We start from the raw sequence: 41,788 nt of genomic DNA on the forward strand, positions 1-41,788 counted from the left end.
GTGGTCACGTCGCCGAGCGGGATGTCCTTGAAGAGGATCTCCATGTCGGCGGCGGCCGTCGGTGTGGAGCGCGTATCGCTCGCTGGTCCGTACGTTCGTCCGGCCGTCCGCGCCGGGCCCCGCGGGCCCCGGCGTGGGCTACCGGCTGCGGGTGGAGGCCGACGGGGTGGTCCTGGCGGACGTGGACCGGATGGTGGAAGACCTCACCGTGTCGGCCCGGGAGGGTGACGGGCTGGCGGACGTGCGGGTCCGGATGGGTGCCGGTGCCGGTGCCGGTGCCGGTGCGGGGGTCGGCGATGGCGCGGGTCCGGGAGACGGGGACGCGGATACGGGCTCCGGCCCGGGCGCGGGCTCCGTCGTGCGGGCCCGGGCGGCGATCGTGACCGTGTCCGGGGCGGACTTCCGCTACCGGTCCGACGTCGGCATCACCGGCCCGGTCCGCCGCCGTACGTGGACCTTGCGCCCGGCGGCGTGGGCCCTGACACTGCCGCTGCAACGCTGACGTGGACGGCCGGGTCCGCTGCGCGGCGCAGGAGGCGGAAGTGGCTTCGTACCGGCCCTGGCGGGGACGGCCCTACGGGGCGGGCGGGAACAGCCCGGCCCCCGGGCGGCTCGGCCCGATCGGCCCGATCGGCATGCTCGGGGCGGTCGCCGGACCGGTTCTCGGGATCTACCGGAACTTCGTGTGGTGAGCGGGGAGCCGGGGGCGGGGGCTGCACCGGAGTCCGGGCCGGACCGGGGGCCCGTGCCTGTGCCGACGGGGTTTCCGGGGGCGGGCCCGGTGCCGGAACCGGTGTCGGAGCCGGTGCCGGAGCCGGAGCCGGAGCTGGTGCTCGTGGCGGAGCACGAGCTGGTGCCGGCTCCTGTCTCGGAGCCTGTGGCGGAGGTGGTGCCGGAGCCCGTGCTCGGGCCGGAGTCCGTCGGGGCTGTGGTCGGGGCTGTCTGGGGGCCGCCCGGCGCGGCGGCGGTGCGGGACGCGCTCGGTGACTGGCGGCAGGACGCCGTGCTGATCTGCCTGCTGCCGGTGCTGTGCTGGCCCGCTGTGATCGGGGCGGTGGTCACCCGGCCGACGCCGTTGCGGGTGGTGCTCCTGGGGTTGCTGTGTCTGCCGGTGCTCGTCGCGCTCCGGGAGCTGTACGTGGCCCGGCGCGTGCGTGCCCTCCTGGGGGCCCCGGGGCTGCGCTGGACCGCGTACGAGGCGGAGGTGGTGCGCGGGCGCGGCCTGCCGCCGCTGCTCGTTCTGGGGGGCGGACTCCACGTGCTGACCCTGGGCCCGCTGGGCGGGCGGGTGCTGGCGCCGCGCGCGGGGCCGCGCAGCGACCCGGCGCTCGCGCAGTCGGCGCTCCCGCCGTCGCCCGCGGAGTCGGACGCCCCCGACCCGTCGGCGGAGCGGTTCGTGTGGCTGGCCGGGGAGCCGGGGCCGGGGGCCGTGGTGTGGGCGCCGCGCGCCCGCGAGCTGGGCCGGGCGCGCGGGCCGTGGCGGCGGGGCGCGCTCAGTCGGAGGCGGCCGCCTCGATGAGGTCGCAGACCGGGCCGGGGAGGGAGGCGAGGGAGGCGTGGCTCGCGTCGAGCTCGATGGTCTTGCGGGGGTCGATGCGGGCCGCCATGCGGCGCTCGTTGTCGGGGTGGATCATCCGGTCGGCGGTGGAGACCTGGTACCAGGACGGCTTCGTGCGCCAGGCCGGCGCGGTGACGGCGTCGCCGAAGGTGGAGGCGAGCGGGGCCTTCTGGGTGACGGCCATGACCAGGGCTTCCTCGGGGGTGAGGTCCTGGGCGAAGCTCTCGTGGAATTTGTCCTGCTTGACCCACGGGTAGCCGTCGGAGTCGGGCGCGATGTTCTCGAACGCCGCCGGCGGCTTCTCCTGGGTGATCGCGCCGGGGCTCTCGCCCGCGTCGGGCGCGAACGCGGCGACGTAGACCAGACCGGTGACATGGGGCAGGTCCCCGGCTTCGGTGATGACGGCTCCCCCGTACGAGTGGCCGACCAGGAGCACGGGCCCGTGGATCTGCCGGACCATCTTGCGGGTCCGCTCGGCGTCGTCGGCGAGGGAGGTCAGCGGGTTCTCGACGGCGTGCAGGTCGGTGTACCCGCGGCGGTGGAGCTCGCCGATGACCTTGGCCCAGTGGGCGGCGCCGCCCCAGAAGCCGTGGACGAGGACGATGGCGGGGGTGGGGGTGTCGGCCATGAGGTGCCGGTCCTGTGTCGGTAGGACGTGCCGGCGGCTGCGCCGGCCGGATGCCCCGGGCGGCTGCGCCGGCCGGATCCCCCTGGGGCCCACGCTAGGCCGGTGATCCACCGGCTGCCCGGCCGACCGGCGGCCGCCGCTGATGCCCGGACACGGCGCTACGGCAGGTTCAGGGTCGCCCGGTGGACGCGCCAGCGGTCCATCAGGCCCAGGAGTTCCGTCTGCATGAACTCGAAGAACGCCGCCGTCTCGGCGATCGGCGTGTTCGCCGGGTTGCTCGCGGGAGTCATGAGCCTGATCGTCGTGATCCGGCACACCCGCGAGGAGGAGGAGGAGACGGGCCGTCAGGAGCTTCTGTCGGCGGCGATGGTGGGGCGCAGGGCCCCGCTCACGGCAGCCCTGCTGGCGGCGCTCGCCGCCAACGCCCTGGCCGCCCTCCTCGTCACGGCCGGGCTCGCCGGCCGGGGCGCGGACGGAGCGCTCGCCCTCGGGCTCGGAATCGGCGCCACCGGGATGCTGTTCGCGTCGGCGGCCGCCGTCACGGCGCAGCTCACCGAGAGCGCTCGGCTCGCCAAGGGCCTCGCCGGGGCGCTGCTCGGCGCGGCATTCGTCCTGCGCGCCGCGGGCGACGCGGGCTCCGCGGACGGTTCGTCGGCGCTGACCTGGGTCTCCCCGCTGGGCTGGCTGGAGCACGTACGGGCCTTCGCGGCCGAACGCTGGTGGGTGCTCGCCCTGTTCGCGGCGGCCTTCGCCCTCCTGACGGCCGCGGCCTACGTCCTCGCCGGCCGCCGCGACTTCGGCATGAGCTTCCTGGCGGTCCGCCCGGGCCCGGCCGAGGGGCGGCTCGCCGGCGCCGGGGCGCTGGCGTGGCGGCTGCAGCGGGGCGGGCTGCTCGCCTGGAGCCTCGGATTCCTGGTGGCCGGCGCGGTGTTCGGGGGGATGGCGGACGGGGCGACCGAGTTGGTCGGCGACAACGCCAAGACCCGGGAGATCATCGAGCGGATGGGCGGCGCGGGCGGTGGGGCCGGCCTGACCGACGCCTTCCTGGCGACGATGGCCGGGATGCTCGGGCTGGTGGCCGCCCTCTTCATCGTGTCGTCGGTCCTGCGCCTGGGCGCCGAGGAGTCGGGGCAGCGCGCGGAACCCGTGCTGGCGAACGCGGTCGGCCGCCTGCGCTGGGCCGCCGGCCATCTGGCCGTCGCCTTCGGCGGCTCGGCGCTGATCCTGCTGCTGGGCGGGCTCGGCCTCGGCCTCGGCCACGGCGAGGGCCTCGCGCAGACCGTCGGGGGCTGTCTCGCGCAACTCCCCGCGGTGTGGGTGATCGGGGCCGTCACGGCCCTCCTGTACGGCGTGGCCCCCGGCTACGCGTCGGCCGGCTGGGCGGTGGCCGGGGCCGCGCTGGCCCTCGGCTGGATCGGCCCCGCGCTGAACCTCCCCCGGGCGGTCCTCGACCTGTCCCCCTTCGCGCACCTGCCCCGGATCCCCGGCTCCGAGGCCCTGACCTGGGATCCTCTGCTGATGCTGACCGCATTGGCGGCGGCTCTCCTGGGCGCTGCCCTGACCGCCCTGCGCCGCCGGGACCTGGCGGCCTGAGCCCCGATATTCCTTGATCCACCCTCGTCCGAAAAGTTGTCCACAGCTGTGGACAACTTTTCGGAGCGGCTAGGCGGGGGTCACCAGCCGCGTCTCGTACGCGAAGACCGCCGCCTGTGTGCGGTCCCGCAGTCCCAGCTTCACCAGGATCCGGCTCACGTGCGTCTTGATGGTGGACTCGGCGATGATCAGGCGATCCGCTATCTCCGCGTTGGACAACCCCTGTGCGATCAGCACCAGCACCTCGGTCTCCCGCTCCGTCAGCTCCGTGACCCCGGTGGACGCCACCTGGGTGCGGGTCTCCGACAGCTTCGAGAACTCCGTGATCAGCCGCTTGGTCACGGAAGGCGCCAGCAGCGCCTCCCCGGCGGCCACCACCCTTACGCCATCGGCCAGTTGGCTGGCGGAGGCGTCCTTGAGGAGGAACCCGGACGCGCCGGCCCGCAGCGCCTGGTACACGTACTCGTCGAGGTCGAAGGTCGTCAGGACCAGCACCTTCGCGTTCGTGTCGGCGGCCACGATCTCCCGTGTCGCCTCCAGGCCGTTCATCTCCGGCATCCGGATGTCCATCAGCACCACATCCGGCTTCAGCGCCGCCACTTGGGCGATGGCCTCCCGCCCGTTCACCGCCTCCCCGGCCACTTCGATGCCGTCCATCGCGTTCAGCAGGACGGAGAAGCCCTCGCGGACCATCATCTGGTCGTCGACGATGAGCACTCTGATCGTCATGCCGGATCCTTCGCCGGTTCCGGGCGGCTGGCGGCCACGGGTATGAACACCGCCACCTCGAACCCTCCGGAGGCCAGCTCCCCGGCGGTCATCTCCCCTTCCAGCATGGCCACCCGCTCGCGCATCCCGGTGACTCCCTGGCCGGCCCCCGGCGAGGGCCGCACGTCTCCGGTGCCGGCCTCGTTGACGATGCGCAGGCCCAGCCCGCCCAGCACGTACGAGATCTCGACCCCGGCGCAGGCGCCCGGCGCATGCCGCAGCGTGTTGCTCAGGGCCTCCTGGATGATCCGGTAGGCCGAAAGCTCCACGCCCGGCGGCAGTTCGCGCACCGCGCCCGTCACGGTCTTGTCCACGCGCAGCCCGGCCTCCCGCACATTGGCCAGCAGCCCGTCCAGCGAGGCCAGCGTCGGCTGCGGGGCGTCCGGCGCCTCGTAGTCCGCGGAGCGGACGACACCCAGCACCCGGCGCAGCTCGGTCAGGGCCGCCACCGCGTTCTCCCGGATGGTGACGAACGCGGCCTCCAGCTCCGGGGGCGGATTCTTCACCCGGTAGGGCGCGGCCTCGGCCTGGATGGCCACCACCGACATGTGGTGGGCGACGACGTCGTGGAGCTCCCGCGCGATCGTCGTCCGCTCCTCCAGCAGGGTGCGCCGGTCCCGTTCGACGGCGGTGACCTCCTGCTGCGCGGTGACCTCCTGTTCCGCCTGCTTGCGGATCGTGCGGATACTCACCGCCAGCAGGGCGATCGCCGAGGCGAAGGCCATGGGGCCGACGTTGATGGTCTGGCCGTGGCCGAGCACGACCGACGTACCGACCCCGATCGCCAGCGTGACCACCCACATCCAGCCGGCCGTCCGGGGACTGGTCCGCATCCCCACCAGCGTCACCGTCGCGAGGTACGAGAAGAACGTAGCCGGGGACCAGGGCCAGTTGGGGTCGGAGCCGTTGACGACCGAGAAGACCAGGGTGATCGCCACGGCGACCCAGAACGCCCCCAGCGGCCGCACCAGGGTCATCACGATCGGCGTGGCCGCGAGCAGCCCCATCACCAGGGAAGCGGCCTGGGGCAGCCCGGTGGTGATCGAGGTGAAGACCACCACGAAGAACGCGATGAGGCAGACGGCCGCGTGCGGCAGGTGTGCGGCCTCCGTCCGTATCCGCTTCGGGAGCCGCCGGATCAGCGGCCCGTCCGTGCGCATCGGGGGGAGCGGGCGGTAGGCGAAGGCGTCGGTGATCAGAGCCTGGCGCAGGCTCTGCATGAAGCCCGAAGCCAGTCGGATCTCTGGTGCCCGGGGGGTCGCCCCGGGGGTCGTCTCGGTCATGCTCCCCACGGTAGGCGGGCCCCGGCCTGGTCCGCGTCGCCGCTGAAGGGGATCTCCCGGGGTCCCCCTCAAGTACTACCGGGGCCGTTTCAGTAGCCCGTCGGACGGATCAGGCCCGTCTCGTACGCGAACACCGCCGCCTGCGTGCGGTCCCGCAGGCCCAGCTTCACCAGGATCCGGCCGACATGCGTCTTGACCGTCTGCTCGGCCAGGATCAGGTGCCCGGCGATCTCCGCGTTCGACATGCCCTGGGCGACCAGCGACAGGACCTCCGTCTCCCGCTCCGTCAGCTCGTCGATCCGCGCCCTCGAAGGCGCTCTCGGAGCCCCCAGCCGGGAGAACTCGGTGATCAGCCGCTTCGTGATGTTCGGCGCGAGGAGCGCCTCGCCGGCCGCGATCACGCGGACCGCCTCCGCCAGCTGATCGGCGGAGGCGTCCTTGAGGAGGAACCCCGATGCGCCGGCGCGCAGCGCTTCGTACACGTACTCGTCGAGGTCGAAGGTGGTCAGCACCAGCACCTTCACCGCGGAGCCCGGGGCGGCGGTGATGAGGGAGGTGGCCTCGATACCGCCCATCCCGGGCATCCGGATGTCCATCAGGACCACGTCCGGAGTCAGCTCGGCGACCTTGGCCACGGCCTCGGCACCGTCGACGGCCTGGCCCACGACCTCGATGTCGGGCTGGGCATCGAGGAGCACGGTGAAGCCCTGGCGGACCATCATCTGGTCGTCGGCGATCATCACCTTGATCGGAGCGGCAGTCATGAGCCCTTCTTCGTCGTCTCGGGGGCGGGGGAAGGCCCGTCGGCCGGGGACACGGGATCCATCGGCAGCACGGCGCTCACCTCGTACCCTCCGTCGGGGCGGGGGCCGGCGGCCAGCTCGCCCCCCAGCATGCCCGCTCGCTCCCGCATCCCCAGCAGCCCGTGCCCCGCTCCCACGGTCGGCGGGGCCGGCCGGGTGGGAGCGGTGTTGGCGACGCACAGGTGCACATCACGGGGTCCGTAGGCGATGCCGACCTCCACGCGGGAGCCGGGCGCGTGGCGCAGGCAGTTGCTCAGCGCCTCTTGCACGATCCGGTACGCAGTGAGCTCCACACCCGGGGACAACGGGCGGCGGATGCCCGCGATCTCGGTGGTGATCTCCAGCCCGGCGGCCCGGACGTTGTCCACGAGGCCGCCCAACTCGGCCAGAGTGGGCTGCGGATGGTGTGGATCGGCGGCCTCGTCGGGGTGCTCCGAACGCAGCACCCCCAGGACGCGGCGCAACTCCGTCAGTGCCTCCACGGCATTCGCGCGGATCCCGGCCAGGTTCTCCTTGAGCTCCTCCGACGGGTTCTCCACGAGATAGGGGGCCACCTGCGCCTGGATGGAGATCACCGACATGTGGTGCGCGACGACGTCGTGCAGTTCGCGGGCGATCCGGCTGCGCTCCTCCAGCAGGGTGCGCCGGGCGCGCTCCTCCTCGGTGAGGGTCTCCTGCCGGACGAGCTGCGTGCGGGTTAGCCGGGTCGCGCGCAGGGCGTGGCCGAGGAGTCCGGTGAAGGCGAACAGGAGGATGGCACCGGGGGTTCCGGTGCCGCTGTGCTCGGGCCTGAAGAGGGCTTCGGCCAGCCCGGTGCAGGCGACGACGACGGTGACCGCGCCGACGGTCACCCGGGGCGGCACGCGCAGGGCCACCAGCAGCAGCACCGGGGCGAAGGCGAACAGCCCGGCGGGCATCCACGGCCAGCTCTGGCCCTGCCCGACGTGGCCGTGGATCTGCCCGGCGATCAGTCCCGCCGCGATCAGGCCGAGCCAGTACCCGGCCATCGGCCACCGCATCGCGACGACGATGGACCCGCCGACCATGGTCGCCAGCAACGGGCGGACGGAGCCGTGGACCCCGTAGTGGTTGCTGAGCTGCTCCGTGGTGACGGCGAAGAAGGCCACCGCCAGGTAGAGGAGCACCACGTGCGGGAGCCAGGCCAGCCAGCGCGGTTTCGACATCCTCGGGAGGGGGTCTGCCTTCAGGTCCAGGAGCCCCCGGGCCACGCTCCCCACCACGGCCGAAGCCCTGGCGGGGGAGTCTCCCCGCTCCCCGCTGCCCGCGCTCGTGCCCGGAGCTTCGGGCGGTGCCGGCTTCGGGGTCGGGGGCTCGCTCTGTTCGTCCACATCGTCCAGCCTAGGCATGGAGGGTCTCCTTGGCGGGAGCCGCCGGGCCGCTGACCGGGCCGGTGACTGTGCTTTCACCGACCGGAGTTGAGTCGGTGCGGGAAGCGGGGGAGGCGTTCCCCCGGGTCGGGGCGGCGGACGAGGCGACGATCCGGGAAGGGGCCGCCGGAGTTCCGGAGGATCCGCGCCGGGTCCGGCCACGGCGGCGGCCGCCGGCCTGCTCGTAGGTGTGGAAGGCGGCCCAGCAGACCGCCAGCGCGGCCCCGAACACGGGCAGCCAGAGCAGCCGGACGGCTATCCACTCCGCGGAGGCGGGCACGGTGTGCAGGCCGGGCAGATCGGTGGAGACCAGCAGTCCCAGCGCGGTGACGGCCATCATCGCGGTCTGGTGCCACAGGAAGATCGTCATGGCGGACAGGTTCACCAGCGCCACCTTCGCCCAGGCCCGCGGCCGGTTCATCGCCCGGGTCAGCGGCCCCCGCAGCAGCAGCGCCAGCCCGCACTGGGCCAGCCCGAACGCCACGGCGGCCAGCGTCGGCGGGTTCAGATTCGAGAGCGCGGCTCCGGGGACCCCGACCATCGAAGCGGGGTACCCGCCCCAGACGATCAGTGCGGCCGTGGCGGCGATCCCGCCGCCCAGCAGGAGGGCGGCCGGGGTGCGCCGGGTGAAGGAGCCCCGGGACCAGGCGGCGCCCAGGGTGTAGGGCACCAGCCAGCCGGCGGCCACATTGACCCAGCCGATCCCTTCGGGCCCGCCGAAGCCGAAACGCCACACATCGACCGAGGCCACCACGGCCAGCGGCCACAGCGGGCTCAGCCGGGCGACGAGCGGAGTTGCGGCGGTGAGCGCGGCGAAGACGAGGAGGAACCAGAGGGGGGACAGGACGAGCTTGAGCAGCGTCCGGACGGTGTCCGTCCCGACACCGCCGAGCAGCATGCCACCGGCGGCGACGCTCCAGAGGACCAGGACGGCGGCGACCGGCCGGAACAGCCTGCCGAGGCGCTGACGGATCCACTGCCCGTACGGGACTCCGCGGCCGCGCGCCGACGCGTACCCCTGGGCGGCGACGTGGCCGCCGACGAGGAAGAAGACGGCCAGCGTCTGGAACACCCAGGAGACCGGCGCCAGTCCGACCATGTGGGCCAGCGGGCTGGTGGTGCTGAGGCCGCCGTCGGCACTGGTCAGCGCGGTGACCAGCCAGTGGCCCAGCACGACGCCGAGGATGGCGAGGGCCCGGAGCGCGTCCACGGCCCGGTCCCGGTGGGCGGGGGTCGCGGAGTCGATGCGGTCCGCGAGGGCGGACCACCGGGTCTGCGGTTCACGCACGCGCATGGGAGACCTCCGGAGCAGCGAGGGCGGACGGGGCGGGCCGGGCCGCCGGGGAGGAGCCGAGCACGATCCCGGCCAGGCCCTCGAGCGACTCGGTCCCCGGCTTGAGGTAGTCGCTGTGGCCGCCGGACCCGGCCGGGAAGGGCAGGGCCCCGAAGGACGGGTCCACGGGATCGGTGCCGAAGCCGAACCCGCCGAGACGGACGTGCGGGACACCGGAGATCCAGTCACCGCCACCCCGGCCGGCCCAGATCCGGGCCCGGGTCGGCAGGTCCGCGGCGGATCCGGCACCCGTGCCCGGACTGCCGAACAGCGCGATGTCGGTGACCGCGGGGCCCGTCTCCGTACGGGCGCAGACGACGGACCCGTAGGAGTGGCAGAGGAGCGAGAGGCGGGCCTGCGGGGCGGCCAGCCGGGCCAACCGGGGAAGGAAGGAGCCGAGTTCGGCGGCGGCCTCGTCGGCGCGGCCGGTGGTCAGGACGGCCGGGCTGATGGTGCCCGGCGTGTCGTACCCGAGCCAGGCGACCACGGCGGAGCGGGCGTGCTCGGCGCGGAGCCGCTGCTGAAGGGCGACGGCTCCGGCGCGGAACCTCTGGTAGGTGTCCAGCGTCGTGTCCGACCCGGGGATCAGGACCGCGACCCGGTCGGCGGTCTCCAGATCGCCGAACACCTCTATCGCCCGGCCCTTGCCGCGCCCGTCGAAGCCGAGGAACCGGGCACCGCCGCCCCCTTCCATCGCGCGGAGCTTCGCGGCGCGGCCGTTGCGGCCGGCGTTCTCGGCCGTACGGGCCGCCGCGGCGAGGTTGGCGAGGTGGGCGGCGTACCGGTCGGGGAGGGCGGCGCTCTCGCCGGGTACCGCCGGGGCGGGCGCGGGCACCTCCGGGGAAGCGGCGGCGGAAACGGGGAACACCACGGCCGCGGCGACGAGCCCGGCCAGCAGCGTGCGGCGCAGACGGCCACGGCTGCGGCCGTCGGGACGGGCGGTGGGTCGCGGTCGGCGGCTCATGAGTCCGTTCCTTCGCTCGTGCCAGAGGGGCGGTGGGGCGTTCTTCTCTGGTCACGAAGTTAGGAATCGGGAGCCCTCGTCGGCGTCCCACCGGAGAGCTCACTTCCCAGGTAGCTCTCAGGTATGACAGGGGCTATTCAGGGTCAGGCAAGGCAAGGCAAGGCGAGTCGGGCCGGGCCGGGCCGGCGCTCAGTCCGCCGTCAGGGGTTCGGCGAGCGGCTCCACGAGCGGTTCGACGAACCCGGCGCGCCAGCGCGGGGCCGGGTCCTGCCCGGGGCTCGTCCAGTACTCCCGCGCGCCGGTGATCTGCCCGTTCCGCACGGTCCACAGGGAGACGGCGCGGTAGACGACGTGGTCCTGGGGTATCTCCACCTCGGTCACGACGAGATCGCCGTCCGCGAGGATCCGCAGCACGTCGACGGATCTCTCGTCCGCGTAGTCGTCATCGCTGATGACGGCGATGAAGTTGTCGCGACCGACGATGCGTTCGCTGCTCACGGGCCACTCGATCACCGCGTCCTCGGCGATCAGCAGGGCCGCTCCGTTCCAGTCGCGCGCCTCGATCCGCTCCCACAGTCGTGCCACTACCTTCAACGGCTCCATGTGCCGCAGTGTGCGGGGGGTCCGCGGAACGCAACAAGCTTTGCTTGCAGGCTTATTGACTTCGACACAATCAGCGTCGCCGGTAGGTGAGCGGGAGGGCGGTGCTTCCGTCGAGCTCCCGCACCGGGCTCCCGTCGGGGAGCAGCCGCAGGGTGCTCCGGCCGCCCGGCGAACAGGACGGCGGCGCACCGGAGATCACCGTGGAGGGGTCGAGCCCGACGCTGCCGGTGGTGGCGGAGCGCAGCGGCGCGGTCCAGGCACAGCCCAGGCCGGGGGCCTGGAGGGTAGTGCGGCCGGGCGGGATGCCGGTTGCGGGGGTGGAGTTGCCGCGGGCAGGCCGCGGTCGCGGGGCAACCGGGTTCCAGGACACACCCGGTGCGGGGATTCCACCAGGCGTACGGTCGGCACGTGGAGCGCTCCCGTGCCGGCACGGGACCGCTCCACGGGGCCCCGGCCGGGGCGGTGTAACGAGCGAGCCAGGGAGCGGCCAGTGAAGTTGCGCAACGTCGAAGGTGCCGACGTCGATGCCTACGTCAGGATGCGGTGCGATCCCGTCATGATGGCCGACCTCGGGGGACCGTTGCCACGCGAAGGCATGGAGGACAAGGTCCGGCGGGACGTCCAGAGGGCGGTCGCCGATCTCGACTGGATCAAGATGATCATCCCCGACCCGGCCGCGCCTGACGTGGTGGCGGGAACGGTGACCCTGTGGTCCCACGACGCCGAGGACGGGCCGGTGTCGGAGATCGGATGGATGGTCCTGCCGGAACACCAGGGACGCGGACTGGGCAAACGGGCCGTCCGCACCCTGCTCGAACAGGCACGGGACGAGGACCGCTGGGGTCTCGTGCACGCCTTCCCCGCAGCGGGCAACGGCGCTTCGAACGGCATCTGCCGCTCTCTCGGCTTCCGGTTCGTCGCCGCACGCGACGTGACGTTCGCGGACCGGGTCCTGCCGACCCACCACTGGGTCATCGATCCTCGCACCGCCCTCACGTGAAGAGACGGCCTATCCCGCCGGGGAGTCGGGCGGGGGCGGCAGGGTGTCCAGTGCGGCCGACAGGCGTTCCAGGACGCGGACCGTTTCGGCGAGGCCTTCTTCGCCGAGGGCCTCGGCGAGGTGCGTGGCCAGGGACGCGTGGCCCGGGCCGATCCTCGCGACGGCGGCGCGGCCGGCATCCGTGGGACGCAGCAGCTTCGCCCGGCGGTGGGCCGGGTTCGGGACGTACTCGGCGAGGCCCTTGGCGGCCAGGAGATCGGCGATGCGCTGCACGCTCTGCCGGGTGATGCCCATGGCCCGGGCGATGCCGGCGACGGGCAGCGGCTCGCGGAGCACGGCTCCGAGTACCTGCCACCAGGCCGCGGTCAGTCCTGCCGGGCGGGCCAGCTCCTCCGATACGGAGAGGAACTGGCCGTTGAGCCGGAACACCCCGAGGGCGGTGCGGCTCAGGAGGTCCTGCCGCGCGCGGAGGGGGTTCTCCCGCGCCCCTCTGCCACCTGCCGCCGGAGCCGCGCCGGTGGCCGCCGCGAGTCCCCCGGGTCCCCCGGGTTCCCCGAGTCCGCCGTGGGGCGGCTCCGGCGGCTCCGTGTCCCCGGAACCGGGCCGGGGCGGGACCTGGTCAGGCATTGCCGGGGTCCGCGGCCATCAGGACCGGGTACGCGCTCGCGTCCGAGTCGTGGAACAGGCGGTACCAGGCGTCGAGCACGTGCGGCTCGTACACCCCGAGGCGGGCGAAGACCTCGCGGGCGAACGCCACAGGTTCCGTGGGGCCCGCCGTGATCAGGTCGCCGTCGGTGACCGCGTCGGCCTCGACGTACCGCTCGGCGCCCCCGTAGCCCGGTTGGCCGCCGAGGTAGAAGGGAGCCGCGCTGGTGTGCGTACGCCCGTCCAGGACTCCGGCGCGGGCCAGGCCGGCCGTGGCTCCGCAGATCGCGGCGACCGGGACGCCCGCCGCCAGGAACTCCTCGGCCTTCGCCGCGAAGGGAGCCAGCTCGTCGCTCGTGTCCCACAGTCCGGCGCCGGTCAGGACGAGGAGGGCGGACTCCTCGGGGCGCAGGTCCGCCAGGGCCAGGTCGGGCTGGATGCGGAGGCCGCCCATGGTGGTGACGGGCCGTCCGGCGGCGGCGCCGACCGTCCGGACCTCGTAGCCGTGCTGGGTCAGGTGTGCGGTGGTGTGGCCCGTCTCCCAGTCGGCGTAGGTGTCGTACACCGCCACGTGGACCGTGCGGCGGGACTCCGTCCCGCTCGGCGCTCCGCCCTGCGCCTGCGGCTCCGCCTCGGGCTCCGCGTGCCTCTCCACCTGAGCCTCCGCCTGCGTCTTCGTCCGGGTCTCGCTCATCGTGCTCGCCCTCCAGTGTCGCCGTCGCCGTGCCTGTGATGGTCCGGATCGGACCGTCCGGATCGGGCCGGACCCGCCGTGCCTGCCCTGACTCGTCCTGGCTGCCCTGACTGGTCCGGGTCCGTCCGGTCGCTTTCCCTCTATGACAGTAGGCTGCCATCATGACAGCTTGCTGTCAATCCCTCCCCAGACAGATTGCCGAGACCCGCACCCCACCCGCACACAGAACGCCGATATCCCTCCCCACCTGCACACTTCTACGGTTGCGGGCATGACCCCTCACGTCACCTCGGGCGCCACCGTCAAGGCCGCCGACCGCGCTCACGTCTTCCACTCCTGGTCCGCCCAGGCCCTGATCGACCCGCTCGCCGTGGCCAAAGCCGAGGGGTCGCACTTCTGGGACTACGACGGCAAGCGGTACCTCGACTTCTCCTCCCAGCTGGTCAACACCAACATCGGCCACCAGCACCCCAAGGTCGTCGCCGCGATCCAGGAGCAGGCCGCCACGCTCTGCACCCTGGCCCCCGGGTTCGCCGTCGACGTCCGCTCCGAGGCCGCACGCCTCATCGCGCAGCGGACCCCCGGCGACCTCGACAAGATCTTCTTCACCAACGGCGGTGCCGAGGCCGTGGAGAACGCCGTCCGCATGGCCCGGCTGCACACCGGCCGGCAGAAGGTGATGTCCACCTACCGCTCGTACCACGGCGCCACCTCCGCCGCGATCAACCTGACCGGCGACCCGCGCCGCTGGCCCTCCGACACGGCCGCCGCCGGCGTCGTGCACTTCTGGGGACCGTTCCTCTACCGCTCGCCCTTCCACGCGACCACCGAGGCCGAGGAGTGCGCGCGCGCCCTCACCCACCTGGCCGACACCATCGCCTTCGAGGGCCCGGCGACGATCGCCGCGATCATCCTGGAGTCGGTCCCCGGCACGGCCGGGATCATGACCCCGCCCCCCGGCTACCTGGCCGGCGTGCGCGAACTCTGCGACCGCTACGGGATCGTCTTCATCCTGGACGAGGTCATGTCGGGCTTCGGCCGGACCGGCAAGTGGTTCGCCGCCGAGCACTTCGACGTCACCCCCGACCTGATCACCTTCGCCAAGGGCGTCAACAGCGGCTACGTCCCGCTCGGCGGCGTCGCGATCTCCGGCGCGATCGCCGAGACCTTCGCCACGCGCCCCTATCCGGGCGGGCTGACCTACTCCGGTCACCCCCTCGCCTGCGCCGCCGCCGTCGCGACCATGAACGCCATGGAGGAGGAGGGCATCGTCGAGCACTCCGCCCACCTCGGCGAGAACGTGATCGGCCCGGCCCTCGCCGACCTCGCGGAGCGCCACCCCTCGGTCGGGGAGGTGCGGGGTCTGGGCACCTTCTGGGCCCTGGAACTCGTACGGGACAAGGAGACGCGCGAGCCGCTCGTTCCCTACAACGCTGCGGGCGCCGACAACGCGCCGATGGCCGAGTTCGCCGCGGCCTGCAAGGCGTCCGGGCTGTGGCCGTTCGTCAACATGAACCGCACGCACGTCGTCCCTCCGTGCAACATCACGGAAGCGGACGCGAAGGAGGGCCTGGCCCTGCTGGACGACGCGCTGACCGTCGCCGACCGTCACGTTTCGGCCTGACCGCGGTCTCGGCGACGTCCTACCGGGCCTCGCCCCGCCTGACGGGCACCCCAGGACCGAGGCCGGGGGCGTTTCCCGGTCGGGGCCGTGAAGCGGCTCCGACCGGCCTCCGACCGGCCTCCGAACAGGCTCCGACCAGGCTCGGAGCAGCGAGGACGACCCTGCGCGGGCGCCCCGAGAGGGCCCGCGCAGGGGTGATTGATCAAGAAGGAAAGCGCGGACCGTCCGGATAACGGGCACTAAATCCACATAGCGGCCACAAACCGATCGGTTTCGGCCGCGTCGCCTGGCCTAAGGTGTCCCAAGCCCACAGATGGAGACGGACCCCTATGCCAGGCAGCGGAGCTGTCACCCGCAACACACTTCGCCAGCAGATCGCGGACGCGCTGCGTGACGAGGTGCTTGCCGGGCGCATGGCGGCCGGGAGCGAATTCACCGTCAAGCAGATCGCCGAACAGTACGGCGTCTCCGCGACACCCGTCCGCGAGGCCCTCGTCGATCTCTCCGCGCAGGGCCTGCTCGACTCCGTCCAGCACCGGGGCTTCCGCGTCCGAGTCTTCTCCGTGGATGATTTCCGGGGCATGATCGAGGCTCGTACGTTGATCGTGGAAGGCATCTTCCGCAGGCTCGTGGAACGCGGCACCGCCCCCGGCTCCGGGGAACGGCTGGTCTCGGTGCGCCGCCGGGCGGAGGAGGCGCGGCGGGCAGCGCTGAACGGCTCGCTCGAAGTGCTGATCGGCTACGACCTGCGCTTCTGGAGGGAGCTGAGCGGGCTGGTCGGCAACATCTACATCTCCGAGTTCCTGCACCGGATCAGGGTCCAGTGCTGGGTATTCGCCGTGCCCTACCTGAAGGCGGAGCCGGACCTGCGCTCCGACCTGTGGGCCGGCCACAACGAACTGATGGACGCGGTGACCCGCGCGGACGCCGAGGAGGTACGACGCCTCGTGCACGCGTACAACCAGCACGGTCTCGACTGGGCCGCGGGCCTGAAGGCGGCCGGCGCGTGAGCGGCGAGAGCGCCGTGAGCGCCGACGCCGACCAGCAGCCGCCGCAGCCGCAGCCGCAGCCGCAGCCGCAGCACCAGCACCAGCACCAGCAGGCCCCCGCCGGTACGCGCTGGCTCGGCGCCGTCGGGCTGTCCGTCGTCATCCCCGCTCCCGTCCCGGAGCAGAGCCTCACGGCCCTGCGCGAGCACCTCGACGCCCACCGCGGCACGGGTCCCGGCGCCTGGGAACTCCTCGTGGTCACCGACGGGGCTGCCGGCGACGGCCGTGAGCCGGCCCTGACGGCGGCCGCCGCCGCGGAACCCCGGATCCGGCTCATCCACCTCGGCGACGGCGACGGCGACGGCAGCGACAGCCGGGGCAGCGGCATCGGCAAGGGCGCAGCCCTCCGCGCCGGAGTGCTCGCCTCCGCCGGCGACCGGGTGCTGCTCACCGATGCCGCCCTCAGCACCCCGCTCGACGAGCTGGCCCGCCTCGAAGAAGTCCTGCAGGCCCCGGGCCGGGGCACGGACGATGAATCCCCCGCCGTGGCCCTCGGCCGCTCCCGGAACCGCCTGGTCCGCGCCCTCGGCATCCCCGGCATACCGGGATTCCGCGCCGACACCTGCGCCTTCGCCCTCTTCGACGGCGACCGCGCCCGTGCCGCCTTCGCCGCCTCGACCCTCGACGGGCCGGCCATCGACGCCGAGGTCCTGCGCTGGGTCCGCCGCCAGGGCTGGCACGTGGCCGAGGTCGAGCTCCCGGTGCGCCGCGCCGACACCCCCCGCGTGCAGGCCCCGCGCCCCGACCGCCGCCGCGCCCTGGGCGACCTGTTCCGCCTCAACGCCGGCGGCCTCGCCGTGGCCGCCGCCTTCCTCGCGCTCTCCCTCTACGTCTTCCAGGGCCTGTGGACGGACCTCGACGGCGCTTACCTCGCGGACGCGCTCCAGGACCAGAACCAGTGGGAGTGGTTCGTCGGCGTCACCACCGACAACATCACCCACCTCCGCAACCCGCTCTTCACCCTCTCCCAGGGCATGCCCGACGGCGTGAACCTGATGGCCAACGCCACGATGCTCGGCCTGAACGTCCCGCTGATCCCGGTCACGCTGCTCTTCGGCGAGACCGTCACCTTCGCGCTGGTCCTCACGCTCGGCATGGCCGCCAGCGCCTGGACCTGGTACTGGCTGATCCGCCGCCGGTTCGTGCGCAGCCGCTGGGCGGCCGCCGCGGGCGGGGCGCTCGCCGCGTTCGCGCCGCCGATGGTCTCGCACGCCAACGGCCATCCGAACTTCGTCGTCCTCTTCATGATCCCGCTGATCGTCGACCGGGCCCTGCGCCTGTGCGAGGGCCACCGCGAAGGCCGCGGTGTGACGCGTGACGGGGTACTGCTCGGGCTCTTCGCGACGTACCAGATCTTCATCGGCGAGGAGCCGCTGCTCATCGCGGCGCTCGGCATGCTGGTCTTCTGCCTGGCCTACCTCCTCGTCGACCCCCGCCGCGCCCTCGCGGCGGCGCGGCCGCTGGGCTCCGGTCTGGTCGTGGCGCTCGCCGTGTGCCTGCCGCTGGTGGCCGTCCCGCTGTACTGGCAGTTCTTCGGCCCGCAGAGCTACCACTCGGTCCTGCACGGGGACAACGCCGGGAACAGCCCGCGCGCCCTGATCGAGTACGCCTCCCGCTCCCTCTTCGGCGACCCCGAGACGGCCGGCAAGCTCTCCATGAACACCACGGAGCAGAACGCCTTCTACGGCTGGCCCCTCCTCGCCTTCGGCATCGCCGTCTGCGTGGGGCTGTGGCGGAGCAAGGCCGTACGGGCCCTCGCGATCACCGGCTCCGTCGCGCTCCTGCTGTCCCTCGGGCCGTGGGTGCCCGTACCCCGTACGGAGATCGTGCTGCCGGGCCCCTGGCGCCTGATGGTCAAGCTGCCGCTCTTCGAGTCGGTGATCGAGGGGCGCGTGGCGATGGTGTGCGCCCCCATCCTGGGCATCCTGCTCGCCCTCGCGCTCGACCGGATCCTCCGGCTGCGGACGCGCGAGCTGCGCACGCTGGGGCTGCTGGGGGCGGCGGCCGCGCTGATCCCGGTCCTGCCGCTGCCGCTGACCGTACGGGACCGCGCGCCGGTGCCCGCGTTCATCACCTCCGGGGACTGGAAGGGCTACGTCAAGGACGGGGAGGCACTCGTTCCGGTACCGCTGCCGGACCCGGGCCAGGCGGACGCGCTGCACTGGCAGGTCGAGGCGGACTTCGGCTTCCGGCTGGCCGGCGGCTACTTCAACGGCCCGTGGGGACCCGACCGGATCGGCATCTACGGAGCCACCCCGCGACACCTCTCGAACCTCCTGCGCGACGTCCGCTACGGCGCCCAGCCCCCCGAGGTCGACGCCGGCTGGCGGGTGCAGGCCCGCCAGGACCTGGAGTTCTGGAAAGCCGGCGCGGTCGTCCTGCCCTTCCAGGACCGGGACACGGAGCTGCGGGAACTGATCACCGGACTGCTGGGCCGGGAGCCGGAGAAGGTGCGCGACGTGTGGGTCTGGAGGGTGGGTCCGGGGGAGCCGTAGACACGGATCCGTCGCGGATCCGTCGCGGATCCGTCGCGGATCCGGCCATGATCGGCGTCTGCCGCACCTTCGGTTCTGCTCACCCCTTCGCTGAGCGTGTCCGGCGCACTACGCTGGCCCGATCGGCGACAACGACTGATCGGAGGCCGAGTGGCCTGTGACCTGTGGCTGGTCCCCCTTGTCGACGTGCTGTGCCACAGCCCCGACAACCCCTTCGCGGAAGAGATCGCCTCGTACGACAAGGCGCTGGGCGAGGCCGGACTGCCGTCCGTGCCGGTGTTCGCGTACATGCCGGGGCTCTCCGGGGACGTCGCCCCGGTGGCCGGTTTCGACTACGACGCCCTGCACTTCCTGCGCCGCGCGTACCTGCTCCAGATCTGCGGGCTGCCGGTGACACCGGTGGACGAGCTGGGCGGGGACTACGAGCAACTGCTCGAGATGTTCGAGCCGACGGCGCAGCAGTCGCACCTGGTCTGGCACTACGACCACGCGGGGGCCTACGTCCCCGTGGACTTCGCGTACCCGCTGGCCAACGAGGAGCTGCTGGCCGGGGGCGGGCCGCTGGGGTCCGCGCAGGGGCTGCTGCGCGAGCTGGCGCTGGTGGCTCCCGCGATCGGGATAGACCCCCGCAACCCGCCGCTCGCTCCGGCGCCCCCGGGGCGGCCGACGTCGCTGGAGGAGCCCGCCGGGCCGATCCCGTACGACGACAGCCCCTTCGCGCGGGAGCGGCACGTATGGCTGGGCCTGCACGCGGCGGCGACCCGGAGCCTCGGCCAGGGCTCGATGATCATCTTCAGCTGACGCGGTCCGTACGGGACGGGGGCGGCTCCGCGCGGCGGAGCCGCCCCCGTCGCGTCAGCGCGGCTGCTCCGGCGGTCTCTGCCGGGGCATGTTCGGGCGGGTGCCCGGGGGGAGCGGGAAGCGGGCCGGCGGAACGTACGCCTCCGAGCGGGATCCGCCCGCGCCCAGGGACTGCATGACCAGCGGGGCGGGGCCGGAGCTGAACTCGACCATCCACTCCGCGGTCTCCGACCGTACGAGTTCCGTCACGTCCTCGGAGAAGCGGCGCAGCACGGTCAGACACCGCTCCGCGGCCTCGCTGGCGGTGCCCTCGGTCGGGCCCAGGATCTCGCGCACGTTCTCCGTGGCCCAGTCGAACTGCAGGGTCTGCAGTCGCCGCTGCACGGCCTGCGCCGTCGCCACGTCCCGCATCCAGCCCGAGGTCAGGCCGAAGAACCGGTCGCAGGCCAGGCAGGCCGCGCCCAGGAGCAGCGCGAGATAGCCGTACGAGGCGGCCCCGGGCACCGAGCCGGTCAGCTCCAGCAGGGGCATCGCGGCGCCCGTGACCGCGCCGGCGGCGGCCCCGATCCGCAGGATCCGGGCGCCCCGGCGCTTCCAGGCCCGGTCGGACAGGTACCACTCGGCGGTGCGCAGCGCGTCGGCCTCGACCCGTCGGTAGAGCTCGTCGAGCCGCTCGGCGGGCTCGCCCCAGTCCCCCAGAGGGAACGGCCGGCCGGTAAGGTCGCCGTCCTCAGCGGGATCCCGGGGTGGCCCCTCGGGCTGCATCTCCGGCTGACTCACCCGGGCACTCCCTCTGCCTGCGCTGAACGTGTGGTGGTGCGCGTGTGCGCAATGGTGCGCATGCTCTTCCTACCTTCGAATGAGCCTCGATGGGCGACGATTCCCGGGATTTCCGCCCGCAAGGAGGGTGTCATCAGGTACGCGCACTCCCGGTCTCTCACTCGAAAGAGTTGGTCCTCACGGCGTAGGGCGCGGCGCCCGGGGAGCACGTAGGCTCGGATTGACCAAGCCGCCGGCGCTTGGCCCGACGCTACGGAGTGAGTGATCTGTGATTCCCGGTGGTGGTCAGCCCAACATGCAGCAGCTGCTCCAGCAGGCCCAGAAGATGCAGCAGGACCTCGCCGCGGCGCAGGAGGAGCTGGCGCAGGCCGAGGTCGAGGGGCAGGCCGGCGGCGGCCTGGTCAAGGCGACCGTCACCGGTTCCGGTGAACTGCGGGCGCTGGTGATCGACCCGAAGGCCGTGGACCCCGAGGACACCGAGACGCTGGCCGACCTGGTGGTCGCGGCGGTCCAGGCGGCCAACGAGAATGCGCAGGCGCTCCAGCAGCAGAAGCTGGGCCCGCTGGCGCAGGGGCTGGGCGGCGGCAGCGGCATCCCCGGCCTTCCCTTCTAGGACCCGTCCCCAGGACCCGTCCAGCTCGCCCGTCAGAACTCTTCAGAACCGAAAGAAGGCAGTCCGTTGTACGAAGGCGTGGTCCAGGACCTGATCGACGAACTGGGCAGGCTGCCCGGCGTCGGGCCCAAGAGCGCGCAGCGGATCGCCTTCCACATCCTGCAGGCCGAGCCCACCGATGTCCGCCGCCTCGCGCACGCGCTGCTGGAGGTCAAGGACAAGGTCCGGTTCTGTGCGGTGTGCGGGAACGTGGCGCAGGAGGAGCGGTGCAACATCTGCCGCGATCCGCGCCGTGATCTGACGGTCATCTGTGTGGTCGAGGAGTCGAAGGACGTCGTCGCGATCGAGCGGACCCGCGAGTTCCGGGGCCGGTACCACGTCCTCGGCGGCGCGATCAGCCCGATCGAGGGCGTCGGCCCGGACGATCTGCGCATCCGGGAGCTGCTGGCGCGGCTCGCGGACGGCTCGGTCACCGAGCTGATCATCGCGACCGACCCGAACCTGGAGGGCGAGGCGACCGCCACCTACCTCGCCCGCATGATGAAGCCCATGGGCCTGAAGGTCACCCGCCTGGCCAGCGGGCTCCCCGTCGGGGGAGATCTGGAGTACGCGGACGAGGTCACGCTCGGGCGGGCCTTTGAAGGAAGGCGACTTCTCGATGTCTGACGCAACGCTGCACGCCCTGGGACTGGATCCGGACGATTTCGCGGCTTCGATCGCGGATCAGATCGAGTCCTTCATCGTCGCGGTCACCGAGGTGGCCAAGGGCGAGGACCCGGACAGCGCGGTGCCCTTCCTCCTCCTGGAGGTGTCCCAGCTGCTGCTGGCGGGCGGCCGGCTCGGCGCCTTCCAGGACGTCCTGCCCGACGAGCGCTACGAGCCCGACCTGGGCCCGGAGCCTGACGTGGACGACCTGCGCGAGCGGTTCGCGGTGATGCTGGAGCCGGTCGACGTCTACTCGGAGGTCTTCGACCCCTACGAGCCGCGCAAGGCCCCGGTCCCGCACCGGATCTCCGACGACCTCGCCGACGTGGTGGCCGACCTGCGGCACGGCCTCATCCACCACCAGGCGGGCCGGATCACCGAGGCGCTGTGGTGGTGGCAGTTCTCGTACTTCACCAACTGGGGACCGACGGCATCGGCCACGCTGCGCGCCCTCCAGTCACTGATCGCGCACGTCCGCCTCGACCAGCCGCTGGCCGCCCTGGACGGGCTGGACACCGACGAGGACCTCGCGGAGGACGAGCTCGCGGAGCAGGCCGGGCAGGTCATGGCCGAGGAACTGGGCGGTCTCGGCCGGAGGTGAACGGCCCGGTGAGGGAACGTATGCAGTGATCTTTTCGTCTCATGATGTGGTACGAAGCGGTCGTATCCCGACCGCTCGTTAGACTGCACCAGCAAATGACGGACTGAGCGAGGAGCGCACGTGGGCCTTGTCGTGCAGAAGTACGGAGGCTCCTCCGTAGCCGATGCCGAAGGCATCAAGCGTGTTGCCAAGCGGATCGTGGATGCCAAGAAGAACGGCCACCAAGTGGTCGTCGTGGTTTCCGCGATGGGCGACACGACGGACGAGCTGATCGATCTCGCCGAGCAGGTGTCCCCGATGCCTGCCGGGCGCGAATTCGACATGCTGCTGACCGCCGGAGAGCGGATCTCCATGGCCCTGCTGGCCATGGCAATCAAAAACCTGGGCCACGAGGCCCAGTCGTTCACCGGTAGCCAGGCAGGCGTCATCACCGACTCGGTCCACAACAAAGCGCGCATCATCGATGTCACGCCGGGCCGTATCCGCACCGCGCTGGACGAGGGCAACATCGCCATCGTCGCCGGCTTCCAGGGCGTGTCGGCGGACAGCAAGGACATCACCACCCTCGGCCGGGGCGGCTCGGACACGACCGCCGTCGCGCTCGCCGCGGCGCTGGACGCCGAGGTCTGCGAGATCTACACCGACGTCGACGGCGTCTTCACCGCGGACCCCCGCGTCGTGAAGAAGGCCAAGAAGATCGACTGGATCAACTCCGAGGACATGCTGGAGCTCGCGGCCTCCGGCTCCAAGGTGCTGCTGCACCGCTGCGTCGAGTACGCGCGCCGCTACAACATCCCGATCCACGTCCGCTCGTCCTTCTCGGGACTTCCGGGCACCTGGGTCAGCAACGAGAATCCGCAAGGGGACGAGCCGGTGGAGCACGCCATCATCTCCGGAGTCGCTCACGACGTCTCCGAAGCCAAGATCACGGTCGTCGGCGTACCGGACAAGCCGGGTGAGGCCGCGGCCATCTTCCGCGCCATCGCGGACGCCGAGATCAACATCGACATGATCGTGCAGAACGTGTCCGCCGCCTCCACGGGTCTGACGGACATCTCCTTCACCCTCCCCAAGGCCGAGGGCCACAAGGCCATCGACGCCCTGGAGAAGGCGAAGGCCACCATCGGCTTCGAGTCCCTGCGCTACGACGACCAGATCGGCAAGATCTCCCTGGTCGGCGCGGGCATGAAGACCAACCCGGGCGTCACCGCCTCGTTCTTCCAGGCGCTGTCCGACGCGGGCGTCAACATCGAGCTCATCTCCACCTCGGAGATCCGCATCTCGGTCGTGACCCGCCAGGACGACGTCAACGAGGCCGTCCGCGCCGTGCACACGGCCTTCGGGCTCGACTCCGACAGCGACGAAGCCGTCGTCTACGGAGGCACGGGACGTTGAACGCGGCCGCGGCCCGGTCCGCCCCTGCTCCGGCACTCGCCGTGGTCGGGGCGACCGGCGCCGTCGGCTCCGTCCTGCTCCAGATGCTGTCCCAGCGGGCCGACGTCTGGGGCGACGTACGCCTGATCGCCTCCTCGCGCTCGGCCGGCCGCAGGCTGACCGTGCGCGGTACGGAATCCGAGGTGCTCGCCCTCACCGGAGACGCCTTCGACGGCCTCGGGGCGGGCGACATCGCGCTCTTCCTGACCCCGGCCGAGGTCTCCGCCCGGTGGGCCCCCGTCGTCACCGCGCGCGGGGCCGTCGTGGTGGACCAGTCCGCGGCCTTCCGCGAGGACCCCGACGTACCGCTCGTGGTGCCCGAGGTGAACGGGCACGCGGCCCGGATCCGCCCGCGCGGGATCGTCGCCGGACCCGACTGCGTGACCGGCGCGATGATCGCGGCGCTGGGCGCGCTGCACGCCGAGTACGCACTGGCCGAGCTGGCCGTCTCCTCGTACCAGGCGGCGAGCGCGGCCGGCCGGGCCGGCTCCGAGGCGCTGCGCCGCCAGTTGTCGCTCGTCGCCGGCAGCTCCCTGGGGGAGCATCCCGGGGACGTGCGCCGGGCCGTGGGCGAGGACACCGGGCCCTTCGCGGGGCCGCTCGCGCTCAACGTCGTGCCGTGGTCCGGTGAACTGCGCGAGGACGGCTGGTCCTCGCACGAGCTGGCCGTACGGGCGCAGACCCGCCGGATCCTGGACCTGGCGGAGCTGCCGGTGTCCGTGACCTGCGTACAGGTACCCGTACTGACCGGCCACTCGCTGACCGTACGGGCCCGGTTCGAGGGCGCAGTGGAGGCGGCGCACGCCCGGGAGATCCTGGAATCGGCGCCCGGGGTGGTCCTCGTGGACGACCCGGCCGCGGGGGAGTTCCCGACCCCTTCGGACGCCGCGGGAACGGATCCGGCCTGGGTGGGGCGGGTGCGGCGCTCGCTCGACGACCCGCGTGCGCTGGAGTTCTTCGTCTGCGCGGACAATCTGCGTCAGGGTGCCGCGTTGAATGCCACGCAAACTGCGGAGCTCATCGCAGCTGATTTTAGCCATTTCACTTTGTAGGATCATGAGCGATCCCTTGATCGAGGTGATGGCCCGAAGGCCGTCGTCGTAGACGACGCATGCCCGGGTGAGCGGCTACGCAAGAAGGCAATGAGAATCCCGCCGATGAATCTGCCGTGCGCGTACAACCCTGACGGGGTGACGCGTGTCCAACTGGCGTGGCAGAAGCATTGCTCGAACACCCCGTCATGGCGGCGCGCACCGGGACGCTCCCGATCCCCTCGCGTCTGCGATCCCGCACGCCCGGCGGGTTCCCGGTGATCGTTCCCGTGCCGCCCGCAGCGACGGCGTCCGGGACCCCCGCGCTGCCCGGGGTACCCACGGCGCCCGGCGCCCGCGCGTCCGTACCGACCAAGGACGGCCGGGTGCCCGGGCCGCGCGACAGCGCGGAGGACCTCGGGAGCAGGGAGCAGGCCGAGCCGGCCGAGGCGGTACAGCCGGCCGAGGTGGCCGAGCCGGCCGAGGTGGCCGAGCCGGCCGAGGTGGCCGAAGTGGTCGCGGGGACCACCGTGGACCACCTCACGGAGACCTACCAGGCCCACTACCGCTCGCTCCTGGGTCTCGCCGCGCTGCTCCTCGACGACACCGCCTCCTGCGAGGACGTCGTCCAGGAGGCCTTCATCCGCGTCCACTCGGCCCGCAACAGGGTCCGGGACCGGGAGAAGACGCTGGCCTACCTGCGCCAGACCGTCGTCAACCTTTCGCGTTCCGCCCTGCGCCGCCGCATCCTCGGCCTGAAGCTTCTGTCGAAGCCGATGCCCGACATGGCGAGCGCCGAGGAAGGTGCGTACGACCTGCTGGAACGGGACGATCTCATCAAGTCGATGCGCGGGCTCCAGCGACGCCAGCGAGAGGTGCTGGTGCTGCGCTACTTCGCTGACATGACGGAAGTCCAGGTCGCCGAGACCCTCGGCCTGTCGCTCGGTTCGGTCAAGGCGTACGGATCGCGGGGCATTGCCGCGCTGCGGGTGGCGATGGAGGCTGCGCGAGCATGAACGAGGACCGCACGACGAACGAGGACGAGGAACAGGTGCTCCCCGGACTGTCCGGCGGATCCGCCTCCGGAGGCCCGGAGGCCCTGCGCGAGCTCCTGCGCGCCAAGCCGAGCGCGTCGGGCGAGCCGAGCGCGCCGGTCACCTCGGGGGCCGCCGGTTGCGAGCCGGACGGCACCGGGCCGGCCGACGCAGTGGCCGACGGCAGCGGGCCCGCGACCACCGAGCCCGCGGTCGCCGAGCCAGCGACCACCGAGCCCGCGGTCGCCGAGCCAGCGGCCGCCGATCCCGCGGCCGCCGAGCTCGCCCCCGTCAGGCTCCTCGCCTCCGAGCCCGTGGGCGAGGAGGACGTGCTGCGCGATCTGCTGCGCGGGGTCGTCGGGGGGCTCGAACCCTCCAGTGACGCGCTGGAGCGACTGCGGTACGCGGTGCCCGCGCGCCGGGTCCGCAACCGGCGGATCCTGGTCGCCGCGGCGGCCGCCGTGGTGGTGCTGGGCGGCTCGGTCCCGGTGGGCCTGCACCTGGCCTCCGGGTCGGGCGGGAGCTCCGACCGTTCCGTCATGGCGGGCCACGGCCAGAAGGACGGGGACTCCAAGGACGGGTCCGGCCTGCACCAGAACGGCTCCTCCCGTCCGAAGCCCAAGCGGTCCTCCGACAAGGACAAGGACAAGGACAAGGACGGGGAGAACGGTGGCGCCAGCGCCTCGCCGGCCCCGGCGGACGGCCGCTTCCCGAGCATCGGCGGGCCGGACGCCATCCCGCCCCGCGCCCCCTCCGCCCTCCCCGGCACCCCCGGTACCGTCGGCGGCGGCCTGATCCCCCCGCCCGCCTCCTCGGACGTGCCCAACTGCACCCAGAGCCAGGTCGGCGTGGAAGGCAGCACCCGGGCCCCGTCGGCCGGCGGCAAGGTCTACGGCAGCTTCAAGGTCACCAACGTGTCGGGCCGCGGATGTACCGTCCGTGGCCCGGAGACCCTGACGGCGGGCCCGGCGAGCCAGGGCGGAGCCGCGGTGGCGGTCGTCAGCCACGTCACGGGCGATCCGGCGACCGGACTGCTGCCCGACCCGTCGGTGGAGGCCCTGCGGATGGTCCTCGCGCCGAACGCCTCGTACGAAGTCCGCTTCGCGTGGGTCCCGCCGGAGGGGGGCTGTCCCGTCGCGGACGGCTCCGGGGAGGCCAACACGCCGGAGGGCGGCTCCGGGGGCGCCCCGGACACCGGCACGGGCCAGACCCGGGCGGAGACCCCGCCGCTCGGTGCGGTGGTGTCCCACACGCCCAACACATCGGGTCCGGACGGCCCGACCACGCACACGACCATCGCCGAGGCGTGCGGCGGAACGGTCTACCGGACGGGCGTCATCCCGATCCGCTAGGCCGATCCGCTAGGCCGATCCCCTGGACCGATCCCCTGGACCGATCCCCTGGCCCGATCCGCCGGACCGGGGCGCTACGCCGGGCCGGCCCCGGCCGGGGCCGGCTCCGCCGGGTCCCGTCCGGCCGCCGGGGCCACGGCCCCGGTCCCGGGCTCGTCGACAAGGCCCGCCTCCGTATCGCGCAGGGTCTCCACCTCGCGCCGGTACAGCCGGAACCACATGAAGAGCACGAACGCCGCGAAGACGAACCACTCGCCGGTGTAGCCGAGGTTCTGGAAGGCCTTCAGGTCGAGCCCGGTGTTGACCGGAGCCCGCGCCGGTACCGGGGTCATCCCGTCGGCGGGCGTCTGCACGGTCAGCCAGGCGTCGTACAGGCCGTACGGCACGATGTTGACGAGCGAGGCGGCGCCGATGACGCCGAGCTGCCCGGCCGGCAGCCCGCCCTCGGAGTGGACGCCCTTGCTGGTGGAGTTCTCCGAGGCCTGGAGCGCGCCCGTCACCTCGACCCGGCCGGCCGGCGGGGCCGGGGCCCGGCCCGCGTCGGCCGTTCCGGGCAGCCAACCCCGGACCACGGGTACGGCCTTGCCGGTGTCGGTGCGGAGCAGGGTCAGGACGTAGAAGCCGGACTTCCCGTCGAGCCGCCGCTCGGGGACGAGGAGCTGGTCGGCGTACTCTCCGGAGACCGAGGCGAGCCGTCCGGAGGTCCGCTTGTCCACCGGGAGCAGCGATTCCAGCGGCGCGGCCGCCTGGTCGGCGGGGCGTGCGCTGGTCGCCTCCTTGTGGGTGTCGACGCGGTCCTCGAACCGGCCGAGCTGCCAGGTCCCCATGAACAGGCAGAAGGGGACGCCGAGCGCGACGAAGACGTTGATCCCCCACCAGCGCGGGGTCAGGAGAAACCGGTGCACGCCACCACCGTACGGGGGGTGCACCGGTTCGCGGGGGCCGGGGCCTGCCAGGTCCCTAGCGCGGCAGGTGCTTCAGCGCGAAGTCGATCTCCATCCGGACCTGCTTGATCCGCTCCTCCACGACGAGCGAGCCGTGCCCGGCGTCGTAGCGGTACACCTCGTGCTCCGCCCCGCGCGCCGCGAGCCGGTCCACGTAGTTCTCGATCTGCCGGATGGGGCAGCGCGGATCGTTGAGGCCCGCCGCGATGTGCACGGGAGCCTTCACCGCGTCCACGTACGTGAGCGGCGAGGAGGCCTCGAAGCGCTCCGGGACCTCCTCCGGGGTGCCGCCGAAGAGGGTGCGGTCCAGGGACTTCAGCGCCTCCATCTCGTCGTGGTACGCCGTCACGTAGTCGGCGACCGGCACGGCCGCCAGCCCCACCGCCCAGGCCCCCGGCCGGGTGCCGAGGCCCAGCAGCGTCAGGTAGCCGCCCCAGGAGCCGCCGGACAGCACCAGGCGCGCCGGGTCCGCGAGCCCGGAGGCCACCGCCCATTCCCGTACGGCGTCGACGTCCTCCAGTTCGATCAGGCCGACGCGGTGCTTGAGGGCGTCGGTCCACTCGCGTCCGTAGCCGGTCGAACCGCGGTAGTTGACCCGGACGACCGCGAATCCGTGGTCGAGCCAGGCCGCCGGGGTCGCGGCGAAGGCGTCGCTGTCGTGCCAGGTGGGCCCGCCGTGGATCTCGAAGACGGTCGGGAAGGGGCCCTCGCCGTGGCCGACGGGCCGCTGGGCGAGGGCGTGGATCCGCCCGCCGGGGCCCTCCACCCACACGTCCTCGACCGGTACGGAGCCCGGGGGCCGGAAACCGGGCGGGTCGAGCACGATCCCGCCCGAGGTGGACCGGATGACGGAGGGCTCGGCCGCGGAGGACCACTGGTACTCCACGGACCCGTCGGGCCGCGCCGTCGCACCCGACACGGTGCCCGGCGGGGTGTCCAGCCGTACGAGTTCCCGCGCGGCCAGGTCGTAGCGGAAGAGCTCGCTGCGCGCCTCGAAGCCGTGCTCGATCAGCAGCGCGGACCCGTCGGGGTACCACTCGGCGCCGACGTCGCCCGGCAGGTCGACGGCCAGCGCCTCCTCGGTGCCCGCGGCCACGTCCCACACCATCGGCTCCCACCGGCCGCGCCGCTGGTGGCCGACCAGCAGCCGGGTGTCCCCGGCGACGGGCGCGAAGCCGAGCACCATGAGCCCCAGCTCCTCGGTGCCGCCCTTGGAGTCGTCCAGTTCGGCGACGGTCTCGCCGTCCAGGGTGATCACGCGCAGGGCCGAGTGCATCGCGTCGCCGTGCTCGGTGTGCTCGACGGCGAGCAGGGTCCCGTCCCGGGACAGGTCGCCGACGCCGGCGGACTCGCGGTGCCGGTAGACGACGACGGGCTCCGACCCGTCGGGCCGCACCACGTGGATGGTGGTGCCGTCCTCGTCGGTGGAGCGCCCCACGACGGCCGTACCGTCCCGCCCGATGGCCAGCCCGGCGGGGTACGAGGCCTCCAGCCCGGGGGTGGCCGGCTCGTCGGGGCCGCCCGCGAAGGGCTGGCGGACCCAGGTGCCGAACTCGTCGCCGTCGGTGTCGGAGAACCACCAGAGCCATGCACCGTCGGGGGAGAGGGTGCCGTCGGTGGTCCCGTTGGGCCGGTCGGTGGCCTGCCGCTGGGTGCCGGTGGCGCGGTCCCAGGCGTACAGCTCGTAGGTCCCGGTGGCGTTGGAGACGAAGAGCGAGCGGTCGGGCGCGTCCTGCGCCCACTCGGGCAGTCCCACGCGCGGGGCCCGGAAGCGCTTCTCCCAGTCGGGCATGGCGGTGTCGTCGGTGTCGGGGGTGGCGTCAGTCATGCACCCCATGTAACCGGATCCGCCGCGGCCCGGCCCCCGAGATGCCGACGGGGCCGAAGGGGAGCAGGGTGGTGTGCGTACGCGGTCCCGCGTACGAGGCTGCGCGAAGGAGTGGCGGTCATGGCGAAGAAGGCGCGTACCGGCAAGCCGGCCCACCATGATTCAGAGCGTGCGATGGCGAAGAACACGGCGGCAGAGGCGCGCGCCAAGGCCGCCGTCCGCGACGTGCAGTCGATCGCCGCGAAGACCCGGGGCATGCAGCAGAAGGCCCAGGCCAAGCGGGGTTGAGCCGTAGGCTGACGCGATGCGGATGATCGTCCGGGGCGCCCGGCTGCTGCACAGCGAAGGTCTGCACGACGTCGAGGTCGGGGAGGACGGGCGGATCGCGCGCGTGCTCCCGTACGACGACCAGAAGGAGCCCCCGGCGACGGGGGTGCTGATCGAGGCCCACGGCGGCCTGCTCAGCTCGCCCTTCGTCGAGCCGCACATCCACCTGGACACGGCCCTGACGGCCGGGGATCCGCGCCCCAACGTCTCCGGGACCCTCTGGGAGGGCATCGCCTGCTGGAGCGAGCGCAAGAAGACCCTGACCCGCGAGGACGTGATCGCGCGGGCCACCGAGGTGCTGCGCTGGCAGGCGGCGCAGGGCGTCCTGCACGTGCGCACGCACTGCGATGTCACCGACCCGGAGCTGACCGCGCTCGACGCGCTGCTGGAGGTGCGCGACCGGGTCCGCGACGTGATGACCCTGCAGATCGTCGCCTTCCCGCAGGAGGGCATCGTCTCCTTCCCCCGCGGCGAGGCGCTGCTGCGCGAGGCGGTCCGGCGCGGGGCCGACGTGGTCGGCGCGATCCCGCACTTCGAGGACACCCGGGAGGACGGGGTGGCCTCGCTGGCCGTCGCCTTCCGGCTCGCCGAGGAGGAGGGGCTGCGGGTGGACGCGCACTGCGACGAGATCGACGACGAGCAGTCCCGGTTCGTGGAGGTGCTGGCCGCGCACGCCCTGCGCTCGGGGCTGCGCGGGCACGTGACGGCCTCGCACACCACGGCGATGGGCTCCTACGGCGGCGCGTACAGCTTCAAGCTCCAGCGCCTGCTGTCGCGTTCCGGGATCAACCTCGTCTCGAACCCCTTCGCCAACCTGAATCTTCAGGGCCGCTTCGACGCCTACCCCAAGCGGCGCGGCCTCACCCAGGTCAAGGAGATGCTGGCGGCGGGGGTCAACGTGGCCTTCGGCCACGACGACGTGATGGACCCCTGGAACGCGCTCGGCACCGGAAACCCGCTGCAGACCGCCCTCGTCGGGATCTACGCCGCCCAGCTCACGGGGGCCGACGAGATCCCGGTGGCCTTCGAGATGGTGACCGAGCGGGCGGCCCGCGTCCTCGGCCTCTCGCCCTCGGAGTACGGGGTCCGCCAGGGCAACCCGGCCTCCTTCGTGCTGCTGCCGGCCGAGTCCCCCACCGAGGCCGTCCGCCGCCAGGTCCGCCCCCGCTACGTCGTCTCGCGCGGCACCGTCCTAGCCGAGACCCCGGCGGCTCCGCCCCGCCTGCTGGCCTGGCCGGGGGACGAGGGCCCCTCGGAGGTGGACTTCCGGACCCGCCTACGCTGAGCGTCCATGACCTTTGTGACATGGACTCTTGACACTCCGTCCGGCCGGGCCGCGCTGGAGGTCGCCTCCGAGTACACGGACGCGGCGCTGCTGAACCATTCCGTCCGGTCGTACGCCTTCGGGGCCGAGTACGCGGACCGGCACGGGCTCTCGTACGACCGCGAACTCTTCTACGTCAGCGCGCTGGTGCACGATCTCGGGCTGACCGCGCCCTTCGACAGCCACACCCTGCCCTTCGAGGAGGCGGGCGGCCACGTCGCACGCGTGCTGACGGCGGGGCTGGGCTGGCCGGCGGAGCGGCGGGCGCGCGCCGAGGAGATCATCGTGCGGCACATGCGCGAGGACGTCGCGGCGGCCGAGGACGTGGAGAGCCACCTGCTCCAGATCGGTACGACCGCGGACGTCTCCGGGGTCGGCGTCGGCGACGCCGACCCCGTCTTCACGGCCGCCCTGCTCACCGAGTACCCGCGCCTCGGCTTCGGCGACGCCTTCTTCGCGCTGGTCGCCGACCAGGCCGCGCGCAAGCCCCAGTGCGCGGCGGCGGCCTACGTGGCGAGCGGGGCGAAGGAGCGCATCGCGGCGAACCCGCTCGACCGGCGGGGCTGACGGGAGGGCGGGGAGGCGCCGGGGCGGGGAGGTGCCGGGGCCGGGCCCCGCGGGGCCCGGCTCAGAAGAGCCCCAGGGCGTTGTCCAGGGACCAGACCTGCCAGCCCATCGCGAAGAAGGCGACCCCGGAGATCAGGGCCATCATCAGGTTCTGCCCCTGCTCGCCCCAGTCGTGGATCATCAGGATCAGGTAGACCAGGTTGAGCAGCAGCCCGGCGAGCAGGGCTATCGGGGTCAGGAACCCGACGATGAGGCCGAGTCCCAGGGCCAGTTCGGCGTAGGCGACGAGGTAGGCCATGAAACGCGGGTAGGGCTTCACGACGACGTCGAAGCCGCGCGTGACGAACCCCCAGCGGTGCTTCTCGGCCACGCCGGCGGCCCAGCGGATGCCGCCGCCGCCGAACCAGTCCTTCTTGTCCTTGTGCCGCCAGCTCTCCAGCCACCACAGCCCGAGCCCGATCCGCAGAACGGCGACCCATTCGGGCCCGCCGAGCCAGATGGTCTGCATCCCCGGTTCCTTCCCTCGTTCCCTCACGATGATCTGACGATGTGTCAGTTTCGAGGGAAGGGGAGGGGTGTGGCAAGGGGTTGACCGAGGAGAGGGGGCGGGAGGGGGCGGGGAGGGGGTGGGGAGGGCGGCCGGCAGGGCTCAGCGGCACACGACGGAGACCGCCTGGACCTGGTTGTTGCCGAAGCCCCCGTGGTTCCACGGCTGGTGGAGTGGCTGCGTGCGCCCCGAGGCGTCGGTGGCGCGGGCCAGCAGGGTGTGGCTGCCCGGGACGGCCGTCCAGTCGATGTGCCAGCCCTGCCAGGCGTGCGGGTGCCCGCCCTGCGGCAGCACCTCGGCGTCGGTCCAGCTTCCGCCCCCGTCGGTGCTCAACTCCACGCGCACGACGGGCCCGTGGCCCGACCAGGCGCGCCCGGCGAGCCGCACGGGACCGGGGGCGACGACCCGGGTGCGGGACATGAAGTCGGGGAATCCGGGCGGGATCAGCAAGGCGCGAGGGGCGATGCGGGTCACGGCCTCGCCCGCCTCCTCGGCGCTCTGCTTGTACCGGTAGGCCGTGGCCTGCTGGTAGCCGCCGAACGCCGTGTCGACGAGCTCGATGTCGCGCAGCCACTTCACATGGGCCATGCCGTACCAGCCCGGAACGACCAGCCGCAGCGGGTGCCCGTGCTGCGGCGGCAGGGGCCCGCCGTTCATCGTGTGGGCGAGCAGTACGTCCTCGTCCACGGGCAGCGGCAGACTGCGCCGGTAGTCCTGCTCGACGCCCCGTTCCACCCCGTGGTCGGCGCCCGTGAACACCGCCTCCACGGCGTCCGGCGCCACCCCGGCCTCCGCGAGCACCGCGCCCAGCGGCACCCCCGTCCAGTCGGCCGTCCCCACCGCCTCCACCAGCCAGGGCTGGCTGACCGGCCGCGGGGAGAGCCGGGCCCGCCCGTTGCCGGCGCACTCCATGGTGACCCGGCGGGTCACGGAGGGCAGGGACCGGAGGTCGCGCAGCCCGAGCTCCAAGGGGGTGCGGAGGTGGCCGCGCACGGTGAGGCGCCAGGTGTCGGGGTCGGGCTCGGTGCCCGTGTCCGTGCCCGTGTCCGGGATGTCGTAGTGCACGAGTACGTAGTGCAGCCCGGCCGGCGTGACCTCGTACCGCAGGGCCTCCAGCGGGAGCCCGTGGTTGCGCGCCGCGAGCGCCAGCTCGTCCTGGCCGATGCCCTCTCCGGGGGCGGCGATCCGGCCCGGGGGGCTGATCCCGGCCAGGGGGCGCTCCTCCATGGGCTCATGGTCCCGCGGTGGCGGCGGACCGGCTACTCCGCGTGCGGATCACTCCGGTGGGCTGTATGTATTGATCTGTCCCTTATGTGATCGGAGTGAAGCGTGGACGACTATCCACTGCTCAACCTGTTCTGGACCATGCTGTGGCTCTTCCTCTGGGTCCTGTGGTTCTTCCTGCTGTTCAAGGTGATCACTGACATCTTCAGGGATCAGGAGATGAACGGCTGGGGCAAGGCGGGCTGGCTGATCCTGGTGATCCTGCTGCCCTACCTGGGCGTTCTCGTCTACGTGATCGTCCGCGGCCGGAGCATGGGCCAGCGCGATATGAAGCAGGCGCAGGCCAACGAGAAGGCATTCCAGGAATACGTCCAGAAGGCGGCGGGCACCCCCCGCCACAGCCCGGCGGAAGAACTCGCGAAGCTGTCCTCCCTCAAGGAGAAGGGCGCCCTGACGCAGGAGGAGTACGACAAGGCCAAGGACAAGCTCCTGGCCTGAGGACTGCCCTCGCCCTCCCCTGCGAACGGGGGCCGGACCGCAGACGCGCGGTCCGGCCCCCGTTCGGGCGTTCCGGGTCGGGCCGTGGAGTTCGGGCCGTAAGGGTCGGGCCCGAAGGGCGGGTCGTGGAGGTCAGGCCGCGGCCGGGTCCGCGTCCTTCAGCAGGTCGATCAGGGACGAGCGGGCCCGGGCCACGCGGGAGCGGACCGTGCCTATCGGACAGCCGAGCATGAGCGCCGCCTCCGCGTACGGGAGGCCCATGAGCTGGGTGAGGACGAAGACCTCGCGGCGCTCGGCGGGGATCGCCGCCAGGAGCTCCGCGAGCGCGACGCCGTCCTCGAAGCCGGGTACGCCGCGGGGCTGGCTCTGCTCGGCCGCGGCCTGCCAGTCGTCTCTGTCGGCGATCTTGGGGCGGGCCGCCTTGTGGCGCAGGCTGTCCACCACGGTGCGCCGCGCGATCGAGAGCAGCCAGGTGCGGGCGGAGGAGCGGCCCTCGAAACGGTGGAGGCTGCCGAGGGCGCGCAGGAAGGTCTCCTGGGTCAGGTCCTCCGCGGACTGCGGGTCCGCGCTCAGGTAGGCGACGTAGCGGCGCACGTCGCGGTGCAGGGCGCGCACGAACTGGTCCACCGCGAGGGGGTCGCCGTCACGGGCGGCCAGCGCGAGCAGCGTGACGGCCTCGTCGGGACCGGTGGCGCGGCGGGCGGGGGTGGTGGGGACGGCCGTCATCGTGGTGGCGGCCGTCGGGCGGGTGAGCAGAGCAGTGGTCATCGCCTGGTGTCCTTCTGGGAATCCGGCCGGATTCGATGCCGCGTCGCGGGCGCAGTGGGTGCCGCGGGCAGTGAGGACGGCGCGGGCGGCGTGAGCAGCGCCGTGCTTGCGGTGACAGGGGCGGCCGAAGTGACCACGGTGGCCGAGTGACCGCAATAACGGCACTGCCTGGCGCGCCCGGAGAGCCCGGAAGCGGGCATCGCGAGGCCGGTGAACGGGTGGTACGGCCTGCCGGACGGCATGACCGATGCCCGAGGCGCGGTACGGGTACGGGTGCTGGGCCCGTGGCGCGTCGGGGAGCCGGCTGTCAGACGACAGCGATCCCGTGAGGTGGACCCCGTGAGGTGAGTGCGTCGGCGAGCAGCAGCCTGCGGGGCGTCCGGACCCGGCGGTTGCGGGAAAGGCGGACGCGGGGCCGTTGCGCGGGCGCGGGGAGGCGGAAGAACAGGCGCAGCGGTACGAGGAACCGGGCGGCGACGGCGCGCAGGACACGGAAGGCGCCGCGTTCCCCGTACGCGAGCCAGAGGCCGCAGACCAGGGCTGCCAGGAGGTGGCCCGCGAGCATGCCCGCCGGCGTCATGGAACCCATGGCGTGCGCGGTCGGCATCGGGAGGGCCGCCGCCACCGGCGCGGAGCCGTCGGCCATCCCGTGCACGGCGTGCATCCCGTGCGTCGCGGCCGCGCCGTGCACGTCCTGCATGACGTGCCGGGTGGCGCTGCCGGTGCCCGGCGGCGGGGTCGCCCGCGGGCCGAGCGCGGAGGGGGCGCAGAGCAGGTACTGGGTCCAGCGGCGGCCCAGGGAGGCCAAGGAGATGCCCGCCTCCTGCTGCCGTGCCGCCGCGGCCTGGGCGAGCGAGAACCCGCCGTGCAGGGCTGCCTGCACACCGACGGTCGCGGAGACGACGGCCGTGAGGCCGCGCTCGCGACCGGCGAGTAACCAGCCGGTCGCCGTGGTTCCGGCGAAGGCCGCGGCCATCCCCCACCAGGGGACGGAGGTTCCCGACATGAGGATGTGCGCGAGGGCCGAGAGCAGCACGCAGGTGGCCGCGAACATCGCGGCCCGTACGGCTCGGCAGCATCGACCCGGTGTCATGGCGTGGCCATCGTTGCACCGGCCGGGCGGGGAGGACAGGGGGCATCAGGTTTTCCACGTCCGGAAATCGAGCCATTTTGTGCTGTGGCGCACGCCACAACAGGCCCTGGGAACCCGGCTGTTCACTGGTCCGACTCCTGTTCCGGAATGGGCGGCCGGGATCAAGCCGGGGCCGATGGCCGGTGACCGAGGGCGAACAGCGGGACGGGGTGGGCGCGTGGTGGCGGACCGGAGCCGGCCGGTGAAGACGCCCGGGGCGGCCGCGGTACCGAGGGGTGGCCCGGCGGGCGGTCCGGCGGGTGGCCCGAGGGGTGACCTGACGGCTCTGCTCACCGCCGCCATGGCCTTCTCGATGCTCCAGCTCTTCCTCCTCGGCGCCCTCGGTCCGCGTCTGGTAGGGGAGTTGGGGGTCTCGCCCGTCGTGCTCGGCTGGACCACCACGGTCGGGTTCGGTACGGCGGCCGTGCTGTCGCCGCCCGGCGGCCGGCTGGTGGACCGGATCGGGCCGCGCCGTTCCCTCGTACTCCTGCTGTCGGTGTCCGCGGCGGCGCTCGCGCTGATCGGCGCCGCGCCGGGCCCCGGGTTCCTGCTCGCCGCGGTCGCGCTGGGCGGGCTGCCCCAGGCCCTGGCCAATCCGGCGACCAACAAGACGATCCTCGCCGTCGTTCCCGCCGTCCGTCGCGGGCCGGTGACCGGCATGAAGCAGTCGGGCGTCCAACTGGGCGCCTTCGCCGCCGGGCTGCCGCTCACGGCACTGGCCGGCGGGATCGGCTGGCGCGGAGCGGTGTGGACGGCCGCCGCCACCGCCGCGCTGGCGGCGCTGTGGGCGCTGCGCGCCCTGCCCGCCGACCCGCGGCCGGCCCCGGCAGGGCCCCGGCCCTCGCTCGTCCCGCGGGGAGCCATCGCCTGGCTGGCGGTGTTCTCCCTGTTCCTGGGCTGCGGGATCGCCTCGGTCAACACGTACGTGGCCCTCTACGGTGCGCAGCGGCTCGGCATGGGCCCCACCGCGGCGGGCGCGTTGGTCGCGGTGCTCGGCGTCGCGGGCATCGCCGGGCGGGTCGGCTGGTCGAAGGCGGCCCGGCCGGGGCGCGCCGAGTGGCTGCCGGGAGGCCTCGCGGCCGGCGCGGTGGGGGCGGCCGTCCTGCTGGTCGCGGCGCCGGGCGCGGGTCCGCTGGTGTGGGTGGCCGCGGTGGCCGTCGGGGTGTTCGCGGTAGCGGCCAACGCCGTCTCGATGGTCCTGGTGATGCAACGTTCCGCCCCCGGCCGGGCCGGCCAGGAATCCGCCCTGGTGGCCGCCGGCTTCTTCGCCGGCTTCGCCGTCGGCCCCCTCCTCTTCGGCCCCCTCGCGGACGCCGGCCGCTACCGGACGGGCTGGCTGCTGGTGGCGGCCGAGTTCGGTACGGCGTGCGCCGTGGCGGTGGCGTGGGTGGTGCGGGAGCGGATGAGGGAGCGGGCAGGGCGGTTGCGTTGACGGTTCCGGGGCGGGAGCGTCCCGGCGGTCCAGGCAGGGGTGTGCGGGTGGTGGGCGCATGGGCGGGGCGGGCGTTGGCGGAGGTCCTCGAGCAGGTGGCCCGCACGGCGGACGCTGTCGGCGAGGGGCGGTTCCCGCTGTACGCGGATCCCGGCACGGGGCAGTGGACGACGACCGGACGGGGTTCCTGGGCCGGTGGGTTCTGGGCGGGGCTGCTGTGGCTGAGGGCACGGAGCACGGGCGCCGAAGGGGACAGGGCCGCCGCCTCCGCCTGCACGGCGCGGCTGGCCGGCTGGGTGGACGCCGACACCTCCACGCGCGGGCTGATCCTCTGGTACGGGACCGTCCTGGCCGCCGGGGACGGCGGGGCGCAGGAGTTGCGCGGGCGGGCGGCCCGGGCCTGCCGGGCCGCGGTGGACGGGGAACTGGGGCTGCTGCCCTGGGGATCGGCGTTCGGGGGACCCCGGATGCTGGCCCGGGTGGACGGGCTGCCGGGCACGATCCCGCTGCTCGCCACCGTCGGGCCGGCGGCCGCGGCCTCGCACCTTCAGCGGCACCTGGCCCTGTGCCTCCCCGCCTCCGGGACGGAGGTCTGCCGGGCCCGTGACCTCGTACCGGCCTGGTCCTACGAGGGGGTGGCGGCGGGCTGGCTGGCGTGTGCGGAGCCGGCCCCGGGCTGGAGCCGGGGACCGGCCTGGCTGCTGCTCGCGCTGGCCGACGTACTGCACCGGCCCGCCGTGGCCGCGTGCCTGCCGGGGGACCCGCACGCGCTGGCGGAGCGTCTTGCCGCCGCGTGGACGGGGCCGGGCACCCCTCTCGTGCCGGCTGCGGACGCGGCCCGGCCGGACGGCCCCGCGGACACGTCCGCCGCGGCCGTCACGGCCGTCGCGCTCCTGAAGCTGTCCCTGCTCCCCGGTCCCCGGGCGGAGGTGTACGCGCGCCGCGCGGCGGAGATCCTGGAGCACCTGGTCGACCGTCACTCCCTTGGCGGGCGACTGCTGAACGGTTGCTACGACGCGCACAAGGGACTCGCCGTACGGCACCAACTCGTATGGGGCGACTTCTTCTTGGCGCTGGGGCTGGCCGGACTGGCCGGGCTGGCAGACCTGCGCGCCGTCTGACGGACGCGGTGATGCATTCGTGATGGTTCCGCGTGCAACCCGACCGCCGGGACGGGAGTCGACGACGCAGACCCTTCATGTCGTCTACGACCCTCGTAGGCCCCGTGACAACGTCGCCAGGCGCCCTCTGCCCGAGGTCCTGCTGATGCACTTCTCCGGCTGGCTCCTCTCGCTCGGGATGCTCGCCACGGGAGGGTTCATGGTGGCGGCCCCCTTCATGTGACGCCCGCGTCCCGCGTCCCCTTCGTGTCGTATCCCCGCAACACCCGCCGCGCCACCGCCGTGATGTGCAGTTCGTCCGGGCCGTCCAGGATCCGGGCCGTGCGACCCGAGCGGTAGAGGGCGGGCAGGGGGGTGTCGGGGCCGAGGCCGGCCGCGCCGTGGATCTGGACGGCCGCGTCGGTCACCTGCTGGAGCGTGCGCGCCGCGGCCACCTTGGCCAGGCCCACCTCCACGTGCGCGTCCCGGCCGGCGCTGATCCCGGCCACGGCCTCGTGGACGAGCGGCCGGGTGGTGCGCAGCGCCAGGAGCGACTCGAAGACGTGCCTCTGCACCAGCTGGTGTCCTCCGAGTGGACCGCGGGACCCGCTACGGGAGTTCACGCGCGCGCACATGAGGTCGAACGCGCGCTGCGCCTGGCCGAGCCAGCGCAGGCAGCGCAGGGTGCGGCCCAGTTGGAGCCGTTCCCCCGCGATGGCGAGGGCTCGGCCGCGTTCGCCGAGGAGGTGGTCGGCGTCCACGCGCACCCGGTCGAACTCGATCTCCCACTGCCCGGCGCCGCCCAGCACCGGCAGCTCCCGTACCACCCGGAAGCCCGGCGCCGAGGTGGGGACGACGAGCAGCGACAGGCCCGTACGGTCCCCCGGCTGCCCGTCGGTGCGGGCCAGGACGGTGACCAGATCGGCCTCGGCGGCGTGCGAGGTGAACCACTTGCGGCCGCTCACGGTCCAGCTCCCGTCCGCCTCTTCGACCGCGCGCGTGGAGGTGAGGTACGGGTCGGTGCCCGGGGTTTCCGGGTCGGTCATGGCGTAGCAGGCCCGTAGTTCGCCGGACGTCAGCCGCCGCGGGTACAGCGCGCGCACCCGGTCGCCGCCGTGCCGCCACAGCATCGTCGCGTCCAGCAGCGGCGCCGACCCCAGCGCGGCCGGTCCGTGGTCGCTCGCCCCCTCGGCCTCGGCGATCCGTGCGTAGCGCGCCAGATCCAGTCCCTGGCCGCCGAGTTCCACGGGGAGCGGCAGCGCCCACAGGCCCGCCTCCTTCGCCGCGGCCTGGAGTTCCCGCAGGGCCGCCGCCGCGGCCGGGCCGCCGGCGTCCAGCAGGGGCTCGCGGGACATCACCCGCTCCCGTACGAACTCCGTCACGCGAGCCCTCAACTCCCGCTCCTCGCAAGCCGGTTCGCCCGGGCCGCCCGCCGTGCTCCCTTCGGTGTCCGTCACTCGGTTCTCCACCACTTTCCTCCAGCCCGCCGGGAACCCGTGGGAACGGCAGTGCGACTGCCTTCCCGTGGAACTGGTCGGGCGGGCCCGCCCCTTGGTTCCCGCGTACGGGATCACCTGCGGCGCCGGCCGATCGCCGGGCCGGGAGAAGAGGAGAGGCATGGCGTCACCCGCCGTCACCCAGACCGCCCGGCCGCTCGGCGGGCTGCGTTTCACCGCCTCGGGACCGCCCGCGCTCGCCGGGCCGGTGGCCGAGCACCTGAAGGTGCTGGGAGCCGTCGCCGCGGCTGCCGGGTCGGCGGCGGATGCCGCAGGGGATCCCGAGGCCGCCCGCGTCACCCTGGAGGACCCGGACTCCGGGCCCGGCCTCCCCGCCCGTGCGACCGCCACCGTCGCCTGGGCTTCGCCGGAAGCGGCCCGGAGGGGCATCACCGACGAGGCGACGGCGCAGGCCGCCACCGGCATCATGGCGGTCCACGGCCGCCGCGACGGCCTGCCGCGGGGGCTCGCCGTCGACTACGCCACCGCGGCGACGGCCGTCCTCACCACGCAGGGGCTGCTCGCCGCCCTGCTGGCCCGGGCCAGGGGGTGCGAGGGCGCCGCCGCGCAGCCGCACACGTACGTGGACCGGGCCGGGCTGCTGGTCGTGTCCCAGTACCTCGCCGCGAGCGGCGCCGACGAGGGCGAAGCCGCCGAACTTGCGCCCGGGGGTCCGCCCTTCACCGCGGCCGACGGCACGCTCTTCGAGCTGGAGACCCTGGATCCGGGTCCCTGGGCCGGGTTCTGGCGGGCTCTGGAGGCACCCTCCGACGCGGTACGGGCCGGCTGGCGTCCCTTCCAGTTCCGGTACGCCACCGCGTGCGCCCCCTTCCCCGAGGCGCTGCACGCCACCGCCCGGGCCCACGGCTGGCAGCGGATCCGCGACGCCGCGGCCGCCTCGGGGGCCGAGGTCTGCCGGCTGCGGACCCTGGCCGAGCGGGCCGCCGAACACGACGGAGCCGCCCCCTGGACCCTGACCCCGTACGGCTCCGGGCCCTCCCCGTACGGCTCCGGGCCCTCCCCGTACCGCTCCGGAGCCGCCCCACGCCCGGTGGCGGCCTCCCGGGTGCCCGCCACCCCGGGGCCCCTCACCGGCATGACCGTCCTGGAGGCCGGCCGCCGCGTCCAGGCGCCGCTCGCCGCCCATCTGCTGGGGCTGCTCGGCGCCGAGGTGGTCCGGATCGAGCCGCCGGGCGGTGACCCGCTGCGCGGCATGCCGCCCGCCTGCTCGGGGGTCTCGGCCCGCTGGCTGGCCCTGAACCGGGGCAAGCGTGCCGTGGAGATCGACATCAAGTCGCCCGGCGACCGGCTGCGGCTGGCCGAGCTGGCGGCCGGAGCCGACGTGTTCCTGCACAACTGGGCCCCGGGGAAGGCCGCCGAGCTGGGCCTGGACTCCGCCGACCTCGCGCGGGCGAACCCCGCGCTCGTGTACGCGTACACCGGCGGCTGGGGCACGGGCCGGATCGCCGATCCGCCGATGGGAACGGACTTCATGGTCCAGGCCCGCACCGGCGTCGGTGAGGCCGCCCGCCCCGAGGGCGAGGTGCCCGCGCCCTCCCTGATGACCCTGCTCGACGTGCTGGGCGGGCTGCTCGGCGCCGAGGCCGTCCTCGCGGGGCTGCTGCTGCGCGAGCGCACCGGACGCGGGGTCCGCGTGGACTCCTCGCTGCTCGGCGCCGCCGACCTGCTCACCGCCCCGGCCCTGCGCCGTGCCCGGCGCGGGGAGGCGCCAGGTCGCCTTGGAGGCGGGGGCTTGGGTTTCTGCGTTCACGGTCACCCCACACACATTACGGCGTCACACCGCACCTCCCGGTCGCCGACC

General features: G+C 73.4%; 43 protein-coding genes and 1 pseudogene. 24 read left to right on the top strand and 20 right to left on the bottom strand.

Going from position 1 to position 41,788, the window contains the following annotated elements; genetic code table 11:
* The first annotated feature begins 61 nt into the window (after window positions 1-61).
* The 3 genes from ABZY57_RS17845 (at window position 62) to ABZY57_RS17855 (ending at window position 1,519) form a co-directional block, all read left to right on the top strand.
* Window positions 62-502 carry a hypothetical protein gene (locus ABZY57_RS17845; protein WP_356512906.1) on the top strand — a complete coding sequence of 147 codons (441 nt, stop codon included), beginning with the start codon at window positions 62-64 and terminating at the stop codon, window positions 500-502.
* A 40-nt stretch (window positions 503-542) separates the two neighbouring features.
* Window positions 543-692: a hypothetical protein gene (locus tag ABZY57_RS17850; RefSeq protein ID WP_356512908.1), complete on the top strand. Its 150-nt coding sequence runs from the start codon at window positions 543-545 to the stop codon at window positions 690-692.
* Window positions 693-781: 89 nt separating this feature from the next.
* On the top strand, window positions 782-1,519 hold the full coding sequence (locus ABZY57_RS17855; RefSeq protein WP_356512910.1) for a hypothetical protein: 738 nt from the start codon (window positions 782-784) through the stop codon (window positions 1,517-1,519).
* On the opposite strand, the gene ABZY57_RS17860 is transcribed toward ABZY57_RS17855, so the two are convergent.
* Both ABZY57_RS17860 and ABZY57_RS17865 read right to left on the bottom strand, forming a co-directional pair.
* Entirely contained in the window at window positions 1,494-2,186 is a 693-nt protein-coding gene (locus ABZY57_RS17860) for an alpha/beta hydrolase (protein WP_356512912.1), read from the bottom strand. The genes ABZY57_RS17855 and ABZY57_RS17860 overlap by 26 nt on opposite strands.
* A gap of 158 nt (window positions 2,187-2,344) precedes the next feature.
* Entirely contained in the window at window positions 2,345-2,476 is a 132-nt protein-coding gene (locus ABZY57_RS17865; protein WP_356512985.1) for a hypothetical protein, read from the bottom strand.
* Here ABZY57_RS17865 and ABZY57_RS17870 point away from each other — a divergent pair.
* A pseudogene (locus ABZY57_RS17870) lies at window positions 2,430-3,779 on the top strand (ABC transporter permease); the annotation flags it as partial. The gene ABZY57_RS17865 and the pseudogene ABZY57_RS17870 sit on opposite strands and share 47 nt — an antisense overlap.
* 69 nt (window positions 3,780-3,848) lie before the next feature.
* Here ABZY57_RS17870 and ABZY57_RS17875 read toward each other — a convergent pair.
* The 8 genes from ABZY57_RS17875 to ABZY57_RS17910 all read right to left on the bottom strand — a co-directional run bounded on the left by ABZY57_RS17875 (window position 3,849) and on the right by ABZY57_RS17910 (window position 11,291).
* Window positions 3,849-4,508 carry a response regulator transcription factor gene (locus tag ABZY57_RS17875; protein ID WP_356512914.1) on the bottom strand — a complete coding sequence of 220 codons (660 nt, stop codon included), beginning with the start codon at window positions 4,506-4,508 and terminating at the stop codon, window positions 3,849-3,851.
* Entirely contained in the window at window positions 4,505-5,830 is a 1,326-nt protein-coding gene (locus tag ABZY57_RS17880; RefSeq protein ID WP_356512916.1) for a histidine kinase, read from the bottom strand. The genes ABZY57_RS17875 and ABZY57_RS17880 overlap by 4 nt, the downstream gene beginning before the upstream one ends.
* 89 nt (window positions 5,831-5,919) lie before the next feature.
* Window positions 5,920-6,594, bottom strand: coding sequence for a response regulator transcription factor (locus ABZY57_RS17885; RefSeq protein ID WP_356512918.1), 675 nt, complete (start codon window positions 6,592-6,594; stop codon window positions 5,920-5,922).
* Entirely contained in the window at window positions 6,591-8,000 is a 1,410-nt protein-coding gene (locus ABZY57_RS17890; protein WP_356512920.1) for a sensor histidine kinase, read from the bottom strand. Before ABZY57_RS17890 ends, ABZY57_RS17885 begins: the two co-directional genes overlap by 4 nt.
* Window positions 7,993-9,315 carry an acyltransferase gene (locus ABZY57_RS17895; RefSeq protein WP_356512922.1) on the bottom strand — a complete coding sequence of 441 codons (1,323 nt, stop codon included), beginning with the start codon at window positions 9,313-9,315 and terminating at the stop codon, window positions 7,993-7,995. The genes ABZY57_RS17890 and ABZY57_RS17895 overlap by 8 nt, the downstream gene beginning before the upstream one ends.
* Window positions 9,302-10,318 carry an alpha/beta hydrolase gene (locus tag ABZY57_RS17900; protein WP_356512924.1) on the bottom strand — a complete coding sequence of 339 codons (1,017 nt, stop codon included), beginning with the start codon at window positions 10,316-10,318 and terminating at the stop codon, window positions 9,302-9,304. The genes ABZY57_RS17895 and ABZY57_RS17900 overlap by 14 nt, the downstream gene beginning before the upstream one ends.
* 189 nt (window positions 10,319-10,507) lie before the next feature.
* Window positions 10,508-10,921 carry a nuclear transport factor 2 family protein gene (locus ABZY57_RS17905; protein WP_356512926.1) on the bottom strand — a complete coding sequence of 138 codons (414 nt, stop codon included), beginning with the start codon at window positions 10,919-10,921 and terminating at the stop codon, window positions 10,508-10,510.
* A gap of 70 nt (window positions 10,922-10,991) precedes the next feature.
* The gene (locus ABZY57_RS17910; protein ID WP_356512928.1) at window positions 10,992-11,291 is read right to left on the bottom strand and encodes a hypothetical protein; all 300 of its coding nucleotides are present in this window, start codon (window positions 11,289-11,291) and stop codon (window positions 10,992-10,994) included.
* Window positions 11,292-11,411: 120 nt separating this feature from the next.
* Between ABZY57_RS17910 and ABZY57_RS17915 the strand changes: the two genes are divergently transcribed.
* On the top strand, window positions 11,412-11,921 hold the full coding sequence (locus ABZY57_RS17915; protein ID WP_356512930.1) for a GNAT family N-acetyltransferase: 510 nt from the start codon (window positions 11,412-11,414) through the stop codon (window positions 11,919-11,921).
* Window positions 11,922-11,930: 9 nt separating this feature from the next.
* Here the strand turns inward: ABZY57_RS17915 and ABZY57_RS17920 are convergent, their stop codons facing one another.
* Together ABZY57_RS17920 and ABZY57_RS17925 are read right to left on the bottom strand one after the other, a co-directional pair.
* Window positions 11,931-12,371, bottom strand: a complete 441-nt coding sequence (locus ABZY57_RS17920; RefSeq protein ID WP_356512981.1) for a MarR family transcriptional regulator — start codon at window positions 12,369-12,371, stop codon at window positions 11,931-11,933.
* Window positions 12,372-12,540: 169 nt separating this feature from the next.
* Window positions 12,541-13,260: a DJ-1/PfpI family protein gene (locus ABZY57_RS17925; RefSeq protein WP_356512932.1), complete on the bottom strand. Its 720-nt coding sequence runs from the start codon at window positions 13,258-13,260 to the stop codon at window positions 12,541-12,543.
* Between the two features lie 271 nt (window positions 13,261-13,531).
* Between ABZY57_RS17925 and ABZY57_RS17930 the strand changes: the two genes are divergently transcribed.
* The 4 genes from ABZY57_RS17930 to ABZY57_RS17945 all read left to right on the top strand — a co-directional run bounded on the left by ABZY57_RS17930 (window position 13,532) and on the right by ABZY57_RS17945 (window position 19,229).
* The gene (locus ABZY57_RS17930) at window positions 13,532-14,884 is read left to right on the top strand and encodes an aspartate aminotransferase family protein (protein ID WP_356512934.1); all 1,353 of its coding nucleotides are present in this window, start codon (window positions 13,532-13,534) and stop codon (window positions 14,882-14,884) included.
* Window positions 14,885-15,213: 329 nt separating this feature from the next.
* Window positions 15,214-15,894, top strand: a complete 681-nt coding sequence (locus ABZY57_RS17935) for a GntR family transcriptional regulator (protein WP_356512936.1) — start codon at window positions 15,214-15,216, stop codon at window positions 15,892-15,894.
* Window positions 15,891-18,428, top strand: a complete 2,538-nt coding sequence (locus ABZY57_RS17940; protein ID WP_356512938.1) for a glycosyltransferase family 2 protein — start codon at window positions 15,891-15,893, stop codon at window positions 18,426-18,428. The genes ABZY57_RS17935 and ABZY57_RS17940 overlap by 4 nt, the downstream gene beginning before the upstream one ends.
* Window positions 18,429-18,578: 150 nt before the next feature.
* Window positions 18,579-19,229 (top strand): hypothetical protein, encoded by a 651-nt coding sequence (locus ABZY57_RS17945; RefSeq protein WP_250744899.1) that lies wholly within the window; start codon window positions 18,579-18,581, stop codon window positions 19,227-19,229.
* A 54-nt stretch (window positions 19,230-19,283) separates the two neighbouring features.
* Here ABZY57_RS17945 and ABZY57_RS17950 read toward each other — a convergent pair whose 3' ends face one another.
* Window positions 19,284-20,009 (bottom strand): SLATT domain-containing protein, encoded by a 726-nt coding sequence (locus ABZY57_RS17950; RefSeq protein WP_356512941.1) that lies wholly within the window; start codon window positions 20,007-20,009, stop codon window positions 19,284-19,286.
* Between the two features lie 268 nt (window positions 20,010-20,277).
* Between ABZY57_RS17950 and ABZY57_RS17955 the strand changes: the two genes are divergently transcribed.
* The 7 genes from ABZY57_RS17955 (at window position 20,278) to ABZY57_RS17985 (ending at window position 26,779) form a co-directional block, all read left to right on the top strand.
* Complete coding sequence (locus tag ABZY57_RS17955; protein ID WP_078892798.1) at window positions 20,278-20,622, top strand: YbaB/EbfC family nucleoid-associated protein; 345 nt, start codon at window positions 20,278-20,280, stop codon at window positions 20,620-20,622.
* 66 nt (window positions 20,623-20,688) lie between these two features.
* Complete coding sequence (gene recR, locus ABZY57_RS17960; RefSeq protein WP_243330636.1) at window positions 20,689-21,288, top strand: recombination mediator RecR; 600 nt, start codon at window positions 20,689-20,691, stop codon at window positions 21,286-21,288.
* A complete protein-coding gene (locus ABZY57_RS17965) occupies window positions 21,281-21,928 on the top strand; it encodes a DUF5063 domain-containing protein (RefSeq protein WP_356512944.1) in 648 nt (215 codons plus the stop codon). The genes recR and ABZY57_RS17965 overlap by 8 nt, the downstream gene beginning before the upstream one ends.
* 120 nt (window positions 21,929-22,048) lie before the next feature.
* A complete protein-coding gene (locus ABZY57_RS17970; protein WP_356512946.1) occupies window positions 22,049-23,323 on the top strand; it encodes an aspartate kinase in 1,275 nt (424 codons plus the stop codon).
* Window positions 23,320-24,414 carry an aspartate-semialdehyde dehydrogenase gene (locus ABZY57_RS17975; RefSeq protein WP_356512948.1) on the top strand — a complete coding sequence of 365 codons (1,095 nt, stop codon included), beginning with the start codon at window positions 23,320-23,322 and terminating at the stop codon, window positions 24,412-24,414. Before ABZY57_RS17970 ends, ABZY57_RS17975 begins: the two co-directional genes overlap by 4 nt.
* Before the next feature lie 158 nt (window positions 24,415-24,572).
* Window positions 24,573-25,409, top strand: a complete 837-nt coding sequence (locus tag ABZY57_RS17980; protein ID WP_356512950.1) for a SigE family RNA polymerase sigma factor — start codon at window positions 24,573-24,575, stop codon at window positions 25,407-25,409.
* Window positions 25,406-26,779: a hypothetical protein gene (locus tag ABZY57_RS17985; RefSeq protein ID WP_356512952.1), complete on the top strand. Its 1,374-nt coding sequence runs from the start codon at window positions 25,406-25,408 to the stop codon at window positions 26,777-26,779. Before ABZY57_RS17980 ends, ABZY57_RS17985 begins: the two co-directional genes overlap by 4 nt.
* Before the next feature lie 74 nt (window positions 26,780-26,853).
* Here ABZY57_RS17985 and ABZY57_RS17990 read toward each other — a convergent pair whose 3' ends face one another.
* Window positions 26,854-27,684 (bottom strand): SURF1 family protein, encoded by an 831-nt coding sequence (locus tag ABZY57_RS17990; protein WP_356512954.1) that lies wholly within the window; start codon window positions 27,682-27,684, stop codon window positions 26,854-26,856.
* A 55-nt stretch (window positions 27,685-27,739) separates the two neighbouring features.
* Window positions 27,740-29,551 carry a prolyl oligopeptidase family serine peptidase gene (locus ABZY57_RS17995; RefSeq protein ID WP_356512956.1) on the bottom strand — a complete coding sequence of 604 codons (1,812 nt, stop codon included), beginning with the start codon at window positions 29,549-29,551 and terminating at the stop codon, window positions 27,740-27,742.
* A 120-nt stretch (window positions 29,552-29,671) separates the two neighbouring features.
* On the opposite strand from ABZY57_RS17995, the gene ABZY57_RS18000 reads away from it, so the two are divergent.
* Genes ABZY57_RS18000 through ABZY57_RS18010 form a run of 3 tightly spaced genes read left to right on the top strand, consistent with a single transcriptional unit; the run spans window position 29,672 to window position 31,769 of the window.
* On the top strand, window positions 29,672-29,839 hold the full coding sequence (locus ABZY57_RS18000) for a hypothetical protein (RefSeq protein WP_356512958.1): 168 nt from the start codon (window positions 29,672-29,674) through the stop codon (window positions 29,837-29,839).
* 16 nt (window positions 29,840-29,855) lie between these two features.
* Window positions 29,856-31,163 (top strand): cytosine deaminase, encoded by a 1,308-nt coding sequence (gene codA, locus ABZY57_RS18005; RefSeq protein ID WP_356512960.1) that lies wholly within the window; start codon window positions 29,856-29,858, stop codon window positions 31,161-31,163.
* A 6-nt stretch (window positions 31,164-31,169) separates the two neighbouring features.
* Window positions 31,170-31,769: an HD domain-containing protein gene (locus tag ABZY57_RS18010; RefSeq protein WP_356512962.1), complete on the top strand. Its 600-nt coding sequence runs from the start codon at window positions 31,170-31,172 to the stop codon at window positions 31,767-31,769.
* 61 nt (window positions 31,770-31,830) lie between these two features.
* On the opposite strand, the gene ABZY57_RS18015 is transcribed toward ABZY57_RS18010, so the two are convergent.
* Together ABZY57_RS18015 and ABZY57_RS18020 are read right to left on the bottom strand one after the other, a co-directional pair.
* Entirely contained in the window at window positions 31,831-32,277 is a 447-nt protein-coding gene (locus ABZY57_RS18015) for a DoxX family membrane protein (RefSeq protein ID WP_266879885.1), read from the bottom strand.
* A gap of 141 nt (window positions 32,278-32,418) precedes the next feature.
* Window positions 32,419-33,543: a sulfite oxidase gene (locus tag ABZY57_RS18020; protein ID WP_356512964.1), complete on the bottom strand. Its 1,125-nt coding sequence runs from the start codon at window positions 33,541-33,543 to the stop codon at window positions 32,419-32,421.
* Window positions 33,544-33,645: 102 nt separating this feature from the next.
* Between ABZY57_RS18020 and ABZY57_RS18025 the strand changes: the two genes are divergently transcribed.
* Window positions 33,646-34,038 (top strand): PLDc N-terminal domain-containing protein, encoded by a 393-nt coding sequence (locus tag ABZY57_RS18025; RefSeq protein WP_356512966.1) that lies wholly within the window; start codon window positions 33,646-33,648, stop codon window positions 34,036-34,038.
* Window positions 34,039-34,170: 132 nt separating this feature from the next.
* Here ABZY57_RS18025 and ABZY57_RS18030 read toward each other — a convergent pair whose 3' ends face one another.
* Together ABZY57_RS18030 and ABZY57_RS18035 are read right to left on the bottom strand one after the other, a co-directional pair.
* Window positions 34,171-34,764: a sigma-70 family RNA polymerase sigma factor gene (locus tag ABZY57_RS18030; RefSeq protein WP_356512983.1), complete on the bottom strand. Its 594-nt coding sequence runs from the start codon at window positions 34,762-34,764 to the stop codon at window positions 34,171-34,173.
* 349 nt (window positions 34,765-35,113) lie between these two features.
* Window positions 35,114-35,899 (bottom strand): hypothetical protein, encoded by a 786-nt coding sequence (locus ABZY57_RS18035; RefSeq protein WP_356512968.1) that lies wholly within the window; start codon window positions 35,897-35,899, stop codon window positions 35,114-35,116.
* Between the two features lie 241 nt (window positions 35,900-36,140).
* On the opposite strand from ABZY57_RS18035, the gene ABZY57_RS18040 reads away from it, so the two are divergent.
* The 3 genes from ABZY57_RS18040 (at window position 36,141) to ABZY57_RS18050 (ending at window position 38,714) form a co-directional block, all read left to right on the top strand.
* Complete coding sequence (locus tag ABZY57_RS18040) at window positions 36,141-37,370, top strand: MFS transporter (protein ID WP_356512970.1); 1,230 nt, start codon at window positions 36,141-36,143, stop codon at window positions 37,368-37,370.
* A gap of 74 nt (window positions 37,371-37,444) precedes the next feature.
* Entirely contained in the window at window positions 37,445-38,491 is a 1,047-nt protein-coding gene (locus ABZY57_RS18045) for a sugar ABC transporter permease (RefSeq protein WP_356512972.1), read from the top strand.
* 22 nt (window positions 38,492-38,513) lie between these two features.
* Window positions 38,514-38,714, top strand: coding sequence for a hypothetical protein (locus tag ABZY57_RS18050; protein WP_356512974.1), 201 nt, complete (start codon window positions 38,514-38,516; stop codon window positions 38,712-38,714).
* Here the strand turns inward: ABZY57_RS18050 and ABZY57_RS18055 are convergent.
* The gene (locus ABZY57_RS18055; RefSeq protein WP_356512976.1) at window positions 38,707-39,927 is read right to left on the bottom strand and encodes an acyl-CoA dehydrogenase family protein; all 1,221 of its coding nucleotides are present in this window, start codon (window positions 39,925-39,927) and stop codon (window positions 38,707-38,709) included. The two genes, ABZY57_RS18050 and ABZY57_RS18055, sit on opposite strands and share 8 nt — an antisense overlap.
* 160 nt (window positions 39,928-40,087) lie before the next feature.
* On the opposite strand from ABZY57_RS18055, the gene ABZY57_RS18060 reads away from it, so the two are divergent.
* Window positions 40,088-41,788, top strand: a 1,701-nt coding sequence (locus tag ABZY57_RS18060) for a CoA transferase (RefSeq protein WP_356512978.1), incomplete at its 3' end; no start/stop codon positions are given.

The organism is Streptomyces sp. NPDC006450 (assembly GCF_040612195.1).
Lineage (GTDB): Bacteria > Actinomycetota > Actinomycetes > Streptomycetales > Streptomycetaceae > Streptomyces.

Excerpts from the sequence above, each read along its gene's own strand:
- ABZY57_RS18050 (WP_356512974.1), top strand. The coding sequence starts at position 38,514 with ATGGTTCCGCGTGCAACCCGACCGCCGGGACGGGAGTCGACGACGCAG.
- ABZY57_RS17995 (WP_356512956.1), bottom strand. The coding sequence starts at position 29,551 with ATGACTGACGCCACCCCCGACACCGACGACACCGCCATGCCCGACTGG.
- ABZY57_RS18030 (WP_356512983.1), bottom strand. The coding sequence starts at position 34,764 with ATGACGGCCGTCCCCACCACCCCCGCCCGCCGCGCCACCGGTCCCGAC.
- ABZY57_RS17880 (WP_356512916.1), bottom strand. The coding sequence starts at position 5,830 with ATGACCGAGACGACCCCCGGGGCGACCCCCCGGGCACCAGAGATCCGA.
- ABZY57_RS17875 (WP_356512914.1), bottom strand. The coding sequence starts at position 4,508 with ATGACGATCAGAGTGCTCATCGTCGACGACCAGATGATGGTCCGCGAG.
- ABZY57_RS17865 (WP_356512985.1), bottom strand. The coding sequence starts at position 2,476 with ATGACTCCCGCGAGCAACCCGGCGAACACGCCGATCGCCGAGACGGCG.
- ABZY57_RS17890 (WP_356512920.1), bottom strand. The coding sequence starts at position 8,000 with ATGCCTAGGCTGGACGATGTGGACGAACAGAGCGAGCCCCCGACCCCG.
- ABZY57_RS17900 (WP_356512924.1), bottom strand. The coding sequence starts at position 10,318 with ATGAGCCGCCGACCGCGACCCACCGCCCGTCCCGACGGCCGCAGCCGT.
- ABZY57_RS17885 (WP_356512918.1), bottom strand. The coding sequence starts at position 6,594 with ATGACTGCCGCTCCGATCAAGGTGATGATCGCCGACGACCAGATGATG.
- ABZY57_RS18015 (WP_266879885.1), bottom strand. The coding sequence starts at position 32,277 with ATGCAGACCATCTGGCTCGGCGGGCCCGAATGGGTCGCCGTTCTGCGG.
- codA (WP_356512960.1), top strand. The coding sequence starts at position 29,856 with ATGCGGATGATCGTCCGGGGCGCCCGGCTGCTGCACAGCGAAGGTCTG.
- ABZY57_RS17985 (WP_356512952.1), top strand. The coding sequence starts at position 25,406 with ATGAACGAGGACCGCACGACGAACGAGGACGAGGAACAGGTGCTCCCC.
- ABZY57_RS17895 (WP_356512922.1), bottom strand. The coding sequence starts at position 9,315 with ATGCGCGTGCGTGAACCGCAGACCCGGTGGTCCGCCCTCGCGGACCGC.
- ABZY57_RS18010 (WP_356512962.1), top strand. The coding sequence starts at position 31,170 with ATGACCTTTGTGACATGGACTCTTGACACTCCGTCCGGCCGGGCCGCG.
- ABZY57_RS17935 (WP_356512936.1), top strand. The coding sequence starts at position 15,214 with ATGCCAGGCAGCGGAGCTGTCACCCGCAACACACTTCGCCAGCAGATC.
- ABZY57_RS18035 (WP_356512968.1), bottom strand. The coding sequence starts at position 35,899 with ATGACACCGGGTCGATGCTGCCGAGCCGTACGGGCCGCGATGTTCGCG.
- ABZY57_RS17965 (WP_356512944.1), top strand. The coding sequence starts at position 21,281 with ATGTCTGACGCAACGCTGCACGCCCTGGGACTGGATCCGGACGATTTC.
- ABZY57_RS18000 (WP_356512958.1), top strand. The coding sequence starts at position 29,672 with ATGGCGAAGAAGGCGCGTACCGGCAAGCCGGCCCACCATGATTCAGAG.
- ABZY57_RS17930 (WP_356512934.1), top strand. The coding sequence starts at position 13,532 with ATGACCCCTCACGTCACCTCGGGCGCCACCGTCAAGGCCGCCGACCGC.
- ABZY57_RS17905 (WP_356512926.1), bottom strand. The coding sequence starts at position 10,921 with ATGGAGCCGTTGAAGGTAGTGGCACGACTGTGGGAGCGGATCGAGGCG.
- ABZY57_RS17925 (WP_356512932.1), bottom strand. The coding sequence starts at position 13,260 with ATGAGCGAGACCCGGACGAAGACGCAGGCGGAGGCTCAGGTGGAGAGG.
- ABZY57_RS18020 (WP_356512964.1), bottom strand. The coding sequence starts at position 33,543 with ATGGAGGAGCGCCCCCTGGCCGGGATCAGCCCCCCGGGCCGGATCGCC.
- ABZY57_RS17860 (WP_356512912.1), bottom strand. The coding sequence starts at position 2,186 with ATGGCCGACACCCCCACCCCCGCCATCGTCCTCGTCCACGGCTTCTGG.